The sequence below is a fragment of the Pseudomonas gingeri genome (assembly GCF_013385635.1).
In the GTDB taxonomy this organism is placed as follows: Bacteria; Pseudomonadota; Gammaproteobacteria; order Pseudomonadales; family Pseudomonadaceae; genus Aquipseudomonas; species Aquipseudomonas gingeri_A.
In genome coordinates, this window is the sequence record NZ_JACAPR010000010.1 from 171,995 (window position 1) to 226,761 (window position 54,767).

Below are 54,767 nucleotides of genomic sequence, written 5' to 3' on the forward strand. Positions count from 1 at the left end.
CGCTGCGCAGGGCCTTGAGCTGTTCTTTCTGGCGCACACCGAAGCGGTGTTCTTCGTCGATGATCACCAGGCCGAGGTTCTTGATCTTCACATCGTCCTGTAGCAGCTTGTGGGTGCCGATGACGATATCGATCTTGCCTTCGGCCAGCTCCGCCACGGCCGCGTTGACTTCCTTTGTGGACTTGAAGCGGCTCATCACTTCGACGGTCACCGGCCAGTCGGCGAAGCGGTCGCGGAAGCTGTTGTAGTGCTGCTGGGCGAGCAGGGTGGTCGGTACCAGGATCGCCACCTGCTTGCCGCCGTGGACCGCGATAAAGGCGGCGCGCATGGCCACTTCGGTCTTGCCGAAGCCGACGTCGCCGCAGACCAGGCGATCCATCGGCTTGGCCGAAAGCATGTCGGCGCGTACCGCTTCGATGGTGGTCTGCTGGTCGGGGGTTTCCTCGAACGGGAAGCCGGCGCTGAAGGTTGCATAGTCGGCTTTCGGATCGGCGAACGCATGGCCTTCGCGGGCAGCGCGACGGGCGTAGATATCGAGCAGTTCGGCGGCGACGTCGCGGACCTGTTCGGCCGCCTTGCGCTTGGCTTTCTGCCAGACTTCCGAGCCTAGGCGGTGCAGCGGCGCGAGGGCGTCATCACTGCCGGTGTAGCGGGCGATCAGGTGCAGGTTGGCCACGGGTACGTAGAGCTTGGCGCCCTCGGCGTACTCCATGGTGAGGAATTCGGCGACCTGGTTGTCGATTTCCAGGGTCGCCAGGCCGAGATAGCGGCCGACGCCGTGGTCGATATGCACCACCGGTGCGCCTTCGCGCAGCTCGGTGAGGTTCTTGATCACCGCATCATTGTTGGCGTCGGCGCGTTTTTCCCGGCGCCGGCGCTGCATCACGCGCTGGCCGAACAGCGGGCTTTCGGCAATCAGTGCCACGGCCGGGTCGTCCAGCACCAGGCCATCATCCAGCGGTGCGATGGTGATCGCCAGGCGGTCTTTGCCGGCGGTGAAGTCCGGCCAGCTGTCGACGGTCTTCGGACGCAGCTTCAGGCGTTCCAGCAGCTCCAGCAGGACTTCCCGGCGACCGGCGGATTCGGCGGTGAACAGCACGCGACCGGGGAACTGCTCGAGGAATGCGGAGAGCGCCGCCAGGGGTTGGTTGGCCTTGGCTTCGATCGCGAGGTTCGGCAGTTCGCGGGCGGGAAAGCGTTCGCGGCCGACACCGGTTTCCACATCCTGTTGGCTGGCGATGACCCGCGGCCAGCTTTTCAGGCGGGCGAAGCAGTCTTCCACCGGCAGGAACAGTTCGGCCGGCGGCAGCAGTGGGCGGGTCGGATCGACGCGACGCTCCTCGTAGCGGCTGCGCACATCGTTCCAGAAATTTTCCGCGGCCTGCTCGATGCCCGGCAGGGAGAACACCTGGGTCTCCTGGGGCAGGTAGTCGAACAGCGTCGAGGTTTCCTCGAAGAACAGCGGCAGGTAGTACTCGATGCCGGCGGGGGTGATCCCGCTGTTCAGGTCCTGGAAGATCGGGCAGCGGCGGAAGTCGACGTCGAAGCGTTCGCGAAAGCGCGCCTTGAAGCGGGTCACCGCTTCCTTCTGCAGCGGGAACTCCTTGGCCGGCAGCAGGCGCACCGAATCGACCTTGTCGATGGAGCGCTGGTTTTCCGGATCGAAGGTACGCAGCGTTTCGATCTCGTCATCGAACAGGTCGATGCGGTACGGCAGCTTGCTGCCCATCGGGAACAGGTCGATCAGGGCGCCGCGCACGGCAAATTCGCCGTGCTCGTAGACCGTGTCGACACAACGATAGCCGGAGGCTTCCAGGCGGGTGCGCATCTGCTCGACGTCGAGTTTCTGGCCGATATCCAGCACCAGGCTGCTGCCCAGCAGGAACCTGGTCGGGGCCAGGCGGTGCAGTGCTGTGGTGATCGGCACCACCAGCACGCCATGTTCCAGTTCCGGCAGCCGGTAAAGGCTGGCGATGCGCTGGGAGATGATGTCCTGGTGCGGTGAAAACAGGTCGTAGGGCAGGGTTTCCCAGTCCGGGAAATGCAGCACCGGCAAATCGGGGGCGAAGAAACTCAGCTCCTGTTCCAGCCGCTCGGCGCTTTGGCTGTCGGCGGTGAGCAGCAGGGTGAAGCGCTTGGCAGCGCTGGCAGCCTCGGCAATGGCCAGGCTCAGGGCGGCACCGGGGAGATTGCCCCAGTGCTGTTTACCTGCCGCGGCAGGGAGTAGCGGTAGACGCAGAACGGGCACGGAAGGTTGAGCTCCAAGCGTTGCGACAAAGTCGGTAATTGTAACGGCCCCGGGTGCCGCCTGTCAGTTGCAGACTGTGTCTATTACATGTCGGAGGAAATGTAGTGGCTATGACAAGAAATAGCGCTTTTTAGCTGAATATGTAGTGCCATATTGCACTTATGTTTCGGAGGGTTACAGACAAGTCATGGTGGGCGCTCCAAAATGGGGCGCTCTGAAGCCCTTGTATTTACTGGGCTGGAGCGGGGTGGTGGTTTTTTGCAAGGGATTTTATGCGGGGTCGCGCGACAGTCGCGCATTGCTCGCAAGGCCACTGGGCTGCATAATGTAGCCCCTTTTTTCAGCCCCTACATGTGGAAGGTTCCCGTGACTCAGAAGCCCGACCAGTGTCTTGGTGAGTGGATTGATCGTGAAGCGCTTGCAGAAGCGATGATCCCGCTTATCGGTCAGCTCTACCGCAATAACAATGTGGTGAGTTCGATCTATGGCCGCAGCCTGATCAACCAGTCTGTCATCGCGATTCTCAAGGCTCACCGCTTTGCTCGCCATCGTCAGAGCGATGATGCCGAACTGTCCGTCCACGAGACTTTCCCGCTGCTCAAGGCGATGAGCGAGCTCAAGCTGGGCGCCGCTTCGGTGGACCTCGGCAAGCTGGCCGTGAAGTTCAAGGCCCAGGGCAATGGCCGCACTGCCGAGCAGTTCGTCCGCGAAGAACTGGCCGATGTCGTCGGTCAGCAGAATGTTTCCGCACGCAAGGGCACTGACGTGGTGCTGTACGGCTTCGGTCGTATCGGCCGTCTGCTGGCGCGCATCCTGATCGAGAAAACCGGCGGCGGCGACGGTCTGCGCCTGCGCGCCATCGTTGTGCGCAAGGGCGCCGAGAACGACCTGACCAAGCGTGCCAGCCTGCTGCGCCGCGATTCGGTGCATGGTTCGTTCAACGGCACTATCACCATCGACGAAGAAAACAACACCATCACCGCCAACGGTAACCTGATCCAGGTCATCTACGCGAAGAACCCGACCGAGGTGGACTACACCCAATACGGCATCAAGAACGCCCTGCTGGTGGACAACACCGGTGTATGGCGTGACGCCGACGGCCTGGGCCAGCACCTGGCCTGCCTGGGCATCGACCGCGTGGTCCTGACCGCGCCGGGCAAGGGCAAGCTGAAGAACATCGTGCACGGTATCAACCACGGTGAAATCACTGCTGACGACAAGATCGTTTCCGCGGCGTCCTGCACCACCAACGCCATCGTGCCGGTGCTCAAGGCCGTCAACGACAAGTTCGGCATCGTCAACGGCCACGTCGAAACCGTTCACTCGTACACCAACGACCAGAACCTGATCGACAACTTCCACAAGGGTGATCGTCGTGGCCGCAGCGCCGCGCTGAACATGGTGATCACCGAGACCGGTGCTGCCACCGCTGCCGCCAAGGCCTTGCCTGAACTGGCTGGCAAGCTGACCGGCAATGCGATCCGCGTACCGACGCCGAACGTGTCGATGGCGATCCTGAACCTGAACCTGGGTACCGCCACCAGCCGCGAAGAAATGAACGAGTACCTGCGCTATATGGCGCTGCACTCGGATCTGCACAAGCAGATCGATTTCGTCAACTCGCAGGAAGTGGTGTCCACCGACTTCGTCGGCTCGCGCCACGCCGGTGTGGTCGATGCCGAAGCGACCATCTGCAACGACAACCGCGTTGTCCTGTACGTCTGGTACGACAACGAGTTCGGTTATAGCTGCCAGGTAGTGCGCGTGATGGAAGACATGGCCGGGGTCAACCCGCCTGCGTTCCCGCGCTAAGCAATCGCTGCAAATAAAAACGCCCCGACTCGTCGGGGCGTTTTTATTTGTACCTGGCACTGAGAGGGCAGTGCCTGGTCTGGCCTCTTCGCGGGCTTGCGCGCGAAGGCGTCCGGTCAGGCCTGGCTGGAAACCGCCATCTGCGCGGTACGCAGTTCGTGCTTGTTGCCACGGAACAGCACCAGGGTGGCGATCAGGCCCAGCACGGCCGCACCACTGAGCCAGATGCCCGGCGCGGCCTTGTTGTCCAGTACGTGGATCAGGTAGGTACAGGCCGCTGGGGTGAAACCGCCGAAGGTCGCTGTCGCCAGGCTATAGGCCAGGGAGAAGCCGGTGGTGCGGACTTCGACCGGCATGATCTCGGTCAGGGCAACCACCATGGCGCCGTTGTAAGAGCCGTAGAGGAACGACAGCCAAAGTTCGGCGATCAGCAGGCGACTGAAACTTGGGTCCGCTACCAGCCAGGACAGCACTGGATAGGCCGTCAGGATGGCCAGGATGGTCGCCGCGAGCAGCAATGGCTTGCGACCGATCTTGTCGGAAAAGGCGCCCATCACCGGCAGCCAGAAGAAGTTCGACAGACCGATGCACACGGTCACCAGCAGCGCGTCGAAGTCCGAAAGGTGCAGTTCGTTCTTGCCGAAGGTCGGGGTGTAGGCGGTGATCAGGTAGAAGGACACGGTGGTCATCACCACCAGCGCCATGCCTGCCAGTACCAGGCCGAAGTTCTGGCTGATCGAGCGCACCACTTCCTGCAGGGTCGGACGATGTTTGCGCGCCTGGAACTCAGGCGTTTCCTCCAGGGAGCGGCGGATGATGAAAATCGCCGGGACGATCAGGCAGCCGACCAGGAACGGTACGCGCCAGCCCCACTCACCCATTTGTTCGGGACTCAGCCAGTGGTTGAGACCTACGCCCAGCAAGCCGGCGAAGACCACCGCGGCCTGTTGGCTGGCGGACTGCCAACTGACGAAAAAGCCCTTGCGGCCCGGGGTCGAGATCTCGGCCAGGTAGACCGATACGCCGCCCAGTTCCACACCGGCGGAGAAGCCTTGCAGCAGTCGGCCCAGCAGCACCAGCAGCGGTGCGGCTACGCCCAGGGTCGCATAACCCGGCACGCAGGCAATCAGTACCGTGCCCGCGGCCATCAGGGCCAGGGTGATGATCAGCCCTTGGCGACGACCATGGCGGTCGATATAGGCACCAAGGAAGATCGCACCCAGCGGACGCATCAGGAAGCCGGCACCAAAGGTGGCCAGCGAAAGCATCAGGGAAGCGAATGCACTGTCGGCAGGAAAAAAGGTTTTAGCGATGGCCGTGGCGTAGAAACCGTAGACCATGAAGTCGAACATCTCAAGAAAGTTGCCGCTGACAACGCGAAAAATCGCCTTGCCCTTGCCCGTACTCGAGGCCATTTTTATTCACTCACTCTGGCTGTCTTATAAGCAATCCTTCGTCTTTGCTCGTCCTTACTGGCCTTTCAGGCATACGCACGCTGGCAGAACAGTTTTGTAACGATATGTGTATTAGGGTTGTCAGGCAACAAAAACCCATAGCCTGCTGGCTAAATGGCACAGTCCACGGTCTAGAGCGGCTCAGTTCGGTTTTTGTGCGAGCAAGGTTTCCCGCAACGGCACTGAAAGACCGTCCGGTGCCAGCCAGAGGCCGAAATATACCCGGGCCAGTTCCGGATCATGGCTGCTGAAGATGACCTGGCCGTTACGTTCCAGATCCAGGCCGCGGCCGCTGCGGTAGTCGAGGGCGTAACGGTCGCCCTGGCGAATGTCCTTGAAACTCTGGTGCAGGGCATCCAGTTGCGGTTTCAGACGGGCGAGGGTGGTGGCTGTCTGCTGGCGTTGCAGGGTGCTGCTGGCGGCCTTGATCACGTCGCTGCGGTCGATGTCGCGAAAGTAGTAGAGCGCCAGGCGCTGGTCGCGTTGTTCGCTGAAAGCCTGGCGGGCGCTGATATCAGGCGAGGCATAGAGCGCGGCGGCGTAGATATCGGCCCACAGGTAGGTCAGGACGGTCTGGCTCTTCAGTTCCAGGGTTTGCGGGCCATCGCTCCAGCGGGCGGGGAAGTTGGCCTCCTTGAGGCGTTCATTGCTGTTGGCGCAGGCCAGGGTGCTGAAGATCAGCAATAAACAGGCGATTATCTGACGCATAATGCACAACCTCGAACGGTGCCTTCCCATAGCCTATGTCATTTCCCCGAGGTCCCAGGATTTTGTTACGTACACGCCTGTCAGTACTTGCCGCTGCGGCGCTCCTGCTGGTTTCCGGCTGCGGTTCGGGAGACTCGCTGGAGCGCTTTGGCGGCCCGACCATGGGCAGCACCTATTCCATCCAGTATGTGCGGCATGCCGGCGGGCCGGCGGCCGATGAAGTCAGGAACGAGGTCGAGGCGATCCTGGCGCAGGTCGATCGGCAGATGTCGACCTATCGCAGTGATTCGGATATCGAGCATTTCAACGATCTGCCGGCCAACAGTTGTCAGGTCGTGCCGGCGTCGATCCTTGAGCTGGTGCGCCTCGGCGAGCAACTTTCGCTCGCCAGCGACGGTGCCTACGACCTGACGGTGGAGCCGCTGATGAATCTCTGGGGCTTCGGTCCGCAAGGGCGTGTGGAGAAAGTGCCGGATGCCGCGCAACTGGCCGAGGCCCGCCAGCGCGTCGGACATGCTCACCTGCATATCGAGGGCGAGCGGCTGTGCAAGGACGCTGCCGTGCAGGTCGACTTCGACAGCATTGCCGCGGGCTACACCGTGGACCGGATTGCCGGGCGGCTGGCGGCGATGGGCATCGACAGCTTTCTGGCCGAGGCCACGGGCGAACTCAAGGCAGTCGGCAGGAAACCCGATGGCAGCCCCTGGCGTGTCGCGCTGGAAGAACCGCGAGACGATCGGCAGGTTGCGCAACGGGTCGTCGATATCGACGGCTACGGGGTGTCCACCTCCGGTGACTATCGCAATTATTTCGAGCAGGATGGCCAGCGCTATTCCCACACTTTCGATGCTCGCACCGGTGCGCCGATCACCCACGACCTGGCGGCGGTCACGGTGATTCATCCCTCGACGCTGATGGCCGACGGGTTGTCGACGCTGTTGCTGATCCAGGGGCCGGAGCGCGGTTGGGACTATGCGGAAAAACACGATATCGCCGCATTTTTTGTGATTCGTGCCGATAAAGGTTTCGTCACACGAACGAATTCGGCGTTTGACAGATTATTGAAGGGCAAGGCGCATTAACATAGGGCGCCTGACATGTAGTGCAGGCAAGACTAGCCTACGACGCGACCAAGGGTTAATGTGCGCGGCGTTGACGCTTCTATAGACTGCACACCGAGATTTGATCCTTCATGTCGCTGGCCGCGACATGATTTAGCCGCAGGTGCCAGAGGGGTGCCTCGGCCTGTTCTGAGGAGTACGCATGGCTGTCTACAACTACGACGTAGTGGTACTGGGTTCCGGCCCCGCTGGAGAAGGTGCGGCAATGAACGCCGCCAAAGCAGGGCGCAAGGTGGCGATGGTCGACAGCCGTCGGCAGGTCGGCGGTAACTGCACTCACCTGGGGACCATCCCGTCCAAGGCCCTGCGTCACTCTGTGCGGCAGATCATGCAGTTCAACACCAACCCGATGTTCCGGGCCATCGGTGAGCCGCGCTGGTTCTCGTTCCCGGACGTGCTCAAGAGCGCGGAGAAGGTGATCTCCAAGCAGGTCGCCTCGCGCACCGGTTACTACGCCCGCAACCGTGTGGACCTGTTCTTCGGCACCGGCAGCTTCGCCGACGAGCAGACCATCGAAGTGGTCTGCTCCAACGGCGTGGTCGAGAAACTGGTCGCCAAGCACATCATCATCGCCACCGGCTCGCGTCCTTACCGCCCGGCCGATATCGATTTCCACCACCCGCGTATCTACGATAGCGACACCATCCTCAGCCTGGGCCATACCCCGCGCAAGCTGATCATCTACGGTGCCGGGGTGATCGGTTGCGAATACGCATCGATCTTCAGTGGTCTGGGGGTGCTGGTGGAGCTGGTGGACAACCGCGACCAGTTGCTCAGCTTCCTCGACTCGGAAATTTCCCAGGCGCTGAGCTACCACTTCAGCAACAACAACATCACCGTGCGTCACAACGAAGAGTACGAGCGTGTCGAGGGCCTGGACAACGGGGTGATCCTGCACCTGAAGTCGGGCAAGAAGATCAAGGCCGATGCCTTGCTCTGGTGTAACGGCCGTACCGGCAACACCGACAAGCTGGGCATGGAGAACATCGGGGTCAAGGTCAACGGTCGCGGCCAGATCGAGGTCGACGAGAACTATCGCACCTGCGTGCCGAACATCTATGGCGCCGGTGATGTGATCGGCTGGCCGAGCCTGGCCAGTGCCGCGCACGACCAGGGTCGTTCGGCGGCGGGCAGCATTGTCGACAACGGCAGCTGGCGTTATGTCAACGACGTACCGACCGGGATCTACACCATTCCGGAGATCAGCTCGATCGGCAAGAACGAGCATGAACTGACCAAGGCCAAGGTGCCTTACGAAGTCGGCAAGGCGTTCTTCAAGAGCATGGCCCGGGCGCAGATCGCCGGCGAGCCGCAAGGCATGCTGAAGATCCTGTTCCACCGTGAAACCCTGGAGGTCCTGGGTGTTCACTGCTTCGGCTACCAGGCGTCGGAGATCGTCCACATCGGCCAGGCGATCATGAACCAGCCGGGCGAGAACAACACCCTGAAGTACTTCGTCAACACCACCTTCAACTACCCGACCATGGCCGAAGCCTATCGGGTAGCGGCCTACGATGGTCTCAACCGGCTTTTTTGAGCGGCTCCGGCCGGTGGCCTGAGCCGGCCGGGGAGACCGATTTCAGCCTTTCCCAAGTGTGGCCGTGGCCAAACCGGGAAAGTCTGTAATCAGGCTATCGACGCCGAAGTCGGCGAGCCTGCGCATCAGCGCCGGCTCGTTGACCGTCCACACCGACACGTGCAGACCCTGACGCTGGGCCTTGATCAGGCGTTCCGGGGTGCAGAGTGTCCAGTTCAACGCCAGAATCTCGCAGCCATAACTCTGGGCGACCTTCAACGGGTCGAGCCAGGCGTATTCGGCTACCAGCCCGCGTGACAGGTCCGGGGTCAGTTCCAGCGCGGCCTTGAGCACTTCGCGGGAGCTGGAAGTGACGGTGACCTTGTCCAGCAGGCCGAAGCGCTGGGCCATTTCGCGGATTGCCAGCACGGTGGTCGCGGCGCGGGTGCGCGAGGCGCTCTTGACTTCCAGTTGCCAGTGCTCGAAGTCGCACCGCTCGAACAGATCTTCCAGGCGCGGAATCGGGCAAGGGGTGATCCAGCCGGGGCCGCCCTTGCGTGCGTCGTAGGTCACCAGTTCGGCAGCCGAATGTTCGACCACCTTGCCACGCCGGTCGGTGGTGCGCTTGAGGGTCGGGTCATGGATCACCATCAACTCGCCATCCATGGACAGGTGCAAGTCCAGTTCGCAGCGGCGCACGCCGTGTTTGAGGCATTCCTGGAAGCTGGTCAGGGTGTTTTCCGGTGCTTCGCCTTTGGCACCACGATGGCCATAAATCAGAGTCACGACTGCTCCTTCAAGGGAAAAAATGATCCTGCAAATAATCGGGGTCGCACGATGAATCCAGGGCTCAACTCGCCTCGGGATCGTTTTGCTCGCGGGCCAGGCGTCGTTGCTGCGCCTGTTTCTGCAAGATATAGCGTGCCAGCAGTTGGCGCTGGGCGTCGGTCAATGATTCGAACTCGGTGCCGATTTCGAAGGTGCCGAAGCTCTGCGGTTCGCAGTGGGTCACCTTGGCTCGCAGCAGCAGGCCGAGAGCCTGCGGCATCAGTACCAGCTTGACCGCCAGATGGGTGCCGGCCGGGTAGGCCTGGTGATGGCTGAACTCGATGCCGCCTTCGGAAATAATCACCGATTGCGGTTCGCCGAACTCGCCGAGCACGGTCATGGCCATCACCTGGCTCAGCAGGTCGATGCGCTTGTTCTGGGATTTCAGATAGGCCGACAGGGCCCGGTCGCGCTCGCTGACCTGGCGTAGCAGATGCTGCGACTCGAATTCGCTCAGGTGCAGTTCGCTCAGCAGATTGAAGAGTGGTGAAGCATCCTGCAACACTTCCTTGTCCGCGGCATCGGCGGCAGACAGGGGGCGGATTTCCAGTGCGATCGTGTCCTCGATACGGTAGTATTCGCGGCGATCTTCTTCATCTAATGTCGACATGGCGAACCCAAGGCAGAGGTGATGGTCTGAGTGTAAAGCTGCTGACCCCACCTCGCCACATGGACGTCTTCTTTTCCTCCGAACTTCTTTGCCTTCGAACTAGCCTCCGACATGTTCAGACCACTCTTCGTATTCATCGGCACGCGTTACACCCGTGCAAAGCGCCGCAATCACTTTGTTTCCTTCATTTCCCTGACCTCGATGATCGGCCTCGCCCTCGGCGTGGTAGTGATGATCGTGGTGCTTTCGGTGATGAACGGCTTCGACCGTGAAATGCGCAACCGTGTATTGGGCATGGTGCCCCATGCGACCATCGAGTCGGGCGAGCCGATCAACGACTGGCAGAGCCTGGCGGACAAGGTCCGGCAGAATCCGAAAGTCGCCGCCGTGGCCCCGTTCACCCAGATGCAGGGGCTGCTGACCAACAACGGCCAGGTGCAAAAGGTGCTGCTCAATGCCATCGACCCGGCGCAGGAGCGCAAGGTTTCGATCATTGACCAGTTCATGCAGCAGGGCCAGCTCGATGCCTTGTCGCCGGGCAGCTTCGGCATCGTCATCGGCGACAAGGCGGCGACCAAGCTCGGTGTCGGTCTCGGCGACAAGCTGACCTTCGTTGCTCCGGAAGTCACGGTGACGCCGGCGGGGATGTTCCCGCGGATGAAGCGCTTTACCGTGGTCGGTATCTTCCATGTCGGTGCCGGCGAACTGGACGGCTACCTCGGCCTGACCAACCTCGATGACCTCGCGCGCCTGCATCGCTGGAAGCCCGATCAGGTCCAGGGCCTGCGCCTGAAGTTCAACGACCTCTTCCAGGCGCCGCGTACGGCCTGGGAGATCGCCCAGCAGTTGGGTGACAACCATTTCTATGCCCGCGACTGGACCCGTACCCACGGCAACCTGTACCAGGCGATCAAGATGGAAAAGGCCATGATCGGCCTGCTGTTGCTGCTGATCGTGGCGGTGGCGGCGTTCAACATCATCTCGACCCTGGTGATGGTGGTGAACGACAAGAAGGGCGATATCGCGATCTTGCGTACCCTGGGCTCCACGCCCGGGCAGATCATGGCGATCTTCATGGTCCAGGGCACCGTGATCGGTGTGGTGGGCACGCTGATCGGCGCTGCGGTGGGGATTTTCGCCGCGCTCAATGTCAGTGCCGCGATCTCCGCCCTCGAAGGCCTGATCGGTCACAAGTTCCTCAATGCCGACGTGTATTTCATCGACTACCTGCCGTCCCAGTTGATGGCCGAGGATGTCTTGATGGTCTGCGGCGCGGCGTTGATCCTGAGTTTCCTCGCCACCCTGTATCCAGCCTGGCGTGCGGCGCGCACCCAGCCTGCGGAGGCGCTACGTTATGAGTGAGTTGGGCATGAGTGATAAAGCAGTGCTGAGTTGCCGCAACCTGGGCAAGTCCTACGAGGAGGGGCCGGAGTCGGTGGTGGTGTTGTCCGGCCTGCAGCTTGAGCTGCACGCGGGCGAGCGGGTGGCGATCGTCGGCAGTTCCGGTTCCGGCAAGAGTACCTTGCTCAACCTGCTGGGCGGGCTGGATACGCCGTCCCAGGGCAGTGTCTGGCTGGCTGGCGAAGAGTTGTCGGCGCTGGGTGAAAAGGCCCGTGGCCTGCTGCGCAACCGCTCCCTGGGTTTCGTCTACCAGTTCCACCATCTGTTGCCGGAGTTCACCGCGCTGGAGAATGTGTGCATGCCGTTGCTGATCGGTCGCACGGCGATTCCCGAGGCGCGCCAGCGCGCTACGGCATTGTTGGAGCGGGTCGGCCTGGGCCACCGCCTGGAGCACAAACCCGCCGAGCTGTCCGGTGGTGAGCGCCAGCGCGTGGCGATTGCCCGGGCCCTGGTGAACAAACCCGGCCTGGTGATGCTCGACGAACCGACCGGCAACCTCGATCACCACACCGCCCAGGGTATCCAGGACCTGATGCTGGAACTCAGCACCTCGATGCGCACGGCGTTCCTGGTGGTGACCCACGACATGAGCCTGGCCCGGCAGATGGATCGTGTACTCCATCTGGAAGACGGCAAGCTGGTTGCAATCTGATTCGCCAGGATCCGGCCGCTTGCCGTAGGGCGAGTGCCGGGTCCCTTACTTTCTCTACGGTGGCCTGCGAATGTTCCGACCGTTATCGATTTTCATCGGCACGCGCTATACCCGCGCCAAGCGCCGCAACCGTTTTGTCTCGTTTATCTCGATGACCTCGATGATCGGCCTCGCCCTGGGCGTGCTGGCGATGATCGTGGTGCTGTCGGTGATGAACGGCTTCCAGAAGGAAATGCAGTCACGCATCCTCGGCATGGTGCCCCATGCGACCATCGTCGGTGTAAAGCCTATCGATGACTGGCAGCCGGTGGCCGCCGCCGCGATGAAGAATCCCGAGGTGACCGCGGCGGTGCCGTTCACCGAAATGGACGGGATGCTGTCGTACAAGGGCTCGATGCAACCGATCCAGATCAGCGGCGTCGATCCGGCCCAGGAAGGCAAGGTCTCGATCGTTGCCCAGCACATTGTCCAGGGCAAGCTGGATGACCTGAAGCCGGGTGAGTTCGGCGTGGTGATCGGCGACATCACCGCGCGGCGCTTCCGTTTGAATGTCGGTGACAAGCTGACCCTGATCGTTCCGGAGCTCAGTTCCGCACCGGGTGGCATCACGCCGCGCATGCAGCGCCTGAATGTGGTCGGGGTGTTCAAGGTCGGTGCCGAACTGGATGGCTCCATGGCCCTGATCCATATGGCCGATGCGGCGGATATCCAGCACTGGCAGCCGAACCAGGTGCAGAGCGTGCGCCTGGCGGTGAAGGACCTGTATGCCGCTCCGCAGGTTTCGACCAGCATTGCCAGTGGGTTGGGCGCCGAGTTCACCGCGGATGACTGGACCCACACCCAGGGCAGCCTGTTCAGCGCGATGAAGATGGAAAAGACCATGATCGGCCTGTTGCTGCTGATGATCGTCGCGGTGGCGGCGTTCAATATCATTGCGACGCTGATCATGGTGGTGAACGACAAGGGTGCGGATATCGCCATCCTGCGCACCATCGGCGCCACGCCCCGTCAGATCATGGCGATCTTCATGGTCCAGGGCACGGTGATCGGCATTGTCGGGACCTTGATCGGTGGTGTGCTCGGAGTGATCGCGGCGTTGAACGTCAGCGAGCTGGTGGGTTGGATCGAGCGGGTCAGCGGCCAGCACATCTTCAGTTCCGACGTGTACTTCGTCAGCAACCTGCCGTCGCAGCTGCAGGCGGGGGATGTGGTGCTGATCTGTTCGGCCGGGTTTATCCTCAGCTTCCTGGCGACCCTGTACCCGGCGTATCGGGCGGCGAAGATCGAGCCGGCGCATGCGTTGAGATATTCGTAAGTTTTTGGGGCGCGATCTTCCTGCCTGGGGCTGAATGCGATCCCCTGTAGGAGCCGGCTTGCTGGCGATAGCGGTTTCAAAGTCCACATCTCTATCGCCGGATAAATCGTAATCGCCAGCAAGCCGGCTCCTACAGGTTTGACTGCTGGCGCGGCAACTCGATGAAAAACCGTGTCCAGCCGGCTTCTGATTCGCAGCGAATCTGCCCACCATGGGCCTGGATGATCGAGCGGGTAATCGCCAGCCCAAGCCCGGCATGTTCACTGCTGCCTTCATGGCGTGCCGGGTCGGCCCGGTAGAAACGGTCGAACAGCCGGGGCAGCAACGGCGCCGGAATACCTTCGCCGCTGTTCTTCACCTCGATTCGTAGCCCGGACCCGGTCGTCTCCAGCCTGAGGCGGATCTCGCCACCTGCTGGGGTGAAGCGCAGGGCATTGTCCAGCAGATTGGACAGGGCGCGGCGCAGCATGCTCCGGTCACCCGACAGGCTGGCCGCACCGTCGCGTGTCAGGCGCACCTGGTTGTCTTCCGCCAGCGGCGCAAAGAACTCCAGCAGCACATCGAGCTCATCCGCCAGCTCAAGCGGCTCGCGCTTGGGGCTGAGCAGGCCATGGTCGGCTTTTGCCAGGTACAACATGTCATTGACCAGTTGCGCCATCCATTGCAGTTCCTCAAGGTTGCTATGCAGGGCCTCGCGGTAATCTTCCAGCGGACGAGGGCGGGTCAGGGTGACCTGGGTGTGGGTCAGCAGGTTCGACAGCGGCGTGCGCAACTCGTGGGCGATATCGGCGGAAAAGGCCGAGAGGCGCTGGAAGGAGTCTTCCAGGCGCCCGAGCATGGCATTGAAGGCCTGCGCGAGCTCGGCCAGTTCCGACGGCATCTGCCCGGTGGCCAGGCGATGGGTCAGGGAGTTGGCGGAGATGCTGCCTGCCACATCGCTCATGCGCCGCAACGGACGCAGGCCGCTGCGCGCGGCCCAGGCGCCGAGCAGGGCGGTGGCCAGCGCCGAGAGGCTGACCGTCAGCCAGATCAGCTGTTGCATGCGCTGCAGGAAGTGTTGGTGGTGGGTGATGTCGAGTATCAGGGTCAGTCGCGGCGAACCGGCCTGGCCGGGTGTCAGTGGGGCATTGAAGACCCGGTAGGCGGTTCCGTCGATCTGCAGGCTGGTCAACCCCGGCTGCGCGGGCAGGACGTCGGGCAGGGAACGGGCGGCATTGAGCCAGGACTGGCCATCGGCGCCATGGATTCTCAGGGCCAGGTCCGGCCTCAGGTTGATTTCGGCTTGCAGGCGTTCCACCTTGTGCTGGAAATCACCGAAGTCGTCCACCTGGCCGAGGGTGTTGCGCAGTGCCACCAGGCGACCGTCCAGCAACTGCTGGTCAAGCTCGATGAAGTGCGACTCGCTGGCGCGGCTGAACAGCACGCCGGCCACCAGTGAAACCATGGCGGTGCAGGCCGCGAACAACAGTGCCAGGCGGCCGGCGAGGGACAGGCGACGCATCAGAGCGCCCGCTCTTCAAGCACGTAGCCCATGCCGCGCACGGTATGGATCAGTTTGTTCGGATGGGGATCGTCGATTTTCAGGCGCAGACGGCGGATGGCCACTTCGATGACATTGGTGTCGCTGTCGAAATTCATGTCCCAGACCTGGGAGGCGATCAGCGATTTGGGCAGCACTTCACCCTGGCGGCGCAGGAGCATTTCCAACAGGGCGAACTCCTTGGCGGTCAGGTCGATGCGCTGGCCCGCCCGCTCGACCCGGCGGCGAATCAGGTCCAGGCGCAGGTCGGCCACCTGCAGGCTGGTTTCCTGGGTATTGCCGCCGCCGCCACGCCGCAGCAGGCTGCGTACCCGCGCGAGCAGTTCGGAGAAGGCGAAAGGCTTGACCAGGTAGTCGTCGGCACCGAGTTCCAGGCCGTGCACGCGGTCTTCGACCGCATCGCGGGCGGTCAGGAACAGTACCGGGATGTCCAGGCCGGCCGCGCGCACCGCTTGCAGGATCTGCCAGCCATCACGGCCGGGCAGCATCACGTCGAGGATCAGCAGGTCGTAGTCGCCAGTCAGCGCCAGGTGCTGGCCGGTGGTGCCGTCCGCCACCAGTTCGCTGTTGAACCCGGCCTCGTTCAGGCCCTGACGCAGGTAATGGCCGGTTTTCGCTTGGTCTTCGACGATCAGCAGTTTCATGGATGGCTCATGGCAAATGGAACAATGACGTTATACAGGTGGCCCGGCTGCTCCGGCCCAAGCTGACAAAGTTGTAATCTGTTCGTCAGCTTGCTGGCAGCGGTCCGCTTCTACAGTCTTGCACAGAGTGAAGCCCATCCCGTTGGAGTGTGAGTATGTTTGTTTGTACTGGGTTTGTGCGTAACAGCCTGGTGTTTGCAGGTCTGCTGGTACTGGGCTTTCCGGCCTGGGCTGCACCGGCCGCGCATTATGATTTCGGTCAGCCGGCGCCTGCGGCGAAGGCCACCCGCACGATCGAGGTGACCATGACCGATATCGCTTTCAGCGCCAGGGAACTGGAGGTCAAGGCCGGTGAGACCGTGCGTTTCGTGCTGGTCAATAAAGGTCATCTGCTGCATGAGTTCAATCTCGGCGAGGCCTCGATGCATGCCGAGCACCAGCAGGAAATGCTCAAGATGCAGCAATCTGGCATGTTGACGCCGACCGGAATGCAGATGGCCGGGATGGATCATTCCGCCATGGCGGGCATGGATCATGGGATGAAGCATGACGATCCCAACAGCGTGCTGGTGGAGCCGGGCAAGACCGCCGAGCTGACCTGGACGTTCAGCAAGGCCGACAACCTGCAGTTTGCCTGCAACATCCCTGGTCATTACCAGGCGGGCATGGTCGGTCAACTGAAAATCGACCGCTGAGCCGGTCGGGTGGTATCCCCACGCTGAAAGCCGGACGTAAACCCGATAGACTTGTCGGGTTTATTCTTTCAGGTTTCCGTTATGCATCCCGCAGCCGAACACTCGCCGCTGGGCAAGTCCAGTGAGTACATTGCCACTTATACCCCGTCCTTGCTGTTCCCGATCCCGCGCGCGGCGAAATGGGCCGAGCTGGGCCTGAGCGCCGAGACCTTGCCTTATCGGGGCGTGGATTTCTGGAACTGCTTCGAGCTTTCCTGGCTGTTGCCGTCGGGCAAGCCGGTGGTGGCGATCGGCGAGTTCAGCATTCCCGCGGACTCCCCGAATATCATCGAGTCCAAGTCCTTCAAGCTGTACCTCAACTCCTTGAACCAGACACCGTTTGCCGATACGGCGAGCCTGGAGGCGGTGCTGCGCGCCGATCTCTCGGCAGCGGCCGGAAAGCCTGTGGGCGTGCGGGTCCGTTCCTTGAGCGAGGTGCAGGTCGAGGGTGTGGTGGCCTTGCCGGGCGTGTGTATTGATGACCTGGAGATCAGTGTCAGCGACTATGCCCACCCGCGCCCCGAGCTGTTGCGTTGCGATGAGTCGCGGCGGGTCGAGGAGAGCGTGCACAGCCATCTGCTCAAGTCCAATTGCCCGGTCACCAGCCAGCCGGACTGGGGCAGCGTGGTTGTCGAGTATCGTGGTGCGGCGCTGGATCACGCGAGCCTGCTGGCGTATCTGGTGAGCTTCCGCCAGCACTCGGACTTTCACGAGCAGTGCGTGGAGCGGATCTTCCTCGATCTACAGCGTTTGCTGAAGCCGGAGAAATTGACGGTGTATGCGCGTTATGTACGGCGGGGTGGGCTGGATATCAATCCGTACCGCAGCACCGAGGCGGTCGAGTTCCAGAACCTGCGGTTGGTTCGGCAGTAAGGTTGAACGCTAACCTTGTGGGAGCTGGCTTGCCGGCGATGGCGATCGAAAGGACGATGCAAAACTCCAGGGCCTCATCGCCGGCAAGCCGGCTCCCACAGGTTTTATAGCGTTTTCAAGGCCATGTTTCCCTGGGTAAAAATCAGATTTGCGCAGGCATAAAAAAGCCCCGACTCGTCGGGGCTTTTTCTATTGCGCGTGTTGCTTAGGCTTGAACGACCGGGATCTTGGCGTTCGCTGCGGCTTCACGGAACTCGGCGATCTGGTCGAAGCTGAGGTAGCGGTAGACATCGGCAGCCATGCTGTCGATCTTGCCCGCGTACTCCATGTATTCCTCGACGGTCGGCAGGCGACCCAGGATCGATGCCACGGACGCCAGCTCGGCCGAAGCCAGGTAGACGTTCGCGCCGTCGCCCAGACGGTTCGGGAAGTTACGGGTCGACGTCGACACCACGGTGGAGTTCGGTTCTACCCGTGCCTGGTTACCCATGCACAGCGAGCAGCCCGGCATTTCCATGCGCGCGCCAGCCTTGCCGTAGATGCCGTAGTAGCCTTCCTCGGTCAGCTGGTGAGCGTCCATCTTGGTCGGCGGCGACAGCCACAGGCGAGTTGGCAACTGCCCCTTGACCTGATCCAGCAACTTGCCCGCAGCGCGGAAGTGGCCGATGTTGGTCATGCAGGAACCGATGAACACTTCGTCGATCTTCTCGCCGGCAACGCTGGACAGCAGGCGGGCATCGTCCGGGTCGTTCGGCGCGCAGAGCACAGGCTCCTTGACGTCGGCCAGGTCGATTTCGATGATTTCGGCGTACTCGGCGTCCTTGTCGGCTTCCAGCAGCTCAGGGTTGGCGACCCAGGCTTCCATCGCCTGTGCACGACGCTCCAGGGTGCGGGCATCGCCGTAGCCTTCGCCGATCATCCAGCGCAGCAGGGTGATGTTCGACTTCAGGTACTCGGCGATCGACTCTTTCGACAGCTTGATGGTGCAACCGGCGGCGGAACGTTCGGCCGAGGCGTCGGACAGTTCGAAAGCCTGTTCGACGGTCAGGGTTTCCAGGCCTTCGATTTCCAGGATGCGGCCGGAGAAGGCGTTCTTCTTGCCTTTCTTCTCGACGGTCAACAGACCTTTCTGGATGGCGTAGTAAGGGATGGCGTGGACCAGGTCACGCAGGGTGACGCCTGGCTGCAGCTTGCCCTTGAAACGCACCAGGATGGATTCAGGCATGTCCAGTGGCATCACGCCAGTGGCGGCGGCGAAAGCCACCAGACCTGAACCGGCCGGGAACGAGATGCCGATCGGGAAGCGGGTGTGGGAGTCACCACCGGTGCCGACGGTGTCCGGCAGCAGCATGCGGTTCAGCCAGCTGTGGATGATGCCGTCGCCCGGACGCAGGGAAACACCGCCACGGGTCATGATGAAGTCAGGCAGGGTGTGGTGCGTGGTGACGTCGATCGGCTTCGGATAGGCCGCGGTGTGGCAGAACGACTGCATGACCAGGTCGGTGGAGAAGCCCAGGCAAGCCAGGTCTTTCAGTTCGTCGCGAGTCATCGGGCCAGTGGTGTCCTGGGAACCGACGGTGGTCATCTTCGGCTCGCAGTAGGTGCCAGGGCGAACGCCTGTCACGCCGCAGGCCTTGCCGACCATTTTCTGCGCCAGGGTGTAGCCTTTGGTGCTTTCTGCCGGGGCTTCCGGCAGCTTGAACAGGGTCGAAGGTGGCAGGCCCAGTTCGGCACGCGCCTTCTCGGTCAGGCCACGGCCGATGATCAGCGGGATACGACCGCCGGCACGGACTTCGTCGAGCAGTACCGGAGTCTTCATTTCGAAGGTGGCCAGGACTTCATCGCTGTTGTGCTTGGTGACTTTGCCAGCATGCGGGTACAGGTCGATCACGTCGCCCATGTTCATGTTGGTGACGTCGAACTCGATTGGCAGTGCGCCAGCATCTTCCATGGTGTTGTAGAAGATCGGGGCAATCTTGCTGCCGAAGCAGAAGCCGCCTGCGCGCTTGTTCGGCACGTAGGGAACGTCGTCACCGAAGAACCACAGTACCGAGTTGGTTGCCGATTTACGCGACGAACCGGTACCGACCACGTCACCGACGTAGGCGATCGGGAAGCCGTCGTTACGCATCTGCTCGATCTGTTTCATCGGGCCGATGGCGCCTTGCTGGTCCGGAACGATGCCGTCACGGGCCATTTTCAGCATGGCCAGGGCGTGCAGCGGGATGTCAGGACGCGACCAGGCATCTGGAGCAGGGGACAGGTCGTCGGTGTTGGTTTCGCCGGTGACCTTGAACACGCGCAGGCTGATCTTGTCGGCCAGGGTCGGGCGGTTCTTGAACCACTCGCCATCGGCCCAGGACTGGATCACGGCCTTGGCGTGGGCGTTGCCGTTCTTGGCTTTTTCCGCGACGTCGTGGAAGGCATCGAACATCAACAGGGTGTGCTTGAGTTGCGCGGCGGCAACCGGTGCCAGCTCGGCGTCGTCCAGCAGGTCGACCAGGGTCACGATGTTGTAGCCGCCTTGCATGGTGCCGAGCAGTTCAACAGCGCGTTTCTTGTCGATCAGGGGGGATTTGACTTCACCCTTGGCCAGGGCGGAAAGGAAACCAGCCTTGACGTAGGCCGCTTCGTCCACTCCAGGTGGAACGCGGTTGGTGATCAAGTCAACGAGGAAAGCTTCTTCGCCAGCCGGGGGATTCTTCAGCAGCTCGACCAGGCCTGCGGTTTGTTCGGCGTTAAGCGGCTGGGGCACGATACCCAGGGCTGCGCGCTCTTCGATATGTTTGCGGTAGGCTTCAAGCACAGTTATTACCCTCATCAGTGGTCCCAAATGGGTGTCCGGGACGCTCATCCAGAAATGCTCGACTCTCATGCGCTGCAGGGCTTTTTGAGCCGTTTAGCCAGAGGTTCGGAGATTTCCAACAGAAGCTGTTTTCAAAGTTTTACGCCTTCGGAACGGGAGCAGATGAGGGTCGGCACAGGGACTTCCTGGCGGAAATTCCTGCGCCAACGCCGTTCTTCAGGATCAACTGTGCTCGTGACGCTTTGAAAACAGCTTCCAACGGACATTGGCGCCTAAAAAGGCAGGCCGATTCTACGGCATATTCCAGAGAAAGGTAAGTTAAGCCCTACAGGTTCGGGGGTGACCCTTCTTAGACAAAGGGCTAACATGCGGACCTGTTTAGCTTTTCCGCGTGTTTCCCGCCCATGTCCAATCAGACCATCAAGACTCCCTGCGTCGGCCTCTGCTCCACTGTTTACGGTGATCTGGTGTGTCGCGGCTGCAAGCGCTTCCACCATGAAGTGATCCACTGGAACGGTTACAACGAGGAGGAGAAGCGTGCGGTCTGGCTGCGTCTGGAACAGTTGCTGGTGCAGGTGATGGTGGCCAAGCTGGAGGTGTTCGATCCGGTCAGGCTGCGCGAGCAACTGGAAGCCCGCAAGATTCGCTTCGTGCCGCATCAGTCGGAATATTGCTGGGCTTATCAATTGATTGCCCGCGGCGCCCGGGTGATCAGCCAGCTGGATGCCTATGGCATGGTGTTGCTGCCGGAGTTCCGCGACTGGAACCTGCCCGAACTGCGCGATGCCATTGATCGGGAATTTTTCCTGCTGTCCGAAGCACACTACCAGCGTTACATCGCGCCGGGGTTTCTCAAGGACGCGTTCGGCGCCTGAGAAACCTGTCGCGGGCCTGCGGTTCCTGCTTTCGCGCAGGCTTCAACCCCTGGCCAGTTCCTCCAGGTGATCGGTGATTTCCTGGGTCTTGAGCACCAGGACATCGCTTTCCAGTGAGTCCAGGACCACTTCGGCGGTATTGCCGATCAGCGCCCCCGAGATCCCGTTGCGCGCCACCGTACCGATGACCGTGACCGCCGCGCCGAGCTTGTGGGCCATGTGCGGGATCAGCACATCCGCGGGGCCTTCGGCGACGTGCAGGTGTTCGTCGTCGACATCGAACTCCGCCTGGAAGGCCCGGCACTGATCGCGATAGCGGGCCTCGATGGTTTCCTTGAGCTGATATACCGGGTCGGCGGCCGAGAGCATGGGCGAGGGGTGCGCGGTGATCACGTGCAGTCGGCCTTTGGCGAGGCTGGCGATGTCATAGCCATGATCGATGATATTGGCATGCAGGTGCCGGTGTTCTTCGTCCGAGTTGCCGACATCCACTGCGGCGAGGATCACCCCGCCGGCCCATGGCGTTTCGGTCTTGACCATCAAGACCGCGCAGGGGCAGAAACGCAGCAGTTTCCAGTCTGATGGCGTCAGCAAGGCCTTTTTCAGCGGGCTGTCCGGGCGGTGTTGCTTGATCACCAGCCCGCAGCCTTCGGCCTGTTGTACGCCGATGATGGTGTCGTGCAGGGTCTTTTCCCAGGCCTGTTCCGCGGTGGCGCTGTAGCCGTCGTCATGCAGTTGGCTCTTGAGCAGCGAGAGCAGGGCGCTGTGATCATGCTTGGGGTCGCACATCAGCAGGTGCAGGTGCGCATCCGTGACCTTGGCGATCAGTTTGGCCCGATTGAGCGCCAGGCTGTGGGCGTGTTCAGGGTCGAGTATCACCAGAATGCTGCGGATGGCTTGCATGATCGGGTTTCTCCGAAGGGGCTGAAGGCGACGTATACACAACTATAGTTGCACTGCGCCGACTCTGAACTTGATGCATATCAAGGCAGGTGGCTGGTGGTCCTGCCCGGGACCCGTATAATCGGCGACCCTGAGTTGCCTGATTCCCTTCTGTCCTGCGAGCCCGTGTCTGTGAGCCCCATGTTGCCGATTCTTTCGTTGTTCGACCCTGCGTGCCCCGTACTGGCGGGAGCCTTCCTGTGAGTCTGCCGGAAATCCATGAATTCCTCGGCTGCCGGACGCCGGACGGTTGGGTGCGAGCGGCGCTGGCCGACCAGGAAACGCTGCTGATCGACCACAAGAACTGTGAGTTCAAGGCGGCGAGCACGGCCCTGAGCCTGATTGCCAAGTACCACTCCCATGTCGACCTGATCAACCTGATGTCACGGCTGGCCCGGGAGGAACTGGTGCATCACGAGCAGGTCATGCGCCTGATGAAGCGTCGCAAGATCGAACTGCGGCAACTGTCCGCCGGCCGCTACGCCTCGGGACTGCGCAAGGTGGTGCGCAGCCACGAGCCGGTGAAGCTGGTGGATACCCTGGTGGTCGGCGCCTTTATCGAAGCGCGCAGTTGCGAGCGTTTCGAAGCCCTGGTGCCGCATCTTGACGAAGAACTGGGCAAGTTCTACTTCGGCTTGCTCAAGAGCGAAGCGCGGCATTTCCAGGGCTATCTGAAACTGGCCTATCAATACGGCGATGCCGACGATATCGGCCGGGTCATCGAAAAAGTGCGGGCGGTCGAACAGGAACTGATCGAGTCGCCGGATATCGAGTTCAGGTTCCACAGCGGTGTGCCCGCCACGGCTATCGCTTAGGCACGAACCAGTTTTTCCAGCGCCGCATCGGCCAGGAACGACGATCGGCTCTTGATCTGGTGATCGCGTACATAACGGTCGATGCGCTGGATCACGAAACCGGGAAGGGTGACGTTGACCTTCTCGGTCTTGCCCAGATAGGGCGATATATCCAGCTCCAGCATGCCCCAGCCCATATCGGCGAAGTCGGGGTTCTTCCGGTGCGAAAGCGACGAGGAGGGCATGGGGATCGGTTGTCCGTCCGACGCGATTTCCTCGAGCATTATATGGGCGACCTCGATGGCGGCATTATAAGCCTCCTCAAAAGTGTCGCCGGCAGTCACGGCGCCGGGAATATCCGGAACCTGGATGCCAATGGCGGTGTGTTCATCACCCCATTCAATGGCGATGGGATATTGCATGAGCTCCTCCTTCGTAACTGGGTTCATAGCAGGCCCGCCCGTTTTCTGATGCTTCTGATAGTTCCGAGTGGCAGATCCTTCTTGGGATGTGGCACGGGAATCGAATGAGGGTTGGTGCTGTGAACGAACACATGATGACTACCCTTGATTCGTTGCAGCATCCAGCCGGCGGCCTCCAGTTCGGCGATCAAATCCCTGCTCTTCACCTATGACTCCTTTTTCGGGTATGTCAGGGAAGCCTAGCTGTTGCTCTATCAGACATCGGTTTTAAAGGTGTGTCTAGAGTTATCTTTTTGAGGGGCGTGCCGTTCGTCACGTAGTGGGTGAGACGATCCCAAAACCCTGCTGTTCAGCCCATTTTCTTCTAAGCCCATCCCTCTTATGCCTGAGCGTCCCCGGGGCAGGCCTTTTATCGGGTCAATACAAAGCTTGCTAACAATTACTTTGACATTCGCTGCCTAAGCAGTAATATCCATCCAACTCTCTGCCTAGGCAGCTTTCCTGGTGACCCTATGAAGCATTTCTTGCCGGACGACTTCCACAACTGCCATCTCGGTCTGCTGCTCGGCCGCGCGGCCTTGCTCAAGGATCGGATCATCGACACCCACATGGTCCCGTACGGCATCACCGCCGCGCAGTTCAAGGTGCTGATCATCATGGCCCAGTTCGGTGTCGATTCGCCGGCCGAACTGTGCCGCCACCTGTCCCTGGACAGCGGCTCGATGACACGGATGCTCGACCGTCTCGAACAGAAGGATTTGCTCGCCCGGCAACGCTCCGAGGGCGACCGCCGCCAGGTTCGGCTGGTGCTGACGGCGCAAGGACAGGAACTCGCGGACCGGCTGCCGGAGATCGGTGCCGATGCGATGAACGAACTGGCGGGAGCGATTACCCGGGAGGAGTTGCAGACCCTGGAAAATATTCTCAAGAAGGTTTTGCTGGCAGCCGGTGATTCGATCATCGAGTTGCGGCTGGGTGGTAAAAATGAACAGTAAAACCTTGCGTGGCGGTTTGAGTCTGGTGTTCCTGGCGATGGCCCTGGCGGGCTGTGCCAGTTACCAGGGACTGACGACTTCGGGTGTCAGCCTCGAGGCGAAAAACCTCAAGGCCGAGCAATCCCTCAAGGGCATCACCCTGTCGCCGGCGGCCTGGCCCAGCAGCGACTGGTGGAAGAGCCTCGGCGATCCGCAACTTGACGGCCTGATCCGCGAAGCCCTGCGCGACAGCCCGGACATGCAGATTGCCAGTGCCCGGACTCACCAGGCGACCGCTGCGGCCTATGCCGCCGATGCCGCGCGCCTGCCGACCCTGGACGCCAGCGCCGGTGTCAGTCGTTCGCGTCTGGCACGGGACCAGGACCCGAGCGGGCAGGGTGGCACCTACGATACCGTGCGCAAGGCGGGTCTCGACTTCAACTACACTTTCGATCTCTGGGGTGGGCAGCGGGATGCCTGGGAGGCCGCACTCGGCCAGGCCCGGGCCGCCGAAGTCGACCAGCAGGCGGCACGCCTGACCCTGTCCGCGGATGTCGCCCGGGCCTACAGCAACCTGGGCGAGGCACATATCGTCCATGACCTGGCCAACGACGATCTCAAGCGCACCCGGCAGTTGCTCGAACTCGGCCAGCGTCGCCTGAATGCCGGGATCGACAGCCATTATCAGTACCAGCAAACCGAAAGCCTGGCCGCCAGTTCCGAAGAGCAGGTGATCGACGCCCGCAGGAAATTGCAGAGTGCCAAGGTCGCCCTGGCCGTGCTGCTGGGCAAGGGCCCGGATCGCGGCAATGAAATTGCCCGGCCGAAGATCCTTCAGCCCGGCGCGGTCGCCCTGCCGTCGACCTTGCCGGCGGAGCTGCTGGGACGGCGTCCCGATCTGGTGGCGGCGCGCTGGCGTGTCGAAGCCGCGAGCAAGGATATTGCTGCCGGCAAGACCCGTTTCTACCCGAACCTCAACCTGAGTGCCGCGGCCGGTACCGAATCCCTGCTGGGCGATGCACTGTTCGGTTCGGCCAGCCGTTTCTTCAGTATCGCCCCGACGGTTTCGCTGCCGATCTTCGACGGCGGCCGCCTGCGCGCCGGCCTTGATGCCAAGGACGCCGATTACGACCTGGCGGTGGCGCAGTACAACAAGAGCCTGGTCAAGGCACTCGGTGATGTCAGTGACACGATCCAGCAGTTGCGGGCCATGGGCCAGCAGGTCGTCGCCCAGCAGCACGCGGCCGATATCGCCCAGGAATCCTACAACACCGTGGTCCAGCGTTACGGCTCGGGCATCGGCAACTACCTGGATGTGCTCACCATCGAGCAGACCCTGTTGCAGTCCCAGCGCCAGCTGGCGGACCTGAATGCCCAGCAGATCGATCTTTCCATTCAACTGATGCAGGCCCTGGGCGGCGGATTCCACGTCGAGAACATTGCCTCGAACACAGCAAACCCGGCCGCACAGCCCCATTAATTCAAGGTACTTGCCATGGCTACCCCTGCCGAAACAAACGCTGTTGAAAACGCCCCTGATACCGGCAACTCCGGCAAACGCAAGGTCATGCTCTCGGTGCTCGCCCTGTTGGTGATCGTCGGTGGCCTGGCCGTCTGGGGCTGGCATGAGTTCTACGGACGCTGGAGCGAAAGCACCGACGATGCCTACGTCAACGGCAACGTGGTGGAAATCACCCCGCTGGTCACCGGTACGGTGGTGAGTATCGGTGCCGACGACGGCGATCTGGTCCACGCCGGCCAGGTGCTGCTGAACTTCGACCCGAGCGATGCCCAGGTCGGCCTGCAAAGTGCCGAGGCCAATCTGGCCAAGACCGTGCGCCAGGTTCGTGGCCTGTATAGCAATGTCGATGGTATGAAGGCCCAGGTCGTCGCGCAGCAGGCTGCCGTGCAGAAAGCCCAGGACAACTTCACCCGCCGTAAGAACCTCGCTGCCGGCGGGGCGATCTCCCAGGAAGAGCTGTCCCATGCCCGTGATGACCTGACCTCGGCCCTGAGCGCCCTGAGCAATGCCCAGCAGCAACTCAACACCATCAATGCGCTGGTGGACGATACGGTGGTGTCCAATCACCCCGATGTCAAAGCCGCGGCCGCCCAACTGCGTCAGGCCTACCTGGCGAACGCCCGGACCACCCTGATCGCGCCGGTGACCGGTTATGTCGCCAAGCGCACCGTGCAACTCGGCCAGCGTGTCCAGCCGGGGACCGCGCTGATGGCGGTGATTCCGCTGGACCAGTTGTGGATCGATGCCAACTTCAAGGAAACCCAGCTGCAACAGATGCGTATCGGCCAGCCCGTGGATATCGAGGCCGACCTGTACGGCAGTGATGTGAAGTACAGCGGTACCATCGACAGCCTCGGCGCCGGTACCGGCAGTGCCTTTGCCCTGTTGCCGGCGCAGAACGCCACCGGCAACTGGATCAAGATCGTCCAGCGCGTACCGGTGCGGATTCATATCAACGCCGAAGAACTGGCCAAGCACCCGCTGCGGGTCGGGCTGTCGACCCAGGTCGAAGTCAATCTGCATGACCAGAGTGGTCCGGTGCTGGCCCAGCAACCGCCGCAAAAGGCCTCGTTCACCACCAACGTCTACCAGCAGCAACTGGCGGATGCCGATGCGGTGATTACCCGGTTGATCCATGAAAACAGCGCCGCGACGACCAAAACCGCGCAACGCTGAGTCGCCAATCCCCGGCTGCGACCCTGGTGGTCGCAGCACCTGCCTCGTTCCAAAGGATTCGCGATGAGTTCGAACGCGTCTTTTACCCCGCCCAGTCTTTTGCTCAGTACCATCGGCCTGTCGCTGGCGACCTTCATGCAGGTGCTCGATACCACCATCGCCAACGTTGCGCTGCCGACCATTTCCGGCAACCTGGGGGTGAGTTCGGAGCAGGGCACCTGGGTCATCACCTCCTTTGCCGTGAGCAACGCGATTGCCCTGCCGCTGACCGGCTGGCTGAGCCGGCGTTTCGGCGAGGTGAAGCTATTTATCTGGGCCACGCTGCTGTTTGTGCTGGCCTCGTTTCTCTGTGGCATTTCCACGTCGATGCCCGAACTGGTGGGCTTCCGGGTCGTCCAGGGCCTGGTGGCCGGGCCGTTGTACCCGATGACCCAGACGCTGTTGATTGCCGTGTATCCGCCGGCGAGGCGCGGCATGGCCCTGGCGTTGCTGGCGATGGTCACGGTGGTCGCGCCCATTGCCGGGCCGATTCTCGGTGGCTGGATCACCGACAGCTACAGCTGGCCGTGGATCTTCTTCATCAACGTGCCGATCGGCATCTTCGCCACCATGATCGTGCGCCAGCAGCTCAAGGCGCGTCCGGTGGTGACCAGTCGCCAGCCGATGGACTATGTCGGCTTGCTGACCCTGATCATTGGCGTCGGCGCGTTACAGGTGATCCTCGACAAGGGTAACGACCTGGACTGGTTCGAGTCGAACTTCATCATTATCGGTGCGGTGATCTCGGTGATCGCCCTGGCGGCCTTCGTGATCTGGGAGATGACCGACAAGCATCCTGTTGTCAACCTGCGCCTGTTTGCCTACCGCAACTTCCGGATCGGCACCATTGTCTTGATCCTGGGCTATGCCGGGTTCTTCGGCATCAACCTGATCCTGCCCCAGTGGCTGCAGACCCAGATGGGCTACACCGCGACCTGGGCCGGGCTGGCGGTGGCGCCGATCGGTATCCTGCCGGTATTGATGTCACCTTTTGTCGGCAAATACGCCAACAAGGTCGACCTGCGCCTGCTGGCGGGGATTGCGTTTCTGGCGATGGGGCTGAGCTGCTTTATGCGGGCCGGCTTCACCAATGAGGTGGACTTCCAGCACATAGCCCTGGTGCAGTTGTTCATGGGCATCGGCGTGGCACTGTTCTTCATGCCGACCCTGAGCATCCTGATGTCGGACCTGCCGCCGCAGCAGATCGCCGACGGTGCCGGCCTGGCCACGTTCCTGCGTACCCTCGGGGGCAGCTTCGCGGCGTCGCTGACCACCTGGATCTGGATTCGTCGCGCCGACCAGCACCATGCCTACCTGAGTGAAAGCATGACCCCATTCGATCCGGCGACCCGCAGTGCCCTGGACAACCTCGGTGGGGCGGGCAGCCAGGCCTATGGTCGGCTGGACCAGATCCTCACCAGCCAGGCGTACATGCTCTCCACCGTGGATTATTTCACGCTGTTGGGTTGGGGGTTCATGGGCTTGATGCTGCTGGTGTGGCTGGCCAAGCCGCCGTTCGCGGCCAAGGCCGGGCCCGCGGCGGCGGGACACTGACGGCGAGGTACTGCGGGGCACTGGGGCGAGTTACTCATGTGGCGAGGGGGCTTGCCCCCGCTGGGGCGCGCAGCGGCCCTAAAGCCCGTCACCGCGTCGTAATGGACAGAACGAGGTGGTCGGTTTTACGGCTGCTGCGCAGCCGAGCGGGGGCAAGCCCCCTCGCCACAAGGGATTCTGTTCTCAGGCTGACGGCATGAAATCGAAAGGCGCCAACTGGAACCCCTGCTCATCCACCTGCAAGGCCCAGCCCTGGCGATCCCAATCCCCCAGCACGATGCGTTTCGCCGCCTGCGCGCCGAGTTGCAGCTTGTGGATGGCGGGGCGGTGGGTATGCCCATGGATCAGGGTGTGCACGCCATACTGTTGCATGATCCGCGGGATTTCCTCGGGGGTCACGTCAACGATGTCGTTGGCTTTCATGCGGGTCTGGGCACGGCTTTCGCTGCGCAACTTGCGGGCCAGCCTGTGCCGGGTGCGCAGTGGCAGGTGCCGCAGGATAAACAGCGTGAGCGGATTGCGCAGGTAGCGCCGCAGGCGCATGTAGGCTTCGTCGCGGGTACACAGGCTGTCGCCGTGCATCAGCAGCACCGGTTCGCCATTCATCTGCACCACGCTCGGATCTTTCAGCAGGGTGGCTCCGGCGGCCTTGCAAAAAGCCGTGCCGAGCAGGAAATCGCGATTGCCGTGCATCAGGAAAATCGGGGTGCCGCCATCGCTGACCTCGCGCAATGCGGCGCAGATCGAACGCTGGAACGGGCTCATGGCATCGTCGCCGATCCAGGCTTCGAAGAAGTCGCCGAGGATGTACAACGCTTGTGCCGAACGGGCGCGCCCGGCGAGGAAATCCAGAAACGCCCGGGTGATGTCCGGGCGCTCCTCTTCCAGATGTAAATCTGAAATCAGCAGTATCACTCAACGATCTCGGCTTTCTCGATGATCACGTCGTCTGCTGGAACATCCTGGTGGCCGGCTTTCATGGTGGTGGAGACACCCTTGATCTTGTCGACCACGTCGGTGCCTTCAGTCACTTTGCCGAATACCGCGTAGCCCCAGCCCTGAGTGGTCTTGGCGCTATGGTTGAGGAAGCTGTTGTCGGCGACGTTGATGAAGAACTGCGCGGACGCCGAGTGCGGCTCCATGGTGCGGGCCATGGCCACGGTGTACTTCTCGTTCGGCAGGCCGTTGTCGGCTTCGTTCTGGATGCTTGGGCGCTTGTCTTTCTTTTCCTTCATGCCTGGCTCGAAACCGCCGCCCTGGATCATGAAGTTGCCGATGACGCGGTGGAACACGGTGTTTTCGTAGTGGCCGGCCTTGACGTATTCAACGAAGTTGGCAACGGTCAGCGGGGCTTTCTCGGCGTTCAGCTCGAGCACGATGTCGCCGTGGTTGGTGGTCAGTTTGACTTGAGTCATGGTAGCTATCGCTCTATTCAGGGAATTCTTGGAACTGCGGCGGAGCCCGATAACGGTTCACGCCACAACCTGGCCGGGGAGTTTAACGTGCTCTTCGGGCATTTCGAGGGGTTTTTATCCCGACGGTATTAAAAGCAGCCGTTTTCCGGGTGGCCCTGTCAGGGGCTTGACAGGTTCGGCTATGATAGGGGCTTTGATTGACTCGGCCTATCCGGGCCACGCACTTGTCACGTCCAAGGATCTTATGAGCAAGCCCACTGTCGACCCTACTTCGAACGCCAAGACCGGCCCGGCTGTCCCGGTCAACTTCCTGCGCCCGATCATTCAGGCCGACCTGGATTCGGGCAAGCACACCCAGATCGTCACCCGTTTCCCACCTGAGCCCAACGGCTACCTGCACATCGGCCATGCCAAGTCGATCTGCGTGAACTTCGGCCTGGCCCAGGAGTTCGGCGGCGTCACGCACCTGCGTTTCGACGACACCAACCCGGCCAAGGAAGACCAGGAATACATCGACGCCATCGAGAGCGACGTCAAGTGGCTGGGCTTCCAGTGGGCCGGTGAAGTGCGTTACGCCTCGCAGTATTTCGACCAGTTGCATGACTGGGCGGTCGAGTTGATCAAGGCCGGCAAGGCCTATGTCGACGACCTGACCCCCGAGCAGGCCAAGGAATACCGTGGCAGCCTGACCGAACCGGGCAAGAACAGTCCGTTCCGCGAGCGTTCGGTGGAAGAGAACCTCGACTGGTTCGCCCGCATGAAAGCCGGCGAGTTCAAGGATGGCGAGCGCGTATTGCGGGCGAAGATCGACATGGCCTCGCCGAACATGAACCTGCGTGACCCGATCCTCTATCGCATCCGTCATGCCCACCACCACCAGACCGGTGACAAGTGGTGCATCTACCCTATATACGACTTCACCCACGGTCAGTCGGATGCCATCGAAGGCATTACCCACTCGATCTGCACCCTCGAGTTCGAAAGCCATCGTCCGCTCTACGAGTGGTTCCTCGACAACCTGTCGGTGCCGTGCAAACCGCGCCAGTACGAGTTCTCGCGGCTGAACCTGAACTACACCATCACCAGCAAGCGCAAGCTCAAGCAACTGGTGGACGAGAAGCATGTCAACGGCTGGGACGACCCGCGCATGTCGACGCTGTCGGGTTTCCGCCGTCGCGGCTACACGCCGAAATCCATCCGCAATTTCTGCGAGATGGTCGGCACCAACCGTTCCGATGGCGTGGTGGACTTCGGCATGCTGGAATTCAGCATCCGTGACGACCTCGATCACAGCGCCCCGCGTGCCATGTGCGTGCTGCGTCCGCTGAAAGTAGTCATCACCAACTACCCGCAAGGCCAGGTCGAGAACCTCGAGTTGCCATGCCATCCGAAGGAAGACATGGGCGTGCGCCAGTTGCCCTTCGCCCGCGAGATCTACATCGATCGTGACGACTTCATGGAAGAGCCGCCCAAGGGCTACAAGCGCCTGGAGCCGACCGGTGAAGTGCGCCTGCGCGGCAGCTATGTGATCCGTGCCGACGAAGCCATCAAGGATGCCGAAGGCAATATCGTCGAGCTGCGCTGCTCCTACGATCCGGACACCCTGGGCAAGAACCCCGAGGGTCGCAAGGTCAAGGGCGTGATCCACTGGGTGCCGGCAGCGGCCAGCATCGAGTGCGAAGTGCGTCTGTACGATCGCCTGTTCCGCTCGCCGAACCCGGAGAAGGCCGAAGACAGCGCAAGTTTCCTGGACAACATCAACCCTGACTCCCTGCAGGTCCTCACGGGTTGTCGTGCCGAACCTTCGTTGGGCAACGCACAACCGGAAGACCGTTTCCAGTTCGAGCGCGAAGGTTACTTCTGCGCGGATATCAAGGACTCGAAACCTGGCGCCCCGGTATTCAACCGTACGGTGACCCTGCGCGACTCCTGGGGTCAGTGATCAGTTAAGGAACGTTTTGTGCTAACCATCTACAACACGCTCACCAAGAGCAAAGAAGTCTTCAAGCCGCTGGATGGCAACAAGGTACGCATGTATGTCTGCGGGATGACCGTGTACGACTACTGCCACCTGGGCCACGGCCGCAGCATGGTCGCTTTCGACCTGGTGACCCGCTGGCTGCGTTTCAGCGGTTATGACCTGACCTATGTGCGCAACATCACCGACATTGACGACAAGATCATCAATCGGGCCAACGAGAACGGCGAATCGTTCGAAGCGCTGACCGAACGCATGATCGCCGCGATGCATGAGGATGAGTCGCGCCTGAACATCCTCAAGCCGGACATGGAGCCACGGGCCACCGATCACATTCCGGGCATGCACGCCATGATCCAGACCCTGATCGACAAGGGTTACGCCTACGCGCCGGGCAACGGGGACGTGTACTACCGCGTCGGCAAGTTCATGGGCTACGGCAAGTTGTCGCGCAAGAAGATCGAAGACCTGCGCATCGGTGCGCGGATCGAGGTCGACGAGTCGAAACAGGATCCGCTGGATTTCGTCCTGTGGAAAGCCGCCAAGCCGGGCGAGCCGAGCTGGGAGTCGCCTTGGGGCGCCGGACGTCCGGGCTGGCATATCGAATGCTCGGTGATGTCCACCTGCTGCCTGGGCGAGACCTTCGACATTCATGGCGGCGGCAGCGACCTCGAGTTCCCGCACCATGAAAACGAAATCGCCCAGAGCGAGGCGGCCACCGGCAAGACTTACGCCAATGCCTGGATGCACTGCGGCATGATCCGCATCAATGGCGAGAAGATGTCCAAGTCCTTGAACAACTTCTTCACCATTCGCGACGTGCTGGACAAGTACCATCCGGAAGTCGTGCGTTACCTGCTGGTGTCGAGCCACTATCGCAGCGCGATCAACTATTCGGAAGACAACCTCAAGGATGCCAAGGGCGCCCTGGAGCGTTTCTACCACGCGTTGAAAGGTCTGCCGAACGTGCCGGCAGCCGGCGGCGAAGCCTTTGTCGAACGTTTTACCCAGGTGATGAACGACGACTTCGGTACGCCGGAAGCCTGTGCGGTACTGTTCGAGATGGTGCGCGAGATCAATCGCCTGCGCGAGAGCGATCCCGAGGCGGCGGCCGGTCTGGCGGCGCGCTTGAAGGAGCTGGCCAGCGTGCTCGGTGTCCTGCAGTTGGAGGCCGATGACTTCCTGCGGGCGGGCGCCGAAGGGCGGGTCGATGCGGCGGAAGTCGAAGCCCTGATCCAGGCGCGCCTGGCAGCGCGAGCCAACAAGGACTGGGCGGAGTCCGACCGTATCCGCGACCAGATCACCGCCATGGGGGTGGTGCTGGAAGACGGCAAGGGCGGCACGACCTGGCGCGTGGCTGACTGAGCAATACCTTGAGTTGACCGTTTGGCTGATCGTTCCCAGGCTCCGCGTGGGAACGTCGTCCAGGACGCTCTGCGTCCGCCTTTGTGGGGTCAGCTCAGAGCGTGGGAACGATCAACGCGGTCCTTGTAGGCGTCGGGCTTGTCCGCGATCACCGCGCAGCGGTGCGATCCTCTTACTGCTGTCGCAGGCGCTTGTACAAGGTGTTGCGACTGACCCCGAGTTGGCGGGCCAGGTGGGAAATATTCCCGCCGGAGGCCTTCAGCAACTGGTTCAGGTCCTCGACGTTTTCCAGCGCCTGCGCAATGGGCAACGGGACCGATTCTTCAGCGTTCAGGCCGAGGTCGACGAAGAAATCATCCGGCAGATGCTCGGCACGGATCGGCTGGTCTTCGGCCATCGCCAGGGCTACCTGGATCACGCTGTCGAGCTGGCGGATGTTGCCGGGCCAGGGGTGGCGGTCGAACAGTGCCAGTACCTCGCGGCTCAGTCCGGCCCATTGCGGGCTTTCCCGATGCCGTTCCCAGATGTGCTGGAACAGCGCCTGCTTGTCGGCGCGCTCGCGCAAGGGCGGCAGCTCCAGGGTCAGGCCGCCGATGCGGTAGTACAGGTCTTCGCGAAACAGGCCGTTCTGTATCTGCTGGCGCAACGAACGGTTGGTTGCCGAAACCAGGCGGATATCCACCGGATAAGCTTCGCTGCTGCCCACCGGCTGTACGCAACGTTCCTGCAATACCCGCAGCAAGCGGGCCTGGGTCGGCAGCGGCATGTCGCCGATTTCATCGAGAAACAGCGTGCCCTTGTCAGCCTTGCGGATCAGTCCGATATGGCCTTTCTGGTTAGCGCCGGTGAAGGCACCTTTCTCGTAGCCGAACAGCTCCGACTCCACCAGCTCCGCCGGAATGGCCGCGCAGTTCACCGCGATCAGCGGCTGTGCGGCCCTTGAACCGGCCTGGTGCAGGGCCTTGACGAAGACTTCCTTGCCGACCCCGGTCTCGCCGTGAATCAGCAAGGCAATGCCTTTTTCCTGCAGGCGTTCCGCCTGGCGTATGGCTTTCTCCACTCGATCGTCGCCCCAATGCAGGGCCTTGAGGCCTGATCGGTCGGTCGGAGTCTCGGTTCGGGTTTTGGCTTCGGTAAATACCCGCGGCTTGATCGGCGTGTACTTCGGCCGCTTGAGCAGGCAATGGAAACGGTTGCGACCCGCCGCCTGCAGGGAAAACGGCAGGCCTTCCGGCTGGTTGAGCAGTTCCAGCAACGAGACATTGAACAGACTGTCGATGCCGACCCGTGACAGGCTGATGCCCAGCAGGTTATCCGCGCGGCGATTGGCCGACAGTACCTGGCCGTTTTCATCGAAGATCAGCAGCCCGGCCCACTGGCTGTCGAGGTTGTTCAGCCCGGTGTTGAACACCAGTTGGAAATGTTCGCCCTTGAACAGGTTGAGGATCAGACGGTTCTCCACCGTCTGGCTCATCATCTTGACCATGCCTAGGGTGTGGGAGGGCGGCAGGTAGCTGTCGCTGGACACATCCAGCACGGCGATGACCTGCCGGCTGGCATCGAAGATCGGTGCCGCCGAGCCGGTCATGAAGCGGTTGGCCTTGAGGAAATGCTCGTCGTGCTCGATATGCACCGCCTGCTCGCAGGCCAGGGCGGTACCGATGGCATTGGTGCCGGTGTAGTGCTCCTTCCAGCTGGCGCCGGGGCTGAAGCCGCGCAGCAACTGGGGCTCGATAAAGCGCTGGGTGCCCCAGGAGGTAAGGACCTGGCCCTGATTGTCGGCGAGCATGATCAGGCAGTTGGAGTTGCTGAGGATGTTCTCGTAGTACGGCAGCACTTCCTGGTGCGTGGTCTGCACCAGTGCCTGCTGGCTGTCCAGAAGTTGTGCGACTTCGTTGGCCGGTAGCTGGTCGAACGCTGGCGCGGACTGATGGCTCAGGCCGAAGCGGCGGCAGCGGCTCCAGGAGTCCTGGATGATGGTGTCGTGACTGAGAGGGGCAACGGCCATGGCTGTCGATCTCCGGGGTGCTTTATTGTTTTTGTTGTGGGCGGCCGCGATCGAGCCAAAAAGCATTTATCCAGTGTTGTTCACATTTGTTCATTGTCAACCATCGAAGTGTTCATCTGTTCACTCCTGGTTGTTCATTTCTGTTCAGTGGCGAATCTGCCACGCCATCCTGTCTTCACCTCCCAGCGCTCTGGCCCGAGGGCTTGCGCGCTGTTTTTCGTTTCTGGCACGGATGTCGCTCTGTCCGTCGGGCGATGTGTGGCATTTGATTTCAATAATAAAAAAGGTCGAGCCATGTCTTTAACGTTGGAGCGCGTCAGCCGTGTGGTCGAGGGGCAGACCTGGATCAATGAGGCGAGCCTGAGTTTCGAACCCGGATCCTTCAATGTCCTGCTGGGGCGTACGCTGTCCGGCAAGACCAGTCTTATGCGCCTGATGGCGGGCCTGGACAAGCCCGACGGCGGACGGGTGCTGATGAATGGCGTGGATGTCACCGGGCGTCCGGTGCGCTTGCGCAATGTGTCGATGGTCTACCAGCAGTTCATCAACTACCCGACCATGACGGTGTTCGAGAATATTGCCTCGCCCTTGCGCCAGGCGCGGATGCCGGCGGAGCAGATCCAGGCCAAGGTGCTGGAGACGGCGCGGATGCTGCGGATCGAGAAGTTCCTGCAACGCCACCCCCTTGAACTTTCCGGCGGCCAGCAGCAGCGCACGGCGATGGCCCGGGCGCTGGTCAAGGACGCCGAGTTGATCCTGTTCGACGAACCGCTGGTCAACCTCGACTACAAGTTGCGTGAAGAGCTGCGCCAGGAAATGCGCGAGTTGTTCAAGGCGCGCCATACCATTGCCGTATATGCCACCACCGAGCCCAACGAAGCCCTGGCCCTGGGCGGCACCACCACCATTGTCCACGAAGGGCGGATCATCCAGAGCGGCAGCACGCCGGCGGTCTATCACCAGCCGCAGACGGTGCTGGCGGCCGAGCTGTTTTCCGAGCCGCCGATCAACCTGATGCCGGGGCGGATTCTCGGCAATGAGGTCAGTTTCGCCAATTTCGTGCACTTTCCGCTGAATGTCGACCTGCGCCCCATCGGCGAAGGCGAGTTTCGTTTCGGTGTGCGGCCAAGTCATATCTGCCTGGTCCCGAGCAACGACGACGATCTGGAGCTGGCGGTGACCGTGGAACTGGCGGAAATCAGCGGATCGGAGACTTTTCTCCATGTGCGCAACGAGCATTTCCAACTGGTGCTGCATCTGCCCGGGGTGCATGCCTACGACGTCGACGCCTCGATTCGTATCTATATCCCGACCCACAAACTATTCGTGTTCGACGGGCAGGGCCGCCTGGTCCAGGCCCCCGGTCGACGTGTTGCGAGGGTTGCCTGATGGCCCGGATTCACTTGCAGAACCTCGCCCACAGCTACAGCAAGAGCCCGGCGGGCCCCGAGGATTACGCGATTCACGAGATGAACCATATCTGGGAGCAGGGTGGCGCCTATGCGCTGCTCGGGCCATCGGGGTGTGGCAAGTCGACCTTGCTCAATATCATTTCCGGGCTGCTCAGTCCGTCGCAGGGGCAGGTGTTGTTCGACACCACGGTGGTCAACGACCTGAGCCCGGAAAAACGCAATATTGCCCAGGTGTTCCAGTTCCCGGTGGTCTACGACACCATGACGGTGTTCGACAACCTGGCCTTTCCCCTGCGCAACCAGGGCATGGCCGAGTCGCGGGTGTTGAGCAAGGTCCAGGAAATCGCCGACGTGCTCGACCTGCAGCCGCTGTTGCAGCGCAAGGCCAGTAACCTCAGCGCCGATGAAAAGCAGAAGGTTTCGATGGGGCGCGGGCTGGTACGCGACGACGTCTCGGCGATCCTCTTCGACGAGCCGCTGACGGTGATCGACCCACACCTGAAGTGGAAGCTGCGGCGCAAGCTCAAGCAGATCCATGAGCAGTTCAATATCACCATGGTCTACGTGACCCACGATCAGTTGGAGGCCTCGACCTTCGCCGACAAGATCGCCGTGATGTATGGCGGGCAGATCGTCCAGTTCGGTACGCCGCGGGAGTTGTTCGAGCGGCCGGGCCATACCTTTGTCGGCTATTTCATCGGCAGTCCGGGGATGAACCTGATCGACGTGCAGCCCCGGCCTGGTGGCGTCGGCTTTGCCGATACCCATCTGGAACTGTCCGACGCCCTGCAGCAGCGGATCGCCGCTGGTGGCTGGAGCCGCCTGCAGGTCGGTATTCGTCCGGAATTCGTGCATGTCTGGGATGAAGCCTACGAGGAAGCGCTGTGTGCCGAAGTCCGGCATGTCGAGGATCTCGGGACCTACAAGATCATGACCCTGGAGCTGGATGGTCAGTTGCTCAAGGTGCGCTTGCAGGAAGACAAGCCGGTGCCGCAAGGCAAGGCCTGGATCAGTTTCCCGGCGCAATGGCTGATGGTCTATGCCGATGATCGCCTGCTGGAGGTCAACCCATGAACAAGGTGCAGAACAACAAGGCCTGGTGGCTGGTGCTGCCGGTCTTCCTGCTGGTGGCATTCAGCGCCGTGGTGCCGATGATGACCGTGGTCAACTATTCGGTGCAGGACATCTTCGATCAGTCCAGCCGCTACTTCGTCGGCGCCGACTGGTATCGGCAGGTATTGCAGGATCCGCGCCTGCACGACTCGCTGCTGCGCCAGTTCATCTATTCGGCTTGTGTCCTGGCGATCGAGATCCCCCTGGGCATCGCCATCGCCCTGACCATGCCGACCAAGGGTCGCTGGTCTTCGCTGGTACTGATCGTGCTGGCGATTCCGCTGCTGATCCCGTGGAACGTGGTCGGGACCATCTGGCAGATCTTCGGTCGGGCGGATATCGGCCTGCTGGGCTGGACCCTCAATGCCCTGGGCCTGAGCTACAACTATGCGGCCAATACCATGGACGCCTGGGTCACGGTGCTGGTGATGGATGTCTGGCACTGGACCTCGCTGGTGGCGCTGCTGTGCTATTCGGGGCTGCGGGCGATTCCGGATGTCTACTACCAGGCGGCGCGGATCGACCGGGCCTCGGCCTGGGCGGTATTCCGGCATATCCAGCTGCCGAAGATGAAGAGCGTGTTGTTGATCGCGGTGATGCTGCGTTTCATGGACAGTTTCATGATCTACACCGAGCCCTTCGTGCTGACGGGCGGCGGGCCGGGTAACGCCACTACCTTCCTCAGCCAGACCCTGACCCAGATGGCTATCGGGCAATTCGACCTGGGCCCGGCGGCGGCGTTTTCGCTGGTGTACTTCCTGATCATCCTGCTGGTGTCCTGGCTGTTCTATACCGCCATGACCCACGCCGATGCCAAGCGCTGAGGTCTGTCATGAATGCACGCAAGCTGGTTCCCCTGCTGATCTACATCCTGTTCCTGCTGGTGCCGATCTACTGGCTGCTGAACATGTCGTTCAAGAGCAATACCGAGATCCTCGGCGGGCTGACCCTGTTCCCGCAGGATTTCACCCTGGCGAACTATCGGGTGATCTTCACCGATCCGAGCTGGTACAGCGGTTATATCAACTCGTTGTACTACGTCAGCCTGAACACGGTGATTTCCCTGACCGTGGCGCTGCCGGCGGCCTATGCCTTCTCGCGTTATCGGTTTCTCGGCGACAAGCACCTGTTCTTCTGGCTGCTGACCAACCGCATGGCGCCGCCGGCGGTATTCCTGCTGCCGTTCTTCCAGCTGTATTCGTCCATCGGCCTGTTCGATACGCCGATTGCCGTGGCCCTGGCGCATTGCCTGTTCAATGTGCCGTTGGCGGTGTGGATCCTGGAGGGGTTCATGTCCAGCGTGCCGAAGGAAATCGACGAAACCGCCTATATCGACGGTTACAGCTTTCCCAAGTTCTTCGTGAAGATCTTCGTCCCGTTGATTGGCTCGGGGATCGGCGTGACGGCGTTCTTCTGCTTCATGTTTTCCTGGGTCGAGTTGTTGCTGGCGCGCACCCTGACGTCGGTCAACGCCAAGCCGATCGCCGCGGTGATGACCCGCACGGTGTCTGCCTCGGGGATCGATTGGGGGGTGCTGGCGGCGGCAGGGGTGTTGACTATCCTGCCCGGAGTGCTGGTGATCTGGTTTGTTCGTAATCACGTGGTCAAGGGCTTTGCCCTCGGCCGGGTCTGAGGAGTCGCATGATGGATTGGATGGCCTGGACCCCACTGACCGCCGCCTTTTTCGGGGCTATCGCGTTGCTGCTGATCGGCATGACGGTCTGGGAGCTGCGTTCACCTTGTATTGAACGGCGGGGTTTTCTGCCGATCACCACCAGTCGTGGCGATCGTTTGTTTATCGGGCTCCTGGGCAGCGCCTACCTGCATCTGCTGGTAATCGGTGTCACCGACTGGAGTCTGTGGATCGGGTCGTTGCTGGCCCTGGTATGGCTGTTGGTGGTGATGCGCTGGGGTTAGCCGGCAAGCACGGCGACTGATCCCGGATCTCTTGGGAAGCGAGCTACGTAGGAATCATCTGGAGGTGTCTATGTTCTATAAAAACAATAAGCTTCGACATAGCGTGACGTTGGCTTCGATGCTGGCGCTCAGTGGCTTGAGCGCGACAGCCTGGGCGGATGCCTACGAAGATGCGGCGAAAAAATGGATTGGCGCGGAGTTCAAGCCCTCGACCCTGACCCCCGAGCAGCAGCTCGCGGAACTGGAGTGGTTTATCAAGGCTGCCGAGCCCTTTCGCGGGATGGATATCAAGGTGGTTTCGGAAACCCTGACCACCCACGAATACGAATCCAAGACCCTGGCCAAGGCCTTTACCGAAATCACCGGGATCAAGGTGACCCATGACCTGCTGCAGGAAGGCGATGTGATCGAAAAGATCCAGACCCAGATGCAGTCGGACAAGAACATCTACGATGGCTGGGTCAACGACTCCGACCTGATCGGTACGCATTTCCGTTATGGCAAGGCGCAGTCCCTGGACGAACTGATGGCCAGCGATGCGGGTAAGAAGGTCACTTCGCCGACCCTGGATATCAAGGACTTCATCGGCCTGTCCTTTACCACCGCGCCGGACGGCAAGGTCTATCAGCTACCCGACCAGCAGTTCGCCAACCTCTACTGGTTCCGTGCCGACTGGTTCGAGCGCGCGGACCTGAAGGCCAAGTTCAAGGCGAAGTACGGTTATGAGCTCGGGGTGCCGGTCAACTGGTCGGCCTATGAGGACATTGCCAAGTTCTTCAGCGAAGACGTCAAGGAGATCGACGGCAAGCGCGTCTATGGCCACATGGACTATGGCAAGAAGGATCCGTCTCTCGGCTGGCGTTTCACCGATGCCTGGTTCTCCATGGCCGGCGGCGGCGACAAGGGCCTGCCCAACGGTTTGCCGGTGGATGAGTGGGGGATCCGGGTGGAGAACTGCCATCCGGTGGGCTCAAGCATTACCCGCGGCGGCGATACCAACGGTCCGGCAGCGGTCTTCGCCACTCAGAAATACATCGACTGGCTCAAGGCCTATGCACCTCCCGAGGCGGCGGGCATGACCTTCTCCGAGTCCGGGCCCGTACCTTCGCAGGGCAATATTGCCCAGCAGATCTTCTGGTACACCGCATTCACCGCCGACATGACCAAGCCGGGATTGCCGGTGATGAATGCCGACGGCACGCCAAAGTGGCGGATGGCACCGTCGCCCAAGGGGCCTTACTGGAAGGAAGGCATGAAGCTGGGGTATCAGGACGTCGGCTCCTGGACCTTCCTTTATTCGACACCCGAGAAGCAGCGACTGGCGGCCTGGCTCTACGCGCAATTCGTGACCTCGAAAACCGTGTCCCTGAAGAAAACCATCGTTGGCCTGACACCGATTCGTGAGTCGGACATCAATTCCCAGGCCATGACCGACCTGGCGCCGAAGCTGGGCGGCCTCGTGGAGTTCTACCGCAGCCCGGCGCGGGTGCAGTGGACACCGACCGGTACCAACGTCCCGGATTATCCGAAGCTGGCACAGTTGTGGTGGAGCCATGTGGCCGAAGCCGTGACGGGCGAGAAGACCGCGCAGCAGGCGCTGGATGGCCTGGCCAAGGATCAGGACGCGATCCTGACCCGGCTTGAGCGCTCCAAGGCGCAGGAAAAGAGCGGTTGTGCGCCGAAGATGAACCCGGAAACCACGGCCGAGGAGTGGTACAAGAAGGGTGAGGCCGCCGGTGGCGCCGCACCACAGCGCAAGCTGGCCAACGAGAAGCCGAAGGGCGAGACCATCAACTACAACGAACTGCTGAAAAGCTGGGCGGCTGCCCGCAAGTAATCAGGCAGGGCTGTAAAACGACAAAGGCACCCGAGGGTGCCTTTGTCGTTGATGACGGTTGACCGTCAGGCATGCAGCGACTCGGACGCATACAGGGTGTTTTCCAGCAGGCAGGCGCGGGTCATCGGGCCGACGCCGCCCGGCACCGGAGTGATCCAGCCGGCACGGGGCAGGGCGGTGTCATACACCACGTCGCCGACCAGCTTGCCGTCTTCCTGGCGGTTGATGCCCACGTCGATGACGATGGCGCCTTCCTTGATCCACTCGCCCTTGACCAGTCCCGGCTTGCCGGCGGCGACCACCACCAGGTCGGCACGGCCGACATGGCCGGCGAGGTCCTTGGTGAAGCGGTGGGTCACGGTCACGGTGCAACCGGCCAGCAGCAGTTCCATGGCCATCGGCCGGCCGACGATATTCGACGCGCCGACGATCACTGCATCCATCCCGTAAAGGTCGGCACCGGTGCTTTCCAGCAGGGCCATGATGCCTTTCGGGGTGCAGGGGCGCAGCAGCGGGATACGTTGGGCCAGGCGACCGACGTTATAAGGATGGAAACCATCCACGTCCTTGTCCGGGCGAATGCGTTCCAGCAGCTTTGAAGCGTCCAGGTGGGCCGGCAGGGGCAACTGCAGCAGCACGCCGTCAATGCCCGGATCGTCATTCAGGCGATCGATCAGCTCGGCCAGTGCCTGTTGTGTGGTTTCGCTAGGCAAGTCATAGGCTTGGGAAATGAAGCCGACTTCTTCACAGTCCTTGCGCTTGTGCGAGACATAAACCTGGGACGCAGGATCGCTGCCGACCAGAATCACAGCAAGGCCTGGCGTACGCAGGCCCTGCTGGCGACGCTCGGCGACACGTTTGGCGATCTGCTGGCGCAGGCGGGCGGCGATCGCTTTGCCGTCGATTAGTTGTGCAGTCATGACGCGTGATTAACCATCGAAAGGGGTTGAAAAAGAGTGCGCATTCTCGCACGCCATGGCCCAAGGGCAAAGGCGCTTGGTCTGGTTATTCCCCTAACTCCTTTATATTTCTGAATTTTTTTCAAAAAAGAGTTGACGACCTTCAGGCTCACCTATAACATTCGTCGCACTTGTCGGGCACAGCCTAGCACTGGTTGAGAAGGTCGAGCAGAGTTGATGTCTAGCTCAGCAAGATTGAAGCTCTTAGTTTGTAGTCGTAATAGAATACAGATTAATAAGGCGCCCGTAGCTCAGCTGGATAGAGCATCCGCCTTCTAAGCGGATGGTCGCAGGTTCGAGTCCTGCCGGGTGCGCCATTAGGCAGCTTTGGCACAAGTAACGCAATATGGTGGGCGTAGCTCAGTTGGTAGAGCACAGGATTGTGACTCCTGTTGTCGTGGGTTCGATCCCCATCGTCCACCCCATATTCGAATAAAGACGCCAGATTAATCATCTGGCGTCTTTGCTTTAAAAGTTTGACCCGCGGACGTGGTGGAATTGGTAGACACACTGGATTTAGGTTCCAGCGCCGCGAGGCGTAAGAGTTCGAGTCTCTTCGTCCGCACCACTTTATAAATCAAGCACTTACCAACTTTAGGCCTACCTCCTGTAGCCCGGCTGGATTCTCAGTGTAGCTAGATTGTGACAACGGCTGATCAAGCACGCTCACCGCATTACGCACCCTGGTCGGTGCAAGGTGGGCGTACTTCTCGGTCATTTGTATTGTCGAATGTCCGAGCAGATCCCTGATTTCAATCAGCGGCACCCCGGAAGAAACAAGCCACGCTGCGCACGTATGACGCAGGTCGTGTATCGTGAAGTCCGTTATTCCCGCCTTTTCGCAAGCACCGTCGAACCCTTCTGACAAATCGACAACCCTTGCGCCGTTCTTCCTCGAAAATACCCATGGCGTTGTCGGGCAGTGCTCGGCCCGCATCGCCATTCTTCCCTTCAGCGCCGACAGCGATCCCTCATTGAGTGGGATGCTTCTGCGTTTCGACGCCTTCGTGTGCTCGCCGTCCAGGTAGATCAACCGGTTGGCAAAGTCCACGCGGCGCCATTCAAGCCCCAACATCTCTTCCTTGCGACAACCCGTGTTCACCGCCAACCGAATGAAGTCCTCGAGCATGAAACCGAATCGCTGCTTTCGAGCGATCCGGCACAGGGCATCGACCTCGGCGCGGGTGATCCAGCGTACGCGGCCTTCGGGCTCCTTCATCTTGCGACCCTTCACCGGGTTCGGCAGCTTCCACTCCAGTTCAACCACGCACCAGTTGATGGCCGCCGACAGCGCCGCCAGTTCCCTGTTGATGGTCGCCGGCGACTTGCCGGCCTTCGCCCTGGCCGATGAATACTCCCGGATCTCTCTGCCGGATAGGTCGTTCATGACCAGGCCGGCGAAGTGATCACGCAGCGCTTTGACTCTGTACTGGGTTGTTTCGAAGCTCTTCTGTGCGCTGGCAGCCTGGCTCAGGTATTCAACCATCACTTCTTCGAAGGTCCTGGGCGGATCAACGCCCAGTTCCTTTTCCCTCCATGCTTGGGCCCGGTGCTCCTGCTCTATGGCCTTGGCTGCTGAATGGTCTTCGGTGCCAGCAGAGCGTCTAACGTACGTGCCATCTGCTGCGGTGTAGCTGATCCACCAAATTTTTCCTCTCTTGTAGGGCATACATTTTCCTTGTCTTGTACGCCGCCCGCGTCGGCGAGGGTATCAGGGATACCCGCCTCGATCATCTGGACGAGCTTGTCATAGTGGATGCGCAGCGGGCCGAAGCCGCGCACGCAGGGGATTTTTCCGGCTTTCGCCAGGGCGTAGGCAGTCGTGCGACCGATGCTCAGCATTGCGGCCGCCTGTGCGATTGAGATCAGGCGCATTTGGTGCTCCAGGCCGTGGCGGCCGGTGAAGGTGCGTCAGTCGACGCCGTTGTCGAGCCCGTCGTATTCGCCGGGGCCGCGGGGGATGTGTATTGCTGGTTGACTCTCGCGATCGACCTTTTCGGTGGCGGCGATGTCCTCGATCTTGATCAGTTCGGCGACTTCCTCGGCCAGGGCCTCGAACTTGTCGTCGTACTCCATGGCCGCCTCAAGCAGCGGGTTATACAGTTCCTTGAGCAGGGCGGTCTGAGCCGCGAGCCTGGCGGTCAGATCAGCCACCGCTACCGACGCGGGCTGCTCGGCGTAGAGCATGTCTCCGCGCTGCAAGGGGTTGCCGTTTTCACCATAGATGAATTCGATGAACAACCCATCATCGCTCTCGTCTACGATAGCCACTGGCTCGCCCTCGCCCTGGGGCTTGTTCTCCAGCTTCTCGCGCAGCTCCAGCGCTTCGCGTTTCCAGCTATCCCCGGCCCCCACTTCTGTGCGTAAGGCTGCACGCAGGGTTTCTATATCATCCTGGGGTTGGGCGGCCGTAGGAGCATCTAGTCGAGTCTGCCAACTACTGCCGCATTCACCGCACACCCAACCTGCTGAATCGTCAGGCGCATCCAGCAGGGCGCGCAGCCTTTGAGCTACCGGGCTTTTCCAGTCGGTCAACTCGTCGTGTGCCGCTTGCAGGTCCGCACGCGGCACGCCATCAATCGTTTGGTCGGTGGTCATGGCTTCATTCCGTAGAGTTCGAACGCGAAGACCACGTAGTCTTCTTTCTGCTCGTAGTTGAGGACGTAGGTGATCCGGCCTTTGGCCTGGCGCCCGGTAGTCACGTTGTGGCTGATTTCACTGACTTCGTGAAACAACACCTCGTCACCAGCCTGGAAGCCGCGATCATTGTTCCGGCGAATCTCAAACGTCTTGATGCGCTCCAGCACAGGTTCGAAAAAGCACTTACGGATCTTGAGTTCATGCAGCATAAATCACCTCAGAAAATCAGTTGTGCCAGTGCCAGCAGGCACCAGCAGTAGGCGGGGAGTTGGGCTTTCATGGTTTTCGCGCCGCAGCCGGTTCAGGAGATCCGCAAAGATGGTGATCCATATGCTCGCGGCAATCCTGCTCGGTGTAACCACAATCGGGGCAGCGAGGCGGTGAAGGAATGCGCGCCGTTTTTCGGTCGCCCCAAAAGTCGGTAACCAGCTGGCAGATATCAGCCTCAAGCTCCAGGTGCTTTTCTCTTGTCAGTTCACCGGTATCAAGAATGCACTCCAAAAGCGCGATGGCCGAATCTACCCGCTCATCCGCTGCGGTCAGGCGCTTTTGCAGGGCGTCACGCTCGGCGGTTACGCGGTCGTGATCGGCGCACAGTACAACGTTGATTCGGCCAAGACCGCCGCAGCCTTCAGCAGGCTCGCCAGTGAAAAGGTGGTAACGCTTAACTTCGTTCATGATTTCTCCTTCGCGCGCAGCTCGGCCATTGCCGCCTGGCGCCTCTTGCTGCATTTGTCGTGGTTGCCATGGGCCCGTGACTTGTTGCACTGGTCGCACATGACGTTGAGGTCGAGCGCCTTCATGGGGCGCCCGCGTATTTCGACTTTTCGGCGGAGGGCGGTCACCGGCGCGGCCCTCGGTAGATGTGCTGGAGCATGAACAGCACGGCGAAGATCGGGATCATGGCCGCGCCTCCAACAGCTCGATCACGTCCTTGATGCCCTTGGCGTAGCTGGCGGGCCTGCTGATCGCCGCCCGAATAAGGGCTTGTATCAGCTTCTGGATATGGCTCGACTCAGTGAGCGTGTCGCCTGCGCAGCGGATCATCTCGAGCGCGAAGCCACGGCCTTCCAGGTACATGACGCGATTGATCGGGCCGCTGGTGTCGATCTCGCTGATGTCCAGGCGGACAAGGACCTCGGCGAAGGTCTGCGGGACGCGGGGTTTCGGTTGAGGAACGGGCAAAGCCTTGCCCAGGGCGCTGGCGAGCGCCTGTTGTGCGATGGGGTTCATGGGGGTTGCCTCACATCCGGAACGATTGATGGATGAGCGCCGGCCGGGCCTGGTCGCCGCCCCGTACCTCGCAAACGAACTGGTGCCGCTCGCGGTTTTTCGCGCTGAGCGATGCAGTCATTGCCGGCAGGGCGCCGATGCAGCGTTCGTATGCGTCTGCGCCGTCGAAGCGCTCGACGGGCAGGGCCTTGCAGTCCGTGCGCGTTGCGTCCGCGCACAGGTAGAGCAGAAGGAGGGCTGTCATGGGCGGCGTCCTTGAAAGAGAGGCGCCGGCCAACGCCAGCGCTCGGTATTACTGGGTCAAGCCACCTGAGCAGGCGGGTTCATGGCGAAGTAGATACGGGCGCATGCTTCGGTGTCTGGCCGGGCGCGGTGGCCACCGACCAACTCTTCGCCGGTGAAGTGCAGCAGAGCCTCGGCCACGGTCGGGACCTTGAACTGCTTGCCGAAGCCGGCGGCGATCATCTTGGGGGTTGGCGGGCACTGAACAATGTTCTTGCTCGACTGACAGGTGCAGTAGCCCGGGGTGCTCTTGAAGGCTTCGGCCGCCTCCTTGCCCCGGTACCGCGACAGCGCAATGCGCATGATCCGGTCGTCGAACGCGATGTTGTGGGCGATGCGCAGGCCAGCTCGGTCGTGGATGGCCATGAAGCCGTCCAGCGCTTCGGCCTCCGGGATGCCCATATCCATTGCCATTTCGGTGGTGATGCCGTGGATCACGGCGACCTCATTCGGTATCACCCAGCCATCAGGGCGGACCATTGCTTCGAAGGAGTAGACCAGGGTTCCGTCCGGGCTGTAGGCCAGGATGCAGATGTCCACCAGGTGGGGCTGGCGCGGGTCTTCGCTCGGCTCTTTGAACAGCGGCAGGCCGGTAGTTTCGGTGTCGTAGGGGGTGAGAAGATTCATAGGGGCTTTCCTTTGGACAAAAAAGAAGGCGCCCGGAGGCGCCTGGTGGTGTTGCGTGGATGGGTTTAAATCACGTCTTCCAGCTTGGCGATGACCTTGAAGCTGTGGTCAAACGCCGATTCACCCTCGGTTTCAATTTCAAGCACCTTGTCATCGAGCAGGCGCAGCAGCAGGGTGGCCGCCCTGTCGCTATCGATGGCCAGGCGGCTTTGCACCCAGTGGCCCTTGAACGCTCTGGCCTTTGCCTTCAGCACGATCAGTTGCTTGGCATCTTCGTAGGTGAAGTCACCGAACTCCTTGCCCTCGGCGACCTGCTTATTCGGCTTGCCGGCGTTGACCAGTGCATCCAGTTCTTCCTGGGTGCCCAGCTGCACGGGCTGACCGTCCGGTTCGTCTGGCCCGGTGGGCTTGCCATCGAACAGGCCGCGGTTGATATCGCTGCTATGCAGCGGCAGGTCGCGCTGGTCGCGCTCCGGGCGGATGCTGTCCAGCGCCTCGTTGTAATCGTTCGGGGCCAGCACCAACAAACACAGCTTGCCGGCCACGTCGATCAAGCCATGTCGGTTCGGGTCCTGGGCATCGATCACGCCGGTCACCGTGATGCTCTTCGCCTTGAACTTCGCGTCGGCTACGATCAACGGGATCGTGTCAACACTGCGCGAGCTGATGATGCAGACGGCGGTCATGACGGCGTTTTCGGCTTTCTCAGTGATGCGGTCGATCACCTCTTGCTGCTGGCCCTCGTTCAGCTTTGAGAAAGGCGCTGCAATGTTCTTCAGTTCGAACATTGCAGCTTCGACCAGGTCCCGCACCAACAGCTCATGAGCCAGCACTGACGGCATGACGCCGTGCAGTTTTGCGTTTTCGATTGCGTCCAAGTGTTCAATTTTCATTGGGATTCCTACGCTTTCGCGATGCGTTCGAGCTTCTGCTGCTGGGCAGGGCTCAGGTTTGTGTGAGCGCCGTAGCGCTTGAATGAGTGCTGCATGTTTTCGACAAACTCGATTTCCCAGGAGCCGCTGGCATGAAGGTCAGCGGCGGCTAGCAGGGCCTGGAACTCTTCGAGGCTGTCGTAAAGCTCGATGACGCTCTGTGATGGCATTGCGATTGCTCCATCAGGCGGCGGCCTGCCCGTGCTGCACGGCCTGGATGTGGCTGATCAGGGCATCGCAGATAAGCGGGAAGTCGCTGGCGCGGTACAGCATCGCCGAGCGCTCACGCGCAACAGCTTCGAAGCCCAACGAACCCAGGAAGTCGGCGGTAAGGGTGAAGCCCAGGCGGCCGCAGATATCGCCAAGCTTCATGCGCTGGCCATCGTCGGCGGGCTGCTGAACTGCTGCGGCCGTCTTGATCGGCGTGGCGGTCACCGGCGCCGGCTGTTCCGTGGCCTTCACTGGCTGCTCAACAACCGGATCAGTAACCTGCTGTTGCTGCTGGGCTGCCAGTTGCTGCGCCTTTTCCTCTTCCTGGCGTGCCAGTTCGGCCTGCTGCTGTTCGTGATCGCTGATCCGAATCTTGATCATGGCAATCAGGCCATCATTGGGTTTCATCACCAGATCCTGGGCATCGGCGAACAGGAACTTATGGTTCGCCGCCAGTTCGTTCAGGCTGGCCAGGTTCACGCGGATACCGTCGGCGATCCGACTGGCTTCGATCTTCGCCCGGGCCAACTCGGCGTCGGCTGCCTCCTTGAGGCTGGACACCGTCTTCTTGCCCTTGATGGCGCCGGCGAAGTCGGCCGGAACCTGCGGCATACGAATTTGCCCGCCCAGCGTGCCGTTGATCTGGTCAATGTGGGCCTGCAGGGACTTGGCGGCATCCATCACGATGTCGCTACGGATGAAGTCCTTGCGGGTCTTCACCAGCTTTTCCAGCTCCAGGCGCTTGCGCCGCGTCTCGGCTGTGATGTCATCAATCGCCTTGAACAGCACGTCGATGCTCTCGGTTTGGCTCAGGGCGTGTTCTTTCGCGGCCTTGAGCTTGTTCTCGACGTCGCTGCACCACTTGACCGTCTCGTCAGCGTCGGCGAAGTCTTTGTCCGTTTTCAGCTCGGTGTTGATGTTGCTGATAACGGTGAGGGCGTGCGACTTGAAGGCGTCCAGGTTGCTGGCGGTGACCATGCCCGTTACGTCGATGCGCAGCGCCGGCAACTGATCAGGAGCGGCGCCGATCACATCGACCTTGGCTTCCTGCAGGACGAATTCGCCCAGGTCCTGTTCAAACTGAGCCCAACCGGCGATCAGTTCTTCACGGCGCCCGGGGACCGGGGTGTATTCCATGCTGACGTACTTGTCGCGGGTGCCATCCGAGCAGACGAACAGCACGCGTTCGGCACCGCTCACCAGTAGTTGCTGCTCAAGCTGCCAGTAGTAGTGGGGCTCCAGCTCGCCGGCGCGGATCTGCGTTGCGACCTTCTCGTTCCACAGTTTGTGTTCGAACAGGACATCACCCAGCATCGTGGCGCCGTCCATCGAAGCCAGCAGGTTGCCGCTGGTGCCGACGACTGGATACAGCTCTTCGCCGATATCTTCCTCGGCCAGGGGGCGCGCCATTTCCTCAGTGGCATGCCCGCGGTCGAACGCGGCCTGCTGCTGCTGCGTGACATCCGGAACAATGCCGGTCTTTTTCATCGCCAGCAGATCGTTGCGGGTCTGGAACTTCGATGCGCCCATCATCGCGGGCGCCTCCGAGGCGGTGAAGTGGCTTGCGCGAAGGGCCAGCCATTCCGGCGTGCCCTGCTGGACGTTATGCACTTTCATTGGTGGCTTCTCCTTCGATTGGGGCGAGGGCGCGGATGCGCTCTTCTTGCTCCGGGGTGATGGTGTATTTGCTGGTAATGGTTGAAATGATGTGGTCTGGATCCGTGCGGCCTCCAGCGATCAGGCCACGCCACTTCTCGCTGCTTTCCTCGAGCTTGCTGTCCGGGTAGGCCGGCAGCAGCTTCGGCTCTTCGGTCTTGCGGGGCAGGGACTGGTTGAGTTCGCGCTCGGTCGGGATGTCTTGGACTTCCTCGGCCATCGGCATGCCGCGCAGCACGTCGGGGAACACGTCGCGCAGGGCGAAGGACCGGGCGCGCATCTGGCGCATGCGCTTCGGGTACTGGGCCCAGGGGCCTTGCTTGCCCTTGAGTCCGGCCTGCTGGGCGTCGGTCATGCTGAACGTGCGGGTCTGTTCGTCTTCGCCGACACGCTTGACCCGGCAGGACGCCGTCTCGCCGTCATCGGTTTCGTACACGTACTCACACAGCGGCGAGCTGCGGACCAGCGCAATTACCGCGTCACCCCAAAGCGATGGGCGCCCGTTGATGACCGCAATGCTTTGCATGGCCTGCATGGGCTGCAGGCCCAGCTCCATACCCCACTGCACGGCCACCAGGATGTTGGCGGGCTTGCGCTGAAAGTCTTTCGGGACAATGTCGGACGCGGACAAGAAGTCGGCGAATTTCAACGCCTCTTCGATGTTCTGTGGCGCCAGGCTGAACACTGGCTTGATGGTTAATTCGGACACAAGAGATTCCTTGCCGCGACGTGCGCAGCATTGAGGGTTGGAAGGAGGAAGGGGTTAGGCGGAACGGGCGGCGAGCATTGCGTCGGCCATCTGATACGAGGTCTCAGCGATATGGGCGGCGTACTTGGCGAAACCCTGCTCGCGAACGGTCTTGCCGAAATCCTTCTCGCGCTGCATCTGGCCCTGCAAAGCCTTTGCCGCGAAGTAGTCGCGCAGGCTCATGCCGTGGCTCACGTCGCGCACATCAACGCAGGTCTGCGCGCCGCTGTTCATATCGGTTTCAACCCAGCCAAGCGCGCACGGAAACGCCGCACCGCTGGTGTCTGCATTGGACATGGTGTTTACCTATTGAGTGATCAGGCCGCCGATTGCGGGGCCCAGCAGGATTACGAGGATGAAGACCAGGCCGGTGGCGGCCGAGGCAATGCGGATGGAGCGGCGCCGGGTGCGCTGGCGGGCGGTCATGGCGACCGTTGCGACTGGGCGCGGCGCGTAGGACCGAAAGCCATGTTCCAGCGCGAAACGTGGCGCTGGTGCTGGGTGGCATCGGCGCCGGGGTAGACCTCTTGTCCGCAGCGGGGGCAGTTGGCCTGATCGTCACAAATCGCCACCTGGCAGCAGCGCGTGAACATCGTGCTGTTGGTGGGGGAGCAGAGGAATACGCTGATCATGAAAACCTCGCAATCAACATGCCGCGGCGAATCTCAATGCGCAGCGGGCGGGGTAGGTCGGCGACCAGAAAAAAGCCCCGGTTTTCCAGGGCCTTGGTCAGTTGTTTGGCAGTTCGACAGATGATCGTCACGGCGCTGTCCTCCTGATATCAGCCGCAAATGCCTCGGCCTGGATCTCGTAGAAACGATTGAACCTGGCCTTGTACGTGCCGAACTCGATGTCATCGATCGCGCCTAGCGCGTGGGCCATTTCGAACGCCATCGAGGTTTCGGCGAAGAGTTGCGCAGAGCTGTCGCCGTTGCGCAGGCAGTCGAACCGGGCATCGATCATGCCGACGGCGATTGTGTGGGCCCGGCTCATGCCGCCCACCGTTGCCGGCGCGCTGCCGCGTCGATCTCGATCCAGAGCGCGACCTCGATCTGCGCCGAATACTGCTCGGCAATCTGGTAGCACTCGTACGGCGAGACATCCATCTTGATCCCGTCGTCGTCATAGCTGACACCGGAGATCACAACAAAATCGATCTCACGGCTGCCGTAGAAATCCCAGTCGCTGTTCCAGGTGCCGGGGCTCGGCGGCACATTCTCGCAATGGGTCACCTCCACGCGGAGGCAGAACCCTTCCACAATCACTTCGTGTTCCATGGTCGCCTCCAGTGTGGCGGTGTGATTACTCGGTCTTAGGCTCGGCTGGCTCTTCCGGCTTAATGGTTGCGCCAGGTACTGCCGGAGAAACCTCGATGATCTGTTTCAAGATCGGTTTCCAGATCGACCACCAGGCCAAGGCCTTGTCATCCATGCGACTGATCTCTTCATCGGTAAATGCCCACCACTCGGCCAGTGCGTGGAACTGGCAGCCGATCTGCATACGATCAGCCGTGTAGGTGACTGGCCAGATATCGCACTGAATGGCTTTGATCTCTTTGCAGTTGCCGGATGCGCCCCAAATACTGGATAGGTCGCCCAGGTAGGCACCGCGCAGGTTGGCACCGCCCAGGTAGGCACCGCCCAGGTTGGCACCGCCCAGGTTGGCATCGCGCAGGTTGGCACCGCGCAGGTTGGCACCGCCCAGGTAGGCACCGCGCAGGTTGGCATCGCGCAGGTTGGCATCGCGCAGGTTGGCACCGCCCAGGTAGGCACCGCCCAGGTAGGCACCGCCCAGGTTGGCATCGCCCAGGTCTGCGCGCTCGCCGCCCTCTTCATCATCCAGCCACGCGCGGTGCTTGCCGAGGATCTCGGCCAGTTGTTCAGGGGTGAAAGTTTTCATGGGGTTGTCCTTGTCGGTTGGATTACATCCGTCTGCCCACTCGGTGGAATGGACAGAGGTGATGCGGTCAGAAAACACGGATGGCTGTGTAGCCATCCGTGGCGGTGCAGCCAAAGGCGTACTTGTCGATTGCCTCGGACTCGCTGGCAGCGAATTGGAAGCCGACCCAGCGGCCGTTCAGGTAGAGGTCATAGCGCATGGTCTTTCTCCGGTTGTTTTCCCAATGCACCCGGTCGCCCAGGTGCATCAGTGAAAAATTCCGTTGTCTTGCACGCCGACCTACCGAGATCCATACGGCGCATCAGTGTGGGAATCGCCCACGCCCGATGCGTCAAAGCCTTTCCCGGCCGACGCTGTGTTGCTGCTGGTTGTTAAAGAGCGGTGGCTTGCGCCGGGTTGCGTATTGCTTGACGGCTCAAACAATACGAAAGCGTATTGGTAGTGTCAATACGTAAATGCATTGAATTTTTCTCCAGGCGAAAAAAAGCCCGCTCAGTGGCGGGCTTCTTGCGAAGGATTTATGACTTCAGGTCAGGATTTTCCGCTGACTACCCATCGATACACGCGACCAGTGATCGCGTCATACAAGACCGACAACAGCAGACCAGCGATAACCAGGTAGGTGCCATAGAGGGCAAGGGGGTATCGCCGTACTTGGCTTGCATCAAGCGTGATGACCCGGCCCCATTTATTGAAAAAAGTAGACGCACTCCATGCATCTCCAGATATTTGGAGCAGGCCGATTGCCAAGAGCAGCGTGCCAATTGCGAGAGCGACAATCCCTATCCGCTTTGGAATAGTGTTCATGATTTTATGCATTACAGCTTCCTCGCATTCCAGGCCAGCAGCACGCGGGCGTGAATCCGCAACAGGTCGAGTTCGGCGCCCTTGATGTCATATGGCGGGAACGCATCGTTATCGGAAATCATGCGGATCATTTTCGGAAGCCGCTGCAGTCGCTTGATGTAGAGCACCCCGTCCAGTGAGAACAGATATACACCATCGACCACGACTTCATTGACCCCCTTGTCAATGATCAGCGGGTCGCCACTGGTGAACGTCTTTTCCATGCTCTCGCCGAATCCAGTCACCACCGCCAGGTTCTCCGGCCTGCTGTAGTTGACGCCCTGTTCCCGCAAATACTCCTGTCGAACGGTGATATTCCGGATTGTCTCGATATAGTCGCTGGGTACTACCTGTCCTGGCCCCATAGATCCCACCACGTCGTATTGAGGGATATCGATATCGCCCTTCGCCTTTCCGGCGAAGTTCGCCACAACAACGTTCGATCCTTTCTCGCGTTCACCTCCACGCCAGAGCCAGTCGGCCGTAACGCCAAGCGCCTTGGCAATCCTTTCGATATTGTCCTGGCGCGGACTCTTAGAGTCTCCGGTCACGATCCGGTGAACGGTCGGTTGATTGACCCCTGAGCGTCGGCCCAGTTCACCCTCGGACAACCCTAACCGCTCCATTTCCGCCGCAATCCTTTCGCCGATCTTCATGCGCCTATCCAATAAGAAAACGTATTAAAAAACGAGTCTATTGCAGCCTCCAATCCGCTTGCGTATCATCGATCAATACGTAAACGCATTGGTGAGCAAAAATGACCATCCAAGAAATGCTTGCGGACCTTGCTGCATGGGGCTTCTCCCAAGGCGCAATCGCCCGCAATGTCGGCACCACGCAGCCAACCATTCACCGCGCCACCAAGGGCGCAAGCATCGGCTACGAGACCGGGAAGCTGATCGAAGCCATGCACAAAGAGGCTGAAGCCTCTCGCTCGGCGGCCTGACCATGCCCACGTCCCCATTAAGCCAAGAGCAGACCGTAAGGGCCCGCAAGAACTACTCAGTTCTCATGCAGCACCTTGCGTCGGTCGGCAATGCGCCGGTGGCGCTTGCAGTCGGTTGCGACGAGGCAACGATCAGCCGGATGAAGCCGGAGAAGTTCGAACAGTTCTGCCAGATCCTGGC

Annotated in this window: 60 protein-coding genes and 3 tRNA genes (2 of these 63 running past the window's edge); 28 read left to right on the forward strand and 35 right to left on the reverse strand. The window is 61.1% G+C overall.

Annotated elements, in window-relative coordinates; translation table 11 throughout:
* On the reverse strand, positions 1-2,248 hold the 5' portion of the coding sequence (gene mfd, locus HX851_RS11110; RefSeq protein WP_177056518.1) for a transcription-repair coupling factor. The gene continues 1,202 nt to the left of window position 1, outside the view; only the first 2,248 of its 3,450 coding nucleotides appear in the window; the start codon lies at positions 2,246-2,248; the stop codon falls past the left edge of the window.
* Positions 2,249-2,599: 351 nt separating this feature from the next.
* On the opposite strand from mfd, the gene HX851_RS11115 reads away from it, so the two are divergent.
* Positions 2,600-4,063 carry a glyceraldehyde-3-phosphate dehydrogenase gene (locus HX851_RS11115; protein ID WP_177065360.1) on the forward strand — a complete coding sequence of 488 codons (1,464 nt, stop codon included), beginning with the start codon at positions 2,600-2,602 and terminating at the stop codon, positions 4,061-4,063.
* A 116-nt stretch (positions 4,064-4,179) separates the two neighbouring features.
* Here HX851_RS11115 and HX851_RS11120 read toward each other — a convergent pair whose 3' ends face one another.
* On the reverse strand, positions 4,180-5,478 hold the full coding sequence (locus HX851_RS11120; RefSeq protein ID WP_177056516.1) for an MFS transporter: 1,299 nt from the start codon (positions 5,476-5,478) through the stop codon (positions 4,180-4,182).
* Positions 5,479-5,658: 180 nt separating this feature from the next.
* A complete protein-coding gene (locus tag HX851_RS11125) occupies positions 5,659-6,225 on the reverse strand; it encodes a chalcone isomerase family protein (RefSeq protein WP_177056515.1) in 567 nt (188 codons plus the stop codon).
* A gap of 35 nt (positions 6,226-6,260) precedes the next feature.
* Between HX851_RS11125 and HX851_RS11130 the strand changes: the two genes are divergently transcribed.
* Entirely contained in the window at positions 6,261-7,307 is a 1,047-nt protein-coding gene (locus HX851_RS11130; protein ID WP_177056514.1) for an FAD:protein FMN transferase, read from the forward strand.
* A gap of 181 nt (positions 7,308-7,488) precedes the next feature.
* Complete coding sequence (gene sthA / locus HX851_RS11135; RefSeq protein WP_177056513.1) at positions 7,489-8,883, forward strand: Si-specific NAD(P)(+) transhydrogenase; 1,395 nt, start codon at positions 7,489-7,491, stop codon at positions 8,881-8,883.
* Positions 8,884-8,925: 42 nt separating this feature from the next.
* On the opposite strand, the gene HX851_RS11140 is transcribed toward sthA, so the two are convergent.
* Together HX851_RS11140 and HX851_RS11145 are read right to left on the reverse strand one after the other, a co-directional pair.
* Positions 8,926-9,648, reverse strand: coding sequence for a glycerophosphodiester phosphodiesterase (locus HX851_RS11140; protein WP_177056512.1), 723 nt, complete (start codon positions 9,646-9,648; stop codon positions 8,926-8,928).
* 64 nt (positions 9,649-9,712) lie between these two features.
* On the reverse strand, positions 9,713-10,300 hold the full coding sequence (locus tag HX851_RS11145; RefSeq protein WP_177056511.1) for a PilZ domain-containing protein: 588 nt from the start codon (positions 10,298-10,300) through the stop codon (positions 9,713-9,715).
* Between the two features lie 111 nt (positions 10,301-10,411).
* Here HX851_RS11145 and HX851_RS11150 point away from each other — a divergent pair, with 111 nt between their 5' ends.
* From HX851_RS11150 to HX851_RS11160, 3 genes are all read left to right on the forward strand, one after another.
* Positions 10,412-11,662 carry a lipoprotein-releasing ABC transporter permease subunit gene (locus HX851_RS11150; protein ID WP_177065361.1) on the forward strand — a complete coding sequence of 417 codons (1,251 nt, stop codon included), beginning with the start codon at positions 10,412-10,414 and terminating at the stop codon, positions 11,660-11,662.
* A gap of 7 nt (positions 11,663-11,669) precedes the next feature.
* Positions 11,670-12,353 carry a lipoprotein-releasing ABC transporter ATP-binding protein LolD gene (lolD, locus tag HX851_RS11155; protein ID WP_177056509.1) on the forward strand — a complete coding sequence of 228 codons (684 nt, stop codon included), beginning with the start codon at positions 11,670-11,672 and terminating at the stop codon, positions 12,351-12,353.
* A 70-nt stretch (positions 12,354-12,423) separates the two neighbouring features.
* Entirely contained in the window at positions 12,424-13,668 is a 1,245-nt protein-coding gene (locus HX851_RS11160; RefSeq protein ID WP_177056508.1) for a lipoprotein-releasing ABC transporter permease subunit, read from the forward strand.
* A gap of 130 nt (positions 13,669-13,798) precedes the next feature.
* Here the strand turns inward: HX851_RS11160 and HX851_RS11165 are convergent, their stop codons facing one another.
* Complete coding sequence (locus HX851_RS11165; protein ID WP_177065362.1) at positions 13,799-15,169, reverse strand: heavy metal sensor histidine kinase; 1,371 nt, start codon at positions 15,167-15,169, stop codon at positions 13,799-13,801.
* Entirely contained in the window at positions 15,169-15,852 is a 684-nt protein-coding gene (locus tag HX851_RS11170; protein WP_177056506.1) for a heavy metal response regulator transcription factor, read from the reverse strand. The genes HX851_RS11165 and HX851_RS11170 overlap by 1 nt, the downstream gene beginning before the upstream one ends.
* 155 nt (positions 15,853-16,007) lie before the next feature.
* Here HX851_RS11170 and copI point away from each other — a divergent pair, with 155 nt between their 5' ends.
* Positions 16,008-16,547, forward strand: coding sequence for a copper-resistant cuproprotein CopI (gene copI, locus HX851_RS11175; protein WP_177056505.1), 540 nt, complete (start codon positions 16,008-16,010; stop codon positions 16,545-16,547).
* Between the two features lie 81 nt (positions 16,548-16,628).
* The gene (queF, locus tag HX851_RS11180; protein ID WP_177056504.1) at positions 16,629-17,459 is read left to right on the forward strand and encodes an NADPH-dependent 7-cyano-7-deazaguanine reductase QueF; all 831 of its coding nucleotides are present in this window, start codon (positions 16,629-16,631) and stop codon (positions 17,457-17,459) included.
* 205 nt (positions 17,460-17,664) lie between these two features.
* On the opposite strand, the gene acnB is transcribed toward queF, so the two are convergent.
* The gene (acnB, locus tag HX851_RS11185; RefSeq protein WP_177056641.1) at positions 17,665-20,265 is read right to left on the reverse strand and encodes a bifunctional aconitate hydratase 2/2-methylisocitrate dehydratase; all 2,601 of its coding nucleotides are present in this window, start codon (positions 20,263-20,265) and stop codon (positions 17,665-17,667) included.
* Between the two features lie 404 nt (positions 20,266-20,669).
* Between acnB and HX851_RS11190 the strand changes: the two genes are divergently transcribed.
* On the forward strand, positions 20,670-21,140 hold the full coding sequence (locus HX851_RS11190; protein ID WP_177056503.1) for a DUF1289 domain-containing protein: 471 nt from the start codon (positions 20,670-20,672) through the stop codon (positions 21,138-21,140).
* Positions 21,141-21,182: 42 nt separating this feature from the next.
* On the opposite strand, the gene HX851_RS11195 is transcribed toward HX851_RS11190, so the two are convergent.
* A complete protein-coding gene (locus HX851_RS11195; RefSeq protein ID WP_177056502.1) occupies positions 21,183-22,043 on the reverse strand; it encodes a universal stress protein in 861 nt (286 codons plus the stop codon).
* Between the two features lie 239 nt (positions 22,044-22,282).
* Between HX851_RS11195 and HX851_RS11200 the strand changes: the two genes are divergently transcribed.
* Complete coding sequence (locus HX851_RS11200; RefSeq protein ID WP_177056501.1) at positions 22,283-22,897, forward strand: MiaE family protein; 615 nt, start codon at positions 22,283-22,285, stop codon at positions 22,895-22,897.
* Here HX851_RS11200 and HX851_RS11205 read toward each other — a convergent pair.
* Both HX851_RS11205 and HX851_RS11210 read right to left on the reverse strand, forming a co-directional pair.
* Positions 22,894-23,298 carry a type II toxin-antitoxin system HicB family antitoxin gene (locus tag HX851_RS11205; protein ID WP_017129568.1) on the reverse strand — a complete coding sequence of 135 codons (405 nt, stop codon included), beginning with the start codon at positions 23,296-23,298 and terminating at the stop codon, positions 22,894-22,896. The two genes, HX851_RS11200 and HX851_RS11205, sit on opposite strands and share 4 nt — an antisense overlap.
* 23 nt (positions 23,299-23,321) lie before the next feature.
* The gene (locus HX851_RS11210) at positions 23,322-23,504 is read right to left on the reverse strand and encodes a type II toxin-antitoxin system HicA family toxin (protein WP_017129567.1); all 183 of its coding nucleotides are present in this window, start codon (positions 23,502-23,504) and stop codon (positions 23,322-23,324) included.
* Between the two features lie 306 nt (positions 23,505-23,810).
* Here HX851_RS11210 and HX851_RS11215 point away from each other — a divergent pair, with 306 nt between their 5' ends.
* From HX851_RS11215 to HX851_RS11230, 4 genes are all read left to right on the forward strand, one after another.
* Entirely contained in the window at positions 23,811-24,293 is a 483-nt protein-coding gene (locus HX851_RS11215) for a MarR family winged helix-turn-helix transcriptional regulator (RefSeq protein WP_177056500.1), read from the forward strand.
* Positions 24,283-25,752 (forward strand): efflux transporter outer membrane subunit, encoded by a 1,470-nt coding sequence (locus HX851_RS11220; protein WP_177056499.1) that lies wholly within the window; start codon positions 24,283-24,285, stop codon positions 25,750-25,752. The genes HX851_RS11215 and HX851_RS11220 overlap by 11 nt, the downstream gene beginning before the upstream one ends.
* Before the next feature lie 15 nt (positions 25,753-25,767).
* Positions 25,768-26,970, forward strand: a complete 1,203-nt coding sequence (locus tag HX851_RS11225) for an HlyD family secretion protein (RefSeq protein ID WP_177056498.1) — start codon at positions 25,768-25,770, stop codon at positions 26,968-26,970.
* A gap of 63 nt (positions 26,971-27,033) precedes the next feature.
* Positions 27,034-28,563 carry a DHA2 family efflux MFS transporter permease subunit gene (locus tag HX851_RS11230; protein ID WP_177056497.1) on the forward strand — a complete coding sequence of 510 codons (1,530 nt, stop codon included), beginning with the start codon at positions 27,034-27,036 and terminating at the stop codon, positions 28,561-28,563.
* A 183-nt stretch (positions 28,564-28,746) separates the two neighbouring features.
* On the opposite strand, the gene lpxH is transcribed toward HX851_RS11230, so the two are convergent.
* Complete coding sequence (gene lpxH / locus HX851_RS11235) at positions 28,747-29,478, reverse strand: UDP-2,3-diacylglucosamine diphosphatase (protein WP_177056496.1); 732 nt, start codon at positions 29,476-29,478, stop codon at positions 28,747-28,749.
* Positions 29,475-29,978 carry a peptidylprolyl isomerase gene (locus tag HX851_RS11240; RefSeq protein ID WP_177056495.1) on the reverse strand — a complete coding sequence of 168 codons (504 nt, stop codon included), beginning with the start codon at positions 29,976-29,978 and terminating at the stop codon, positions 29,475-29,477. The genes lpxH and HX851_RS11240 overlap by 4 nt, the downstream gene beginning before the upstream one ends.
* 244 nt (positions 29,979-30,222) lie before the next feature.
* Between HX851_RS11240 and HX851_RS11245 the strand changes: the two genes are divergently transcribed.
* Together HX851_RS11245 and cysS are read left to right on the forward strand one after the other, a co-directional pair.
* Positions 30,223-31,920, forward strand: coding sequence for a glutamine--tRNA ligase/YqeY domain fusion protein (locus HX851_RS11245; RefSeq protein ID WP_177056494.1), 1,698 nt, complete (start codon positions 30,223-30,225; stop codon positions 31,918-31,920).
* Positions 31,921-31,938: 18 nt separating this feature from the next.
* Positions 31,939-33,321 carry a cysteine--tRNA ligase gene (gene cysS, locus HX851_RS11250; protein WP_177056493.1) on the forward strand — a complete coding sequence of 461 codons (1,383 nt, stop codon included), beginning with the start codon at positions 31,939-31,941 and terminating at the stop codon, positions 33,319-33,321.
* A 172-nt stretch (positions 33,322-33,493) separates the two neighbouring features.
* Here cysS and HX851_RS11255 read toward each other — a convergent pair whose 3' ends face one another.
* Positions 33,494-35,329, reverse strand: a complete 1,836-nt coding sequence (locus HX851_RS11255; protein WP_177065363.1) for a sigma-54-dependent Fis family transcriptional regulator — start codon at positions 35,327-35,329, stop codon at positions 33,494-33,496.
* 294 nt (positions 35,330-35,623) lie between these two features.
* On the opposite strand from HX851_RS11255, the gene HX851_RS11260 reads away from it, so the two are divergent.
* The 6 genes from HX851_RS11260 to HX851_RS11285 all read left to right on the forward strand — a co-directional run bounded on the left by HX851_RS11260 (position 35,624) and on the right by HX851_RS11285 (position 41,608).
* Positions 35,624-36,718 carry an ABC transporter ATP-binding protein gene (locus HX851_RS11260; protein WP_177056491.1) on the forward strand — a complete coding sequence of 365 codons (1,095 nt, stop codon included), beginning with the start codon at positions 35,624-35,626 and terminating at the stop codon, positions 36,716-36,718.
* Complete coding sequence (locus HX851_RS11265) at positions 36,718-37,815, forward strand: ABC transporter ATP-binding protein (protein WP_177065364.1); 1,098 nt, start codon at positions 36,718-36,720, stop codon at positions 37,813-37,815. The genes HX851_RS11260 and HX851_RS11265 overlap by 1 nt, the downstream gene beginning before the upstream one ends.
* On the forward strand, positions 37,812-38,678 hold the full coding sequence (locus tag HX851_RS11270) for a carbohydrate ABC transporter permease (RefSeq protein ID WP_017129556.1): 867 nt from the start codon (positions 37,812-37,814) through the stop codon (positions 38,676-38,678). Before HX851_RS11265 ends, HX851_RS11270 begins: the two co-directional genes overlap by 4 nt.
* 8 nt (positions 38,679-38,686) lie before the next feature.
* Complete coding sequence (locus tag HX851_RS11275) at positions 38,687-39,487, forward strand: carbohydrate ABC transporter permease (RefSeq protein WP_177056489.1); 801 nt, start codon at positions 38,687-38,689, stop codon at positions 39,485-39,487.
* 11 nt (positions 39,488-39,498) lie between these two features.
* Complete coding sequence (locus tag HX851_RS11280; protein WP_017129554.1) at positions 39,499-39,771, forward strand: DUF2160 domain-containing protein; 273 nt, start codon at positions 39,499-39,501, stop codon at positions 39,769-39,771.
* A 70-nt stretch (positions 39,772-39,841) separates the two neighbouring features.
* Positions 39,842-41,608 carry an ABC transporter substrate-binding protein gene (locus tag HX851_RS11285; RefSeq protein WP_177056488.1) on the forward strand — a complete coding sequence of 589 codons (1,767 nt, stop codon included), beginning with the start codon at positions 39,842-39,844 and terminating at the stop codon, positions 41,606-41,608.
* Between the two features lie 65 nt (positions 41,609-41,673).
* Here the strand turns inward: HX851_RS11285 and folD are convergent, their stop codons facing one another.
* The gene (gene folD, locus HX851_RS11290; protein WP_177065365.1) at positions 41,674-42,528 is read right to left on the reverse strand and encodes a bifunctional methylenetetrahydrofolate dehydrogenase/methenyltetrahydrofolate cyclohydrolase FolD; all 855 of its coding nucleotides are present in this window, start codon (positions 42,526-42,528) and stop codon (positions 41,674-41,676) included.
* A 279-nt stretch (positions 42,529-42,807) separates the two neighbouring features.
* Between folD and HX851_RS11295 the strand changes: the two genes are divergently transcribed.
* The 3 genes from HX851_RS11295 to HX851_RS11305 all read left to right on the forward strand — a co-directional run bounded on the left by HX851_RS11295 (position 42,808) and on the right by HX851_RS11305 (position 43,135).
* Positions 42,808-42,884: transfer RNA gene (locus HX851_RS11295), tRNA-Arg, on the forward strand.
* A 32-nt stretch (positions 42,885-42,916) separates the two neighbouring features.
* Positions 42,917-42,992: transfer RNA gene (locus HX851_RS11300), tRNA-His, on the forward strand.
* A gap of 58 nt (positions 42,993-43,050) precedes the next feature.
* Positions 43,051-43,135 (forward strand) — tRNA-Leu (locus HX851_RS11305).
* A 9-nt stretch (positions 43,136-43,144) separates the two neighbouring features.
* Here HX851_RS11305 and HX851_RS11310 read toward each other — a convergent pair.
* The 13 genes from HX851_RS11310 to HX851_RS11370 all read right to left on the reverse strand — a co-directional run bounded on the left by HX851_RS11310 (position 43,145) and on the right by HX851_RS11370 (position 51,192).
* A complete protein-coding gene (locus tag HX851_RS11310) occupies positions 43,145-44,236 on the reverse strand; it encodes a tyrosine-type recombinase/integrase (protein WP_177065366.1) in 1,092 nt (363 codons plus the stop codon).
* Entirely contained in the window at positions 44,128-44,442 is a 315-nt protein-coding gene (locus HX851_RS11315) for a helix-turn-helix domain-containing protein (protein ID WP_177065367.1), read from the reverse strand. Before HX851_RS11315 ends, HX851_RS11310 begins: the two co-directional genes overlap by 109 nt.
* A gap of 36 nt (positions 44,443-44,478) precedes the next feature.
* Positions 44,479-45,165, reverse strand: a complete 687-nt coding sequence (locus tag HX851_RS11320) for a hypothetical protein (RefSeq protein WP_177065368.1) — start codon at positions 45,163-45,165, stop codon at positions 44,479-44,481.
* Positions 45,162-45,416, reverse strand: coding sequence for a DUF3850 domain-containing protein (locus tag HX851_RS11325; protein ID WP_177065369.1), 255 nt, complete (start codon positions 45,414-45,416; stop codon positions 45,162-45,164). The genes HX851_RS11320 and HX851_RS11325 overlap by 4 nt, the downstream gene beginning before the upstream one ends.
* Before the next feature lie 67 nt (positions 45,417-45,483).
* Positions 45,484-45,885, reverse strand: a complete 402-nt coding sequence (locus HX851_RS11330) for a hypothetical protein (protein WP_177065370.1) — start codon at positions 45,883-45,885, stop codon at positions 45,484-45,486.
* A 222-nt stretch (positions 45,886-46,107) separates the two neighbouring features.
* Positions 46,108-46,440, reverse strand: a complete 333-nt coding sequence (locus HX851_RS11335; protein ID WP_177065371.1) for a hypothetical protein — start codon at positions 46,438-46,440, stop codon at positions 46,108-46,110.
* Between the two features lie 10 nt (positions 46,441-46,450).
* Positions 46,451-46,684 (reverse strand): hypothetical protein, encoded by a 234-nt coding sequence (locus HX851_RS11340; RefSeq protein WP_177065373.1) that lies wholly within the window; start codon positions 46,682-46,684, stop codon positions 46,451-46,453.
* A 56-nt stretch (positions 46,685-46,740) separates the two neighbouring features.
* A complete protein-coding gene (locus HX851_RS11345) occupies positions 46,741-47,349 on the reverse strand; it encodes a 3'-5' exonuclease (RefSeq protein ID WP_177065375.1) in 609 nt (202 codons plus the stop codon).
* A 65-nt stretch (positions 47,350-47,414) separates the two neighbouring features.
* Positions 47,415-48,242, reverse strand: a complete 828-nt coding sequence (locus HX851_RS11350) for a DNA translocase FtsK (RefSeq protein WP_177065377.1) — start codon at positions 48,240-48,242, stop codon at positions 47,415-47,417.
* An 8-nt stretch (positions 48,243-48,250) separates the two neighbouring features.
* On the reverse strand, positions 48,251-48,451 hold the full coding sequence (locus HX851_RS11355; protein WP_177065379.1) for a hypothetical protein: 201 nt from the start codon (positions 48,449-48,451) through the stop codon (positions 48,251-48,253).
* Between the two features lie 13 nt (positions 48,452-48,464).
* Positions 48,465-50,108: a YqaJ viral recombinase family protein gene (locus HX851_RS11360; protein ID WP_177065381.1), complete on the reverse strand. Its 1,644-nt coding sequence runs from the start codon at positions 50,106-50,108 to the stop codon at positions 48,465-48,467.
* Positions 50,095-50,856: a recombinase family protein gene (locus HX851_RS11365; protein ID WP_177065383.1), complete on the reverse strand. Its 762-nt coding sequence runs from the start codon at positions 50,854-50,856 to the stop codon at positions 50,095-50,097. The genes HX851_RS11360 and HX851_RS11365 overlap by 14 nt, the downstream gene beginning before the upstream one ends.
* A gap of 54 nt (positions 50,857-50,910) precedes the next feature.
* Positions 50,911-51,192: a hypothetical protein gene (locus tag HX851_RS11370; protein ID WP_218173437.1), complete on the reverse strand. Its 282-nt coding sequence runs from the start codon at positions 51,190-51,192 to the stop codon at positions 50,911-50,913.
* Positions 51,193-51,204: 12 nt separating this feature from the next.
* Here HX851_RS11370 and HX851_RS11375 point away from each other — a divergent pair, with 12 nt between their 5' ends.
* Positions 51,205-51,417, forward strand: a complete 213-nt coding sequence (locus HX851_RS11375) for a hypothetical protein (protein ID WP_177065385.1) — start codon at positions 51,205-51,207, stop codon at positions 51,415-51,417.
* Positions 51,418-51,523: 106 nt separating this feature from the next.
* Here HX851_RS11375 and HX851_RS38650 read toward each other — a convergent pair whose 3' ends face one another.
* The 7 genes from HX851_RS38650 to HX851_RS11405 all read right to left on the reverse strand — a co-directional run bounded on the left by HX851_RS38650 (position 51,524) and on the right by HX851_RS11405 (position 54,296).
* The gene (locus HX851_RS38650; RefSeq protein WP_256262775.1) at positions 51,524-51,658 is read right to left on the reverse strand and encodes a hypothetical protein; all 135 of its coding nucleotides are present in this window, start codon (positions 51,656-51,658) and stop codon (positions 51,524-51,526) included.
* Entirely contained in the window at positions 51,655-51,888 is a 234-nt protein-coding gene (locus HX851_RS11380) for a hypothetical protein (RefSeq protein ID WP_177065387.1), read from the reverse strand. Before HX851_RS11380 ends, HX851_RS38650 begins: the two co-directional genes overlap by 4 nt.
* Positions 51,885-52,172, reverse strand: a complete 288-nt coding sequence (locus tag HX851_RS11385) for a hypothetical protein (protein WP_177065388.1) — start codon at positions 52,170-52,172, stop codon at positions 51,885-51,887. Before HX851_RS11385 ends, HX851_RS11380 begins: the two co-directional genes overlap by 4 nt.
* Before the next feature lie 25 nt (positions 52,173-52,197).
* Positions 52,198-52,794 carry a pentapeptide repeat-containing protein gene (locus tag HX851_RS11390; RefSeq protein ID WP_218173438.1) on the reverse strand — a complete coding sequence of 199 codons (597 nt, stop codon included), beginning with the start codon at positions 52,792-52,794 and terminating at the stop codon, positions 52,198-52,200.
* Positions 52,795-52,861: 67 nt separating this feature from the next.
* Positions 52,862-53,041 (reverse strand): hypothetical protein, encoded by a 180-nt coding sequence (locus HX851_RS11395; protein WP_177065392.1) that lies wholly within the window; start codon positions 53,039-53,041, stop codon positions 52,862-52,864.
* A gap of 284 nt (positions 53,042-53,325) precedes the next feature.
* Positions 53,326-53,613 (reverse strand): hypothetical protein, encoded by a 288-nt coding sequence (locus tag HX851_RS11400; RefSeq protein WP_177065394.1) that lies wholly within the window; start codon positions 53,611-53,613, stop codon positions 53,326-53,328.
* A complete protein-coding gene (locus HX851_RS11405) occupies positions 53,613-54,296 on the reverse strand; it encodes an XRE family transcriptional regulator (protein ID WP_177065396.1) in 684 nt (227 codons plus the stop codon). The genes HX851_RS11400 and HX851_RS11405 overlap by 1 nt, the downstream gene beginning before the upstream one ends.
* Positions 54,297-54,397: 101 nt before the next feature.
* Between HX851_RS11405 and HX851_RS11410 the strand changes: the two genes are divergently transcribed.
* On the forward strand, positions 54,398-54,586 hold the full coding sequence (locus tag HX851_RS11410; protein ID WP_177065398.1) for a hypothetical protein: 189 nt from the start codon (positions 54,398-54,400) through the stop codon (positions 54,584-54,586).
* A 2-nt stretch (positions 54,587-54,588) separates the two neighbouring features.
* Positions 54,589-54,767, forward strand: partial view of a CII family transcriptional regulator gene (locus HX851_RS11415; protein ID WP_177065400.1) — the 5' portion only. It continues 130 nt past the right edge of the window; the window shows 179 of its 309 coding nt (coding positions 1-179); it begins with the start codon at positions 54,589-54,591; the stop codon falls past the right edge of the window.

Bases quoted from the DNA above. Each gene is read 5' to 3' on its own strand.
- HX851_RS11230 (WP_177056497.1), top strand. From the start codon at position 27,034: ATGAGTTCGAACGCGTCTTTTACCCCGCCCAGTCTTTTGCTCAGTACC.
- HX851_RS11150 (WP_177065361.1), top strand. From the start codon at position 10,412: ATGTTCAGACCACTCTTCGTATTCATCGGCACGCGTTACACCCGTGCA.
- HX851_RS11260 (WP_177056491.1), top strand. From the start codon at position 35,624: ATGTCTTTAACGTTGGAGCGCGTCAGCCGTGTGGTCGAGGGGCAGACC.
- HX851_RS11205 (WP_017129568.1), bottom strand. From the start codon at position 23,298: ATGCAATATCCCATCGCCATTGAATGGGGTGATGAACACACCGCCATT.
- HX851_RS11325 (WP_177065369.1), bottom strand. From the start codon at position 45,416: ATGCTGCATGAACTCAAGATCCGTAAGTGCTTTTTCGAACCTGTGCTG.
- lolD (WP_177056509.1), top strand. From the start codon at position 11,670: ATGAGTGATAAAGCAGTGCTGAGTTGCCGCAACCTGGGCAAGTCCTAC.
- HX851_RS11280 (WP_017129554.1), top strand. From the start codon at position 39,499: ATGGATTGGATGGCCTGGACCCCACTGACCGCCGCCTTTTTCGGGGCT.
- HX851_RS11400 (WP_177065394.1), bottom strand. From the start codon at position 53,613: ATGCATAAAATCATGAACACTATTCCAAAGCGGATAGGGATTGTCGCT.
- HX851_RS11330 (WP_177065370.1), bottom strand. From the start codon at position 45,885: ATGAACGAAGTTAAGCGTTACCACCTTTTCACTGGCGAGCCTGCTGAA.
- HX851_RS11145 (WP_177056511.1), bottom strand. From the start codon at position 10,300: ATGTCGACATTAGATGAAGAAGATCGCCGCGAATACTACCGTATCGAG.
- HX851_RS11385 (WP_177065388.1), bottom strand. From the start codon at position 52,172: ATGGAACACGAAGTGATTGTGGAAGGGTTCTGCCTCCGCGTGGAGGTG.
- HX851_RS11115 (WP_177065360.1), top strand. From the start codon at position 2,600: ATGTGGAAGGTTCCCGTGACTCAGAAGCCCGACCAGTGTCTTGGTGAG.
- HX851_RS11360 (WP_177065381.1), bottom strand. From the start codon at position 50,108: ATGAAAGTGCATAACGTCCAGCAGGGCACGCCGGAATGGCTGGCCCTT.
- HX851_RS11370 (WP_218173437.1), bottom strand. From the start codon at position 51,192: ATGTCCAATGCAGACACCAGCGGTGCGGCGTTTCCGTGCGCGCTTGGC.
- queF (WP_177056504.1), top strand. From the start codon at position 16,629: ATGCATCCCGCAGCCGAACACTCGCCGCTGGGCAAGTCCAGTGAGTAC.
- HX851_RS11410 (WP_177065398.1), top strand. From the start codon at position 54,398: ATGACCATCCAAGAAATGCTTGCGGACCTTGCTGCATGGGGCTTCTCC.
- HX851_RS11165 (WP_177065362.1), bottom strand. From the start codon at position 15,169: ATGCGTCGCCTGTCCCTCGCCGGCCGCCTGGCACTGTTGTTCGCGGCC.
- HX851_RS11345 (WP_177065375.1), bottom strand. From the start codon at position 47,349: ATGAATCTTCTCACCCCCTACGACACCGAAACTACCGGCCTGCCGCTG.
- HX851_RS11275 (WP_177056489.1), top strand. From the start codon at position 38,687: ATGAATGCACGCAAGCTGGTTCCCCTGCTGATCTACATCCTGTTCCTG.
- folD (WP_177065365.1), bottom strand. From the start codon at position 42,528: ATGACTGCACAACTAATCGACGGCAAAGCGATCGCCGCCCGCCTGCGC.
- HX851_RS11255 (WP_177065363.1), bottom strand. From the start codon at position 35,329: ATGGCCGTTGCCCCTCTCAGTCACGACACCATCATCCAGGACTCCTGG.
- HX851_RS11215 (WP_177056500.1), top strand. From the start codon at position 23,811: ATGAAGCATTTCTTGCCGGACGACTTCCACAACTGCCATCTCGGTCTG.
- HX851_RS11395 (WP_177065392.1), bottom strand. From the start codon at position 53,041: ATGCACCTGGGCGACCGGGTGCATTGGGAAAACAACCGGAGAAAGACC.
- HX851_RS11285 (WP_177056488.1), top strand. From the start codon at position 39,842: ATGTTCTATAAAAACAATAAGCTTCGACATAGCGTGACGTTGGCTTCG.
- copI (WP_177056505.1), top strand. From the start codon at position 16,008: ATGTTTGTTTGTACTGGGTTTGTGCGTAACAGCCTGGTGTTTGCAGGT.
- HX851_RS11270 (WP_017129556.1), top strand. From the start codon at position 37,812: ATGAACAAGGTGCAGAACAACAAGGCCTGGTGGCTGGTGCTGCCGGTC.
- HX851_RS11190 (WP_177056503.1), top strand. From the start codon at position 20,670: ATGTCCAATCAGACCATCAAGACTCCCTGCGTCGGCCTCTGCTCCACT.
- HX851_RS11130 (WP_177056514.1), top strand. From the start codon at position 6,261: ATGTCATTTCCCCGAGGTCCCAGGATTTTGTTACGTACACGCCTGTCA.
- sthA (WP_177056513.1), top strand. From the start codon at position 7,489: ATGGCTGTCTACAACTACGACGTAGTGGTACTGGGTTCCGGCCCCGCT.
- HX851_RS11220 (WP_177056499.1), top strand. From the start codon at position 24,283: ATGAACAGTAAAACCTTGCGTGGCGGTTTGAGTCTGGTGTTCCTGGCG.
- HX851_RS11315 (WP_177065367.1), bottom strand. From the start codon at position 44,442: ATGCGCCTGATCTCAATCGCACAGGCGGCCGCAATGCTGAGCATCGGT.
- HX851_RS11265 (WP_177065364.1), top strand. From the start codon at position 36,718: ATGGCCCGGATTCACTTGCAGAACCTCGCCCACAGCTACAGCAAGAGC.
- HX851_RS11355 (WP_177065379.1), bottom strand. From the start codon at position 48,451: ATGCCATCACAGAGCGTCATCGAGCTTTACGACAGCCTCGAAGAGTTC.
- HX851_RS11310 (WP_177065366.1), bottom strand. From the start codon at position 44,236: ATGCCCTACAAGAGAGGAAAAATTTGGTGGATCAGCTACACCGCAGCA.
- HX851_RS11405 (WP_177065396.1), bottom strand. From the start codon at position 54,296: ATGAAGATCGGCGAAAGGATTGCGGCGGAAATGGAGCGGTTAGGGTTG.
- HX851_RS11240 (WP_177056495.1), bottom strand. From the start codon at position 29,978: ATGACTCAAGTCAAACTGACCACCAACCACGGCGACATCGTGCTCGAG.
- HX851_RS11350 (WP_177065377.1), bottom strand. From the start codon at position 48,242: ATGAAAATTGAACACTTGGACGCAATCGAAAACGCAAAACTGCACGGC.
- HX851_RS11125 (WP_177056515.1), bottom strand. From the start codon at position 6,225: ATGCGTCAGATAATCGCCTGTTTATTGCTGATCTTCAGCACCCTGGCC.
- HX851_RS11160 (WP_177056508.1), top strand. From the start codon at position 12,424: ATGTTCCGACCGTTATCGATTTTCATCGGCACGCGCTATACCCGCGCC.
- HX851_RS11340 (WP_177065373.1), bottom strand. From the start codon at position 46,684: ATGACAGCCCTCCTTCTGCTCTACCTGTGCGCGGACGCAACGCGCACG.
- HX851_RS11335 (WP_177065371.1), bottom strand. From the start codon at position 46,440: ATGAACCCCATCGCACAACAGGCGCTCGCCAGCGCCCTGGGCAAGGCT.
- HX851_RS11195 (WP_177056502.1), bottom strand. From the start codon at position 22,043: ATGCAAGCCATCCGCAGCATTCTGGTGATACTCGACCCTGAACACGCC.
- HX851_RS11380 (WP_177065387.1), bottom strand. From the start codon at position 51,888: ATGAGCCGGGCCCACACAATCGCCGTCGGCATGATCGATGCCCGGTTC.
- HX851_RS11320 (WP_177065368.1), bottom strand. From the start codon at position 45,165: ATGACCACCGACCAAACGATTGATGGCGTGCCGCGTGCGGACCTGCAA.
- HX851_RS11120 (WP_177056516.1), bottom strand. From the start codon at position 5,478: ATGGCCTCGAGTACGGGCAAGGGCAAGGCGATTTTTCGCGTTGTCAGC.
- HX851_RS11390 (WP_218173438.1), bottom strand. From the start codon at position 52,794: ATGAAAACTTTCACCCCTGAACAACTGGCCGAGATCCTCGGCAAGCAC.
- HX851_RS11225 (WP_177056498.1), top strand. From the start codon at position 25,768: ATGGCTACCCCTGCCGAAACAAACGCTGTTGAAAACGCCCCTGATACC.
- HX851_RS11245 (WP_177056494.1), top strand. From the start codon at position 30,223: ATGAGCAAGCCCACTGTCGACCCTACTTCGAACGCCAAGACCGGCCCG.
- HX851_RS11170 (WP_177056506.1), bottom strand. From the start codon at position 15,852: ATGAAACTGCTGATCGTCGAAGACCAAGCGAAAACCGGCCATTACCTG.